The 57,671-nt window shown below is 47.2% G+C and carries 54 protein-coding genes (2 of these 54 cut by a window edge); 33 read left to right on the forward strand and 21 right to left on the reverse strand.

All coding sequences use genetic code 11. The annotated features are described in order from the left end of the window. A protein-coding gene (locus AB4Y93_RS16460) for a DNA alkylation repair protein (RefSeq protein ID WP_441893948.1) crosses the window boundary here: on the forward strand, positions 1–128 show its end. It extends 580 nt beyond the left edge of the window; 128 of the gene's 708 nt are visible here — the last part of the coding sequence; its start codon lies beyond the left edge, outside the window; its stop codon occupies positions 126–128. Positions 129–392: 264 nt separating this feature from the next. Here AB4Y93_RS16460 and AB4Y93_RS16465 read toward each other — a convergent pair whose 3' ends face one another. After that, entirely contained in the window at positions 393–1,592 is a 1,200-nt protein-coding gene (locus tag AB4Y93_RS16465) for an MFS transporter (protein ID WP_441893752.1), read from the reverse strand. A gap of 27 nt (positions 1,593–1,619) precedes the next feature. After that, positions 1,620–2,135 (reverse strand): hypothetical protein, encoded by a 516-nt coding sequence (locus tag AB4Y93_RS16470; RefSeq protein ID WP_441893754.1) that lies wholly within the window; start codon positions 2,133–2,135, stop codon positions 1,620–1,622. Between the two features lie 202 nt (positions 2,136–2,337). Here AB4Y93_RS16470 and AB4Y93_RS16475 point away from each other — a divergent pair, with 202 nt between their 5' ends. Then, on the forward strand, positions 2,338–3,180 hold the full coding sequence (locus AB4Y93_RS16475) for an AraC family transcriptional regulator (RefSeq protein ID WP_441893756.1): 843 nt from the start codon (positions 2,338–2,340) through the stop codon (positions 3,178–3,180). Positions 3,181–3,253: 73 nt separating this feature from the next. Here the strand turns inward: AB4Y93_RS16475 and AB4Y93_RS16480 are convergent, their stop codons facing one another. Further along, a complete protein-coding gene (locus tag AB4Y93_RS16480; RefSeq protein ID WP_441893758.1) occupies positions 3,254–3,853 on the reverse strand; it encodes a DJ-1/PfpI family protein in 600 nt (199 codons plus the stop codon). Between the two features lie 263 nt (positions 3,854–4,116). On the opposite strand from AB4Y93_RS16480, the gene AB4Y93_RS16485 reads away from it, so the two are divergent. From AB4Y93_RS16485 to AB4Y93_RS16520, 8 genes are all read left to right on the forward strand, one after another. Further along, positions 4,117–5,925, forward strand: a complete 1,809-nt coding sequence (locus AB4Y93_RS16485; protein WP_441893760.1) for a cache domain-containing sensor histidine kinase — start codon at positions 4,117–4,119, stop codon at positions 5,923–5,925. Further along, complete coding sequence (locus AB4Y93_RS16490) at positions 5,918–7,252, forward strand: response regulator transcription factor (protein WP_441893762.1); 1,335 nt, start codon at positions 5,918–5,920, stop codon at positions 7,250–7,252. The genes AB4Y93_RS16485 and AB4Y93_RS16490 overlap by 8 nt, the downstream gene beginning before the upstream one ends. 96 nt (positions 7,253–7,348) lie before the next feature. Next, complete coding sequence (locus AB4Y93_RS16495) at positions 7,349–8,272, forward strand: carbohydrate ABC transporter permease (protein ID WP_441893764.1); 924 nt, start codon at positions 7,349–7,351, stop codon at positions 8,270–8,272. After that, positions 8,269–9,141: a carbohydrate ABC transporter permease gene (locus AB4Y93_RS16500; RefSeq protein WP_441893766.1), complete on the forward strand. Its 873-nt coding sequence runs from the start codon at positions 8,269–8,271 to the stop codon at positions 9,139–9,141. Before AB4Y93_RS16495 ends, AB4Y93_RS16500 begins: the two co-directional genes overlap by 4 nt. A gap of 115 nt (positions 9,142–9,256) precedes the next feature. Continuing rightward, positions 9,257–10,711 (forward strand): ABC transporter substrate-binding protein, encoded by a 1,455-nt coding sequence (locus AB4Y93_RS16505; protein ID WP_441893768.1) that lies wholly within the window; start codon positions 9,257–9,259, stop codon positions 10,709–10,711. A 273-nt stretch (positions 10,712–10,984) separates the two neighbouring features. Next, positions 10,985–11,794 carry a GNAT family N-acetyltransferase gene (locus AB4Y93_RS16510; protein ID WP_441893770.1) on the forward strand — a complete coding sequence of 270 codons (810 nt, stop codon included), beginning with the start codon at positions 10,985–10,987 and terminating at the stop codon, positions 11,792–11,794. Between the two features lie 112 nt (positions 11,795–11,906). Then, positions 11,907–13,301 carry a glycoside hydrolase family 32 protein gene (locus AB4Y93_RS16515; protein WP_441893772.1) on the forward strand — a complete coding sequence of 465 codons (1,395 nt, stop codon included), beginning with the start codon at positions 11,907–11,909 and terminating at the stop codon, positions 13,299–13,301. Positions 13,302–13,394: 93 nt separating this feature from the next. Beyond that, entirely contained in the window at positions 13,395–14,117 is a 723-nt protein-coding gene (locus tag AB4Y93_RS16520) for a hypothetical protein (protein ID WP_441893774.1), read from the forward strand. A 370-nt stretch (positions 14,118–14,487) separates the two neighbouring features. Here the strand turns inward: AB4Y93_RS16520 and AB4Y93_RS16525 are convergent, their stop codons facing one another. From AB4Y93_RS16525 to AB4Y93_RS16540, 4 genes are all read right to left on the reverse strand, one after another. After that, the gene (locus AB4Y93_RS16525) at positions 14,488–15,828 is read right to left on the reverse strand and encodes a sugar porter family MFS transporter (RefSeq protein WP_441893950.1); all 1,341 of its coding nucleotides are present in this window, start codon (positions 15,826–15,828) and stop codon (positions 14,488–14,490) included. 290 nt (positions 15,829–16,118) lie between these two features. Further along, positions 16,119–17,477, reverse strand: coding sequence for an AraC family transcriptional regulator (locus AB4Y93_RS16530; RefSeq protein WP_441893776.1), 1,359 nt, complete (start codon positions 17,475–17,477; stop codon positions 16,119–16,121). 6 nt (positions 17,478–17,483) lie between these two features. Next, on the reverse strand, positions 17,484–18,938 hold the full coding sequence (locus AB4Y93_RS16535; protein ID WP_441893778.1) for a histidine kinase: 1,455 nt from the start codon (positions 18,936–18,938) through the stop codon (positions 17,484–17,486). After that, positions 18,935–19,915 (reverse strand): substrate-binding domain-containing protein, encoded by a 981-nt coding sequence (locus tag AB4Y93_RS16540; protein WP_441893779.1) that lies wholly within the window; start codon positions 19,913–19,915, stop codon positions 18,935–18,937. The genes AB4Y93_RS16535 and AB4Y93_RS16540 overlap by 4 nt, the downstream gene beginning before the upstream one ends. 114 nt (positions 19,916–20,029) lie before the next feature. Between AB4Y93_RS16540 and AB4Y93_RS16545 the strand changes: the two genes are divergently transcribed. Continuing rightward, positions 20,030–21,907: a PAS domain S-box protein gene (locus tag AB4Y93_RS16545; RefSeq protein ID WP_441893952.1), complete on the forward strand. Its 1,878-nt coding sequence runs from the start codon at positions 20,030–20,032 to the stop codon at positions 21,905–21,907. Between the two features lie 36 nt (positions 21,908–21,943). Here the strand turns inward: AB4Y93_RS16545 and AB4Y93_RS16550 are convergent, their stop codons facing one another. Next, positions 21,944–22,957 carry a LacI family DNA-binding transcriptional regulator gene (locus AB4Y93_RS16550; RefSeq protein WP_441893781.1) on the reverse strand — a complete coding sequence of 338 codons (1,014 nt, stop codon included), beginning with the start codon at positions 22,955–22,957 and terminating at the stop codon, positions 21,944–21,946. Positions 22,958–23,092: 135 nt separating this feature from the next. On the opposite strand from AB4Y93_RS16550, the gene AB4Y93_RS16555 reads away from it, so the two are divergent. The 4 genes from AB4Y93_RS16555 to AB4Y93_RS16570 all read left to right on the forward strand — a co-directional run bounded on the left by AB4Y93_RS16555 (position 23,093) and on the right by AB4Y93_RS16570 (position 27,556). Beyond that, positions 23,093–24,883 (forward strand): L-fucose isomerase, encoded by a 1,791-nt coding sequence (locus AB4Y93_RS16555; RefSeq protein ID WP_441893782.1) that lies wholly within the window; start codon positions 23,093–23,095, stop codon positions 24,881–24,883. A 33-nt stretch (positions 24,884–24,916) separates the two neighbouring features. Further along, the gene (locus AB4Y93_RS16560) at positions 24,917–25,576 is read left to right on the forward strand and encodes a class II aldolase/adducin family protein (protein ID WP_441893784.1); all 660 of its coding nucleotides are present in this window, start codon (positions 24,917–24,919) and stop codon (positions 25,574–25,576) included. A 109-nt stretch (positions 25,577–25,685) separates the two neighbouring features. Further along, positions 25,686–27,101: a rhamnulokinase gene (locus AB4Y93_RS16565; protein ID WP_441893954.1), complete on the forward strand. Its 1,416-nt coding sequence runs from the start codon at positions 25,686–25,688 to the stop codon at positions 27,099–27,101. Between the two features lie 26 nt (positions 27,102–27,127). Further along, on the forward strand, positions 27,128–27,556 hold the full coding sequence (locus tag AB4Y93_RS16570) for an RbsD/FucU family protein (RefSeq protein WP_441893786.1): 429 nt from the start codon (positions 27,128–27,130) through the stop codon (positions 27,554–27,556). Positions 27,557–28,313: 757 nt separating this feature from the next. Here AB4Y93_RS16570 and AB4Y93_RS16575 read toward each other — a convergent pair. Continuing rightward, positions 28,314–29,942: a glycosyl hydrolase gene (locus tag AB4Y93_RS16575; protein WP_441893788.1), complete on the reverse strand. Its 1,629-nt coding sequence runs from the start codon at positions 29,940–29,942 to the stop codon at positions 28,314–28,316. Between the two features lie 25 nt (positions 29,943–29,967). Beyond that, a complete protein-coding gene (locus AB4Y93_RS16580) occupies positions 29,968–30,954 on the reverse strand; it encodes an N-acetylglucosamine kinase (RefSeq protein WP_441893790.1) in 987 nt (328 codons plus the stop codon). Positions 30,955–31,061: 107 nt separating this feature from the next. Between AB4Y93_RS16580 and AB4Y93_RS16585 the strand changes: the two genes are divergently transcribed. Then, entirely contained in the window at positions 31,062–32,510 is a 1,449-nt protein-coding gene (locus AB4Y93_RS16585; RefSeq protein ID WP_441893792.1) for a TolB family protein, read from the forward strand. A 76-nt stretch (positions 32,511–32,586) separates the two neighbouring features. Here the strand turns inward: AB4Y93_RS16585 and AB4Y93_RS16590 are convergent, their stop codons facing one another. The 4 genes from AB4Y93_RS16590 to AB4Y93_RS16605 all read right to left on the reverse strand — a co-directional run bounded on the left by AB4Y93_RS16590 (position 32,587) and on the right by AB4Y93_RS16605 (position 36,361). Next, on the reverse strand, positions 32,587–32,880 hold the full coding sequence (locus AB4Y93_RS16590) for a CD3324 family protein (protein ID WP_167282244.1): 294 nt from the start codon (positions 32,878–32,880) through the stop codon (positions 32,587–32,589). A gap of 292 nt (positions 32,881–33,172) precedes the next feature. Beyond that, entirely contained in the window at positions 33,173–33,565 is a 393-nt protein-coding gene (locus AB4Y93_RS16595; RefSeq protein WP_441893794.1) for an acyl-CoA thioesterase, read from the reverse strand. Positions 33,566–33,616: 51 nt separating this feature from the next. Beyond that, a complete protein-coding gene (locus AB4Y93_RS16600; RefSeq protein ID WP_441893796.1) occupies positions 33,617–34,843 on the reverse strand; it encodes an aspartate aminotransferase family protein in 1,227 nt (408 codons plus the stop codon). A gap of 156 nt (positions 34,844–34,999) precedes the next feature. Next, positions 35,000–36,361: a TrkH family potassium uptake protein gene (locus tag AB4Y93_RS16605; RefSeq protein ID WP_441893798.1), complete on the reverse strand. Its 1,362-nt coding sequence runs from the start codon at positions 36,359–36,361 to the stop codon at positions 35,000–35,002. A gap of 82 nt (positions 36,362–36,443) precedes the next feature. Here AB4Y93_RS16605 and AB4Y93_RS16610 point away from each other — a divergent pair, with 82 nt between their 5' ends. Genes AB4Y93_RS16610 through AB4Y93_RS16620 form a run of 3 tightly spaced genes read left to right on the forward strand, consistent with a single transcriptional unit; the run spans position 36,444 to position 39,216 of the window. After that, on the forward strand, positions 36,444–37,679 hold the full coding sequence (locus tag AB4Y93_RS16610; protein ID WP_441893800.1) for a DUF445 domain-containing protein: 1,236 nt from the start codon (positions 36,444–36,446) through the stop codon (positions 37,677–37,679). 26 nt (positions 37,680–37,705) lie between these two features. Continuing rightward, positions 37,706–38,458 carry an ABC transporter ATP-binding protein gene (locus AB4Y93_RS16615; RefSeq protein WP_441893802.1) on the forward strand — a complete coding sequence of 251 codons (753 nt, stop codon included), beginning with the start codon at positions 37,706–37,708 and terminating at the stop codon, positions 38,456–38,458. Further along, complete coding sequence (locus tag AB4Y93_RS16620) at positions 38,455–39,216, forward strand: ABC transporter permease (RefSeq protein ID WP_441893803.1); 762 nt, start codon at positions 38,455–38,457, stop codon at positions 39,214–39,216. The genes AB4Y93_RS16615 and AB4Y93_RS16620 overlap by 4 nt, the downstream gene beginning before the upstream one ends. Before the next feature lie 82 nt (positions 39,217–39,298). Here AB4Y93_RS16620 and AB4Y93_RS16625 read toward each other — a convergent pair whose 3' ends face one another. Beyond that, complete coding sequence (locus AB4Y93_RS16625; protein WP_441893804.1) at positions 39,299–40,657, reverse strand: arsenic transporter; 1,359 nt, start codon at positions 40,655–40,657, stop codon at positions 39,299–39,301. 227 nt (positions 40,658–40,884) lie between these two features. Beyond that, positions 40,885–41,217, reverse strand: a complete 333-nt coding sequence (locus AB4Y93_RS16630; protein ID WP_441893805.1) for a winged helix-turn-helix transcriptional regulator — start codon at positions 41,215–41,217, stop codon at positions 40,885–40,887. 292 nt (positions 41,218–41,509) lie between these two features. On the opposite strand from AB4Y93_RS16630, the gene AB4Y93_RS16635 reads away from it, so the two are divergent. The 3 genes from AB4Y93_RS16635 to AB4Y93_RS16645 all read left to right on the forward strand — a co-directional run bounded on the left by AB4Y93_RS16635 (position 41,510) and on the right by AB4Y93_RS16645 (position 44,429). Beyond that, entirely contained in the window at positions 41,510–42,250 is a 741-nt protein-coding gene (locus AB4Y93_RS16635) for a GTP cyclohydrolase II (protein ID WP_441893807.1), read from the forward strand. A gap of 122 nt (positions 42,251–42,372) precedes the next feature. Then, positions 42,373–43,365: a hypothetical protein gene (locus AB4Y93_RS16640; RefSeq protein ID WP_441893808.1), complete on the forward strand. Its 993-nt coding sequence runs from the start codon at positions 42,373–42,375 to the stop codon at positions 43,363–43,365. Between the two features lie 101 nt (positions 43,366–43,466). Further along, positions 43,467–44,429: an aldolase catalytic domain-containing protein gene (locus AB4Y93_RS16645; protein ID WP_441893810.1), complete on the forward strand. Its 963-nt coding sequence runs from the start codon at positions 43,467–43,469 to the stop codon at positions 44,427–44,429. 795 nt (positions 44,430–45,224) lie between these two features. Here AB4Y93_RS16645 and AB4Y93_RS16650 read toward each other — a convergent pair. Both AB4Y93_RS16650 and AB4Y93_RS16655 read right to left on the reverse strand, forming a co-directional pair. After that, positions 45,225–45,653: a GNAT family N-acetyltransferase gene (locus AB4Y93_RS16650; protein WP_441893812.1), complete on the reverse strand. Its 429-nt coding sequence runs from the start codon at positions 45,651–45,653 to the stop codon at positions 45,225–45,227. 36 nt (positions 45,654–45,689) lie between these two features. Further along, a complete protein-coding gene (locus AB4Y93_RS16655; RefSeq protein WP_441893814.1) occupies positions 45,690–45,992 on the reverse strand; it encodes a hypothetical protein in 303 nt (100 codons plus the stop codon). Positions 45,993–46,143: 151 nt separating this feature from the next. Between AB4Y93_RS16655 and AB4Y93_RS16660 the strand changes: the two genes are divergently transcribed. The 7 genes from AB4Y93_RS16660 (at position 46,144) to AB4Y93_RS16690 (ending at position 51,260) form a co-directional block, all read left to right on the forward strand. Beyond that, complete coding sequence (locus AB4Y93_RS16660) at positions 46,144–47,430, forward strand: VWA domain-containing protein (RefSeq protein WP_441893816.1); 1,287 nt, start codon at positions 46,144–46,146, stop codon at positions 47,428–47,430. 141 nt (positions 47,431–47,571) lie between these two features. Beyond that, positions 47,572–48,267 (forward strand): 5-oxoprolinase subunit PxpB, encoded by a 696-nt coding sequence (gene pxpB, locus AB4Y93_RS16665; protein WP_441893818.1) that lies wholly within the window; start codon positions 47,572–47,574, stop codon positions 48,265–48,267. Positions 48,268–48,287: 20 nt separating this feature from the next. Continuing rightward, positions 48,288–49,376, forward strand: coding sequence for a biotin-dependent carboxyltransferase family protein (locus AB4Y93_RS16670; RefSeq protein ID WP_441893820.1), 1,089 nt, complete (start codon positions 48,288–48,290; stop codon positions 49,374–49,376). A gap of 19 nt (positions 49,377–49,395) precedes the next feature. Beyond that, positions 49,396–50,193 carry a LamB/YcsF family protein gene (locus AB4Y93_RS16675; protein WP_441893822.1) on the forward strand — a complete coding sequence of 266 codons (798 nt, stop codon included), beginning with the start codon at positions 49,396–49,398 and terminating at the stop codon, positions 50,191–50,193. Further along, entirely contained in the window at positions 50,186–50,605 is a 420-nt protein-coding gene (locus AB4Y93_RS16680; RefSeq protein WP_441893824.1) for a gamma-glutamylcyclotransferase family protein, read from the forward strand. Before AB4Y93_RS16675 ends, AB4Y93_RS16680 begins: the two co-directional genes overlap by 8 nt. Before the next feature lie 103 nt (positions 50,606–50,708). Next, positions 50,709–50,897, forward strand: a complete 189-nt coding sequence (locus tag AB4Y93_RS16685) for a hypothetical protein (protein WP_441893826.1) — start codon at positions 50,709–50,711, stop codon at positions 50,895–50,897. Between the two features lie 120 nt (positions 50,898–51,017). Then, complete coding sequence (locus AB4Y93_RS16690; RefSeq protein ID WP_441893828.1) at positions 51,018–51,260, forward strand: methyl-accepting chemotaxis protein; 243 nt, start codon at positions 51,018–51,020, stop codon at positions 51,258–51,260. 60 nt (positions 51,261–51,320) lie between these two features. On the opposite strand, the gene AB4Y93_RS16695 is transcribed toward AB4Y93_RS16690, so the two are convergent. The 3 genes from AB4Y93_RS16695 to AB4Y93_RS16705 all read right to left on the reverse strand — a co-directional run bounded on the left by AB4Y93_RS16695 (position 51,321) and on the right by AB4Y93_RS16705 (position 53,438). Further along, on the reverse strand, positions 51,321–52,601 hold the full coding sequence (locus AB4Y93_RS16695) for an MFS transporter (RefSeq protein ID WP_441893830.1): 1,281 nt from the start codon (positions 52,599–52,601) through the stop codon (positions 51,321–51,323). A gap of 69 nt (positions 52,602–52,670) precedes the next feature. Then, the gene (locus AB4Y93_RS16700) at positions 52,671–53,126 is read right to left on the reverse strand and encodes a MarR family winged helix-turn-helix transcriptional regulator (RefSeq protein WP_441893832.1); all 456 of its coding nucleotides are present in this window, start codon (positions 53,124–53,126) and stop codon (positions 52,671–52,673) included. Positions 53,127–53,294: 168 nt separating this feature from the next. Then, positions 53,295–53,438, reverse strand: coding sequence for a hypothetical protein (locus tag AB4Y93_RS16705; protein WP_441893834.1), 144 nt, complete (start codon positions 53,436–53,438; stop codon positions 53,295–53,297). A gap of 187 nt (positions 53,439–53,625) precedes the next feature. Here AB4Y93_RS16705 and AB4Y93_RS16710 point away from each other — a divergent pair, with 187 nt between their 5' ends. The 4 genes from AB4Y93_RS16710 to pheT all read left to right on the forward strand — a co-directional run. Next, positions 53,626–54,474, forward strand: a complete 849-nt coding sequence (locus AB4Y93_RS16710) for a sensor histidine kinase (RefSeq protein WP_441893836.1) — start codon at positions 53,626–53,628, stop codon at positions 54,472–54,474. Next, positions 54,467–55,174 (forward strand): response regulator, encoded by a 708-nt coding sequence (locus tag AB4Y93_RS16715; RefSeq protein WP_441893838.1) that lies wholly within the window; start codon positions 54,467–54,469, stop codon positions 55,172–55,174. Before AB4Y93_RS16710 ends, AB4Y93_RS16715 begins: the two co-directional genes overlap by 8 nt. 411 nt (positions 55,175–55,585) lie before the next feature. Further along, complete coding sequence (gene pheS, locus AB4Y93_RS16720; protein WP_167282285.1) at positions 55,586–56,617, forward strand: phenylalanine--tRNA ligase subunit alpha; 1,032 nt, start codon at positions 55,586–55,588, stop codon at positions 56,615–56,617. Positions 56,618–56,635: 18 nt separating this feature from the next. Then, positions 56,636–57,671: the 5' end (the start) of a phenylalanine--tRNA ligase subunit beta gene (gene pheT, locus AB4Y93_RS16725; protein WP_441893840.1), read on the forward strand. Its footprint extends 1,412 nt past the window's final position; only the first 1,036 of its 2,448 coding nucleotides appear in the window; the start codon lies at positions 56,636–56,638; its stop codon lies beyond the right edge, outside the window.

A 57,671-nucleotide genomic window follows, 5' to 3' on the forward strand; every position in this document is an offset into this window, starting at 1 on the left:
ATGCAATCGGCGCTGTTAAGGTCGATATTGGTAATACAGCCTGCAAGGTCCCGCTCGCCTCTGAGTATATTGCCAAGGTAGAAGCCAGAGGAACAGTCGGTCGCAAGAAGAAGACGTGTATTTATTAAAATAAAACGGGGCAGTCCCATGTCATTAAAATGACGAAAGGATAGCCCCTTTGTATTCGGGTTGTACTGCAAACTGCGCATTCGAATGTTCTTCCGATCGCCATTGCTCGGGAATTAAAGAGGAAAGGTTGGAATCCCCGAGCAAAAGCGAACGCTTAAAAGCTTTCTTCAAGAAAGCTACTTCGTAAGCATCGGCTGACGCTTCTCCAGAATCATTCGAATTGCTCCGTTAGCAATTAACCTGTTTATTAAATTCTAAACCTCTTATGCTTGACGAGCGGCCTGCAAGGCTGCCTTTTTTTTGTCCGATTGATCAAGATTATAGCTGTAGGCTGTAGCGCCAAAGGCAAACAGCGCAAGTACTGCCGCAGTCCAAGGCAGATATTGCAGCCCGTAATGATCCGTTACGAATGCCCCGGCAGAAGAGCCAACGGCGATTCCGATATTGGCGCTGATCGGCAGCAGGGACGAGGCGAAATCTTTGGCCGTTGGGACAAATTGCTCGGTTAGATGAATGAAATAGAGCTGACAAGCCGCATTTATGGTAAACGAGATGAGAGCAATAGCCATCAAGCTGATGACGCCAGGCCATGTGAATTGTACAGTGAAGCCAAATAGAAGATAGACAGCTGCATGGATTAGAAACAGCTTTTTCAGCTTCGCCATATACGTTCCGGTTGCGATCTTACCGCCCAGCAAATTGCTTATGATGGTTACGGCTCCATAGACAAGCAGGATTGTGCTGGTGCGTCCTTCCGGAATATGCATGACATCCAGCATAAGCGGATTAATATAGGTGTAAATGACGAATATGGCTGCAATTCCGATGATCGGGATAAGAAAAGCAAGCAGCACTCGCGGGTTCGACATGAGTCGAAACTGGTCCTTCATTGAGCTTTGTATGGCAGGCAGATTTCTTGGTACGATTTTGTAAAGAAGCAGTAAGCTTAAGATCCCGCAAATCGCGACCAGCCAGAAGGCTGCAGGCCAATCAAAGTGCAGGCCTACGAAGGTTCCGATCGGAACGCCTAGTACGTTGGCGATGGTAAACCCGCCTATGATGTAGGAAAGCGCCTGACCTCTTCGCTCAGGAGAAACGTAATCTGTACTTATTGATACGGCAAGAGATACGCTTAAGCCGCAAAAAATGGCTGTTGCCATCCTTGTCAGAAACAGGACAGGATAAGAAAAGGACAACGCGCTCCCTATCGTGAACAAAACAACAAGCGAGGCTCCAATGAGCAGAGCACGGCGTTTCGTGAAATAACCGGCAGCCATCATAACAAAAGGTGTTCCAGCCGCATAAGCAATCGCAAAGCCCGAGACCATAATGCCGGTTTGCGCAACAGATACGCCTAGACTATCAGCAATAGGGGTCAACAGGCCAACGATGACGTATTCGGTTGTCCCCAGAATAAAAGCTAATAAGGTAAATGAAAATATAAGCAGGTTTTCTTTTTTCATGTTCAGTATCCTCCAGATTTATTGCTCCTACCAGCGTTCAGAGCCAAGAAGTTTACAGCCTCTTGTCGATAGGTAAGTGTGACCTGGACTAGCGTCCCAGCTGCGCAGCCTTTCTTTCAACAAGTGCGGATTATCGGGTGCTGCCGGGAAGTAAGTGATCGGAAGCCAGCTGTAATCCGGCAGGGTATCCAGATCAATGCTGCAAACTTCCGTGTTATATATAAATAAATCGCCGATATGAGCAATGCACCATTTGTCTACCGGAATCGGAACGGTGTGCTGCAAACAAATTGCGCCTTTAACAGGAGTAGGTTCTCCCGGGCAGACATGTGCCCAAAGTGCGTTTGTGCCCAGAACATCACTAAAAGCCTGGTAGACGGGCTCATGCATTCGGATATCCCATAAATATTGATGATGGATGTTGTAAGGTTGGTCAACAGGCAGTTCCTTCATCCATAAAAGGTAACGCAGCGCGTAAAAGTGCGTCACTGCTCTTGGAAATATGACAAAACCGTTCTGCTTCCAGCATTCTATCTCGTACATACGTTCACCTCTTCGACTTGCTCTCCTACTGTAAAAGCTTAATGGAAGGCTCATTTAGCGGCAATTAAGCATCTTGCCGTATATTCCTGCAATGTGATATATCTTGCTGTATCTGTGAAAAGGAATGCTGCTTTTTGGGCATTTTCGTGTATGATAAGCCATAATAGATATTGAGGTTTTTTTGGAAATGAGGGAGTAGGATATGACAGCTTCTGCTGCCGGAGAGGAAATACAAAGTCACTTGTTGTATGCGGGAAAAGTAAGTGATACGCCAAACTGGAATTTCCCGAGTCATAAGCATGATGATTTGCATGAAATTATTGTCATTTGCGATGGGGAGGGAACCTTTACGATTGGAGGACAATCCTTCAGCGTAAGCGGAGGAGATATTTTGGTTTATAACAAAGGCGTGCTGCACGAAGAGCAATCGTCGAGCGATAATCTGCTTATCACCTATTACTGCGGCTTTACGCTGCCTTCGGCAAGTCCGGCGGAGGATTGGGTCATCCCTCCGGATGTAGAGCCCGTTATTCGGTCCAGCCGCGTGTTTTCGGAGATAGCAGCTTTGATGAAAATGATAGTTGATGAATCGGCTATCAAGGAGGAGGGATATGACAGGATTAGCCGTTATTTGATCAATTCCATCATATTACTGCTTCGAAGAGCGGTCCGGAATCAGCAAAATATTAAAGAGCAGGAGTCCAATGCTGGTCTTGCCGAGCTAATTAAGGATTATATCGACCGAAATTTTAAGCAAAATATTAGCTTGAAGGATTTGGGTCTGCAATTCCACGTTAACCCTTATTATGTCTCTCATGTATTCAAGGATTATTATCAGATTTCCCCGATCAACTATGCCATTCATCGGCGGATCGGAGAGGCGACCAGACTGCTTGTATCTACAGAAATGAAGGTCTGGGAGGTCGCTAAGCTTCTAGGCTACGAAAATCCGAATTATTTCTCGATTATATTCCGCAGAGTCACTGGACTATCTCCCAATCAGTTCAGGGAAAGCAATCAGCAGAATTTGTTTCCTCACACATGATTTTTCGATTAAAAAAGCGGCAGCTAATGGCGTAAAGCCAATGCTGCCGCTTGCGCGGTATATGATTATAAATTTATGAGGTAAGCGCTTCTGCACCTGCTGCCTTGGCAGCGTCCTCCCGGACAAGCTTCAGGAACTCACGCATAAAGCCCGGCAGATCCGGCCAAGCATGACCCGTCACTAGCTTACCGTCTACATGAAGCGTTTCTGACGCATAACAGGCACCAAGACGCTCCACTTCGAGGCGGGATGCATGGTAGGAAGTCATCGTACGACCATTAAAATAGCTGTAATCAGGAAGTGCGAGGAATACTTGTGCACCGTGGCAGATCGCACCAATCGGCTTATCAGCATCAATGAAATGCTGCAGAATACGCGGCAGCTCGGCATCGCCTCGAATATATTCCGGTGCTCTGCCGCCAGGGATGATAATGGCAGCGAATTCGGATGGATCTACATCAGCGAATCCGATATGGGATTGCAGTTGATGCGCTGGCTTTTCCGTATACGTATCCCAGCCGTCAATAAAATCATGGCAAACCGTATGTAACGTTTTCTGTTTCGGAGAAGCAATGACAGCCTCGTAGCCTTCCTCTAGTAATCGGTAATAAGGATAATACACTTCTAAAACTTCCGCGGCATCGCCAGTCACAATCAGCACTTTGTTCGACATGGGCTCTCACTCCTCCAAAGAATTGTGAAGCAATTCTTACTTCGTAAGCACTAGCTCTGGAAATTTATTGCACAACACAGCTATTATGCTCCTTGCCCCCTCTTCAGTCAATATTTTCCTTTTGTTTGAGGTGAAAATCGATCGATTCTACTACTCTTTCAACTATGAAGTGCGTGGAATTACCTATAAAATAAATAAGAATAGCCATACTGCACGGAGCCATATTTGCTATATTTAAGGAAGGAAGCTGGGGGTGCATCATCATGAGAATGGGCTTTTCTAATCCAATGACCAAGTTAAGTGTAAAGCAGCAGCTACTCTTATTATTCCTGCTTATGGTCAGCCCGATATTTATTCTACACAGCTATGGCAATTCAGAGGCCGAACAAATATTAAAGAGGCATGTCACGAATGCTTATGCTGAGCTTAACAAACAGAACCATACGCTGATCGACAGGGATATTGATACCGTCAATAAGATTACAACGACGATTATCCAGAACCCGATTGCTCAACAGCTAGTACCAAAGGACGATGAAACGGTCATTGAACGCGTCAGAAAATACGAGAAAATGGACGCTTTGCTTGCTGGTTACTCAACTGCTTTAAATGGCGGGGAGGCTGTCTATTACAGCCTGTATATTTATGATCCTCATAATGAATATTTTTTCGCACCTAAAGTGCAAATGATTCAAAGTGGTGTCTATTTCTTCACCGATGCGAATAAGCCGAAGTGGTTTGATACGGCTGTTTCTCTTAAGGGCTTAGGCTTTATGGAGATTATTGAGAATAACGATATGCTAGTCAAAAAGCGGACACTCGCCTATATCCGCGCCGTTAATACGGTTAATCAAGGACATAGTGTAATAGGTGTACTGATTGCAACAAACATGGATAAGAAGCTGGAAGAATCGATGCGATCCGTCTCTCTTCCAGGGGGCGAAATCTATTTTACAGATCAGCAGAACTACATATTAGCCTCTACGAATCCAAAGACGATGGGCACTAAGGTAGAACTTCCTGCAACCGCTTCCGGCAATCAGCCGGTCAACCTCGATAAGCCTATTATAAATTCGGAATACATCTACATGGCGAGTGATAATGAGCTCCTGCAGCAGCGCCTGACCTACAAAATACCGATTAAGTCGCTCCTTCAGCAGCAAAATGAAGTGAAGCGGGTCATTCAGCTAATATCGGTTGCTTACATTTTATTTGGTTGTATAGTCATCTTCTATTTCTGGCGTTCCCTAATGACACCTTTGCAGAGACTAGCTACATTTGTCCGCAGTTATGAGCCTGGCAAGCGAGTGCCAGAGACGCCTGGCAAAGGCAGAAATGACGAGGTGGGGGTATTGATTGGAGCTCTTTATGATATGGCCCGCCGGTTAAATGGACTTATCCATGACAAATATCAGATGGAGATTAAGCAGCGGGAGAGCCAGCTGCAAATTTTGTATCAGCAAATTAATCCGCATCTTCTCTATAACACGCTTGAAAGTATCTATTGGAAAAGCTCGCTGGAGGGTAATTCTGAATCCGCCGAAATGATTAAGGAGCTGTCGAAGCTGATGAAGATCAGCTTAAGCCGCGGACGGGAATTGATTACGCTCGCAGAAGAGCTGGAGCATGCGGCCGCTTATGTGAAGCTTCAGCAGAAGCGTTATGATTATGATTTCCAGGTCATCTGGTCGGTTCCAGACACAATGATGAACCATCTCATTCCGAAAGTAACTCTTCAGCCGTTAATTGAAAACGCGATGATCCATGGAGTCAAAAATATGGGAGAAGACGGCGAAATTCATATTACGGCAGAGTATGAAGGGGATAAGCTGCTTATTCGGGTTGAGGATAACGGCTTTAAAGATGTTGACTATAAAGCGATTGAGTCTCTATTAAATGAGCCAACGGCTAATCCGACTTTTGGTTACGGCATTAAAAATATTCATCAGAGGCTTCAGCTTCATTTTGGCAATATCTATGGGATTCAATATAAGAAAAGAAACGGCGGCGGAACCATTGTAACGATCGTGCTTCCATCAGCTGATGAAAGGAAGGAACAGGGCGATGTATAACATACTGGTCGTAGACGACGAACCACTTATTTGTAAAGGATTAAGCAGCGTACTGACTTCTTCAGGTATCGATATTTCGGCTATTCATATGGCAAATAACGGTTATGAGGCGCTAGATGTCCTGCGGACCGATGATATTGATCTGCTTATTACGGATATTCAGATGGGTTCTATGAACGGGATCGAGCTTATGCAGCAGGCAAAATTAATCAAGCCTTGGGTGCAGACGATTATCATCTCCGCACATGAGACATTCCAATATGCCCAAATGGCGATACGACTTGGGGCAAAAGATTATTTGATCAAACCACTTAACAACGAGCAGTTTCTGGATTCCGTTCGTAATGTGCTGCTGAAGCTGCGTAAGCCTGAGCCAACGGAACAAGATGAGCTGCTTGCAGGTATGCAGGAGCATTTCCATATGGATGAGCTTAATCCGCAGTCTGTGGAATGGCTGAATCAGCTGGTGAGCGACCAGCCTTCGCTGAAAGTACAGGATATTGCCCAGATTCTGAAAGAGAAGCATGGCATCATGCTGGAGGGGCCTTATTTCTCGATGATCCGCATCCGGTTGAATCTATCGGATCGTAACCGCCAATTGTCGAAGACCGATGAGAAGCTGCTTCGGTATGCGGCGCTTAATATCGTCAATGAGCTGTTCGACGAGCATTGGAATCGAACGGCCTTTTATGCCTCGGAGCGGGACCTCAATATTATTTTGCAATGGAATGAATTTCAATATGGGGAAACAGCCTCATCTGGCCTTATGAACGAACTGGATATGATTGGACGCAGCTTTCATTTTAACATTCAGAAATATTTAGATATGACGAGTGTAATTGGCATCAGCCAGATTCTGAAAGGTATCGAGTTTATTGATGTCCTTCATGACCAAGTAATTAAAGCCCTTAGCTGTAACGAACGGCATAAGGACCATTATGTGTTTTATTACGGGGATTTCAACTGGAATCAGTATTCACAGCGTCCGACGGAAGAGGAGTTCACGGCTCAAACCAGCTTAATCGTCGAGAAAGCGATGGAGTACATTAACGCCAATTATGCGCAAAAGGGTTTAACCCTCCATGAGGTTGCCCAGAACAATCATGTCAGCCCCAATTACTTGAGCTACCTCTTCAAGAAAGAGACCGGCTATAACTTGTGGGAATATGTGGTGAAGCTGCGGATGGAAGAGAGCAAGCGGCTTCTTCTTAATACGGATATGAGGCGTTATGAGATTTCGGAGAAGGTTGGTTATGAATCACCGGAACATTTTAGCAAAATTTTCAAAAAGTATTACGGCATGAGCCCAAGTGAGCTAAAGAAGTAGAATTACTCATCATTGCCTTGGATATGCACATTACCTCGAGGGGGCCCTTTTTTTACAATAAGATATGAGGATCGTTAAAGAAAAGAGGGAGACATAATGGAGCAGCACGCTGCCGCAAACGCGCCTCTCGAGCGTAAAGGCCGATTTGCCGTATTTTTAAGGAAGCATTTCTGGGGACTATTATTCCTGCTTCCGGCTTTTATCATTTTTATTTTGTTTCTATGGGTCCCGATTATCAAAGGATTCGTGTACAGCTTCTACCACATTGATTTTGTAAAAGGGAACAGCTTTGTTGGGTTTGACAACTACAAAGTGGCGCTTCACGATGAGGATGCATGGACGGCTGTGAAGAACACCGTTTATTATATGTTCCTATGTCTTGTTATTGGCTTCTGGATTCCGATTATATTCGCCATTGCGATCTCGGAGATTCGCCGCTTCCAAGGTGTTGTCCGTGTGGCTGCTTATTTGCCGAATATTATTCCGGTCGTTGTCCTGTACGGATTATGGCGTTGGTTCTATGATCCGGTTGGGCCAATTAACGGTGTTATTACAGGGTGGTTTGGCAGTGAGCCGATTGCCTTCATGACGGATAAAAGCTGGTCGATGATTTCACTTGTTATTATGGAATCTTGGCAGCAATTTGGTTCAGCTATGTTGATTTACTTAGCGGCTGTCCTCAGTATTCCACGGGACTGGTATGAGGCGGCAGAGATTGATGGGGCAGGGGTTTGGAACCGGATCCGTTACATTACTTTGCCTTCCATTAAGGGACTGCTTATCTTGCTGCTTATTCTGCAGCTGATCGGTACCTCGCAAGGTTATCAATCACAGCTGGCTATGCTTGACGGGGGTCCTAATAATACGACTTTGACGTATGCCCTGCTTATTGTGAAATACGCATTTAACCAGCAAAATTACGGGGTTGCATCAGCACTTGGCGTTCTTATGTTTATCGTTTTGGGCTTACTCGCCATCATTCAATATAGGCTTCAAGGCAAGGAGGGAGATGTTCGATGAAACAGATGGATAGAGGGATTCTCTCTTCGTTTGACCTTAAGAAGAAGCCTATATTAGCAGGCTATTCGATCATGGTGCTCGTGCTCATTATTATGTCTTGCTCCATGATTTATCCGATTCTTACGACATTGTTTAATGGATTGAAAACAAATGTGGAGGTTAACTCCTTCCCGCCGAAGTTTCTGCCAAATGTATGGCATTTCGATAACTTTGACAAGGGCTGGAATTTTATCGATCTGCCGGAGTTTCTAAGAAATACGCTTTATATTTTCGGGGGGAATCTTGTTATTACGGTCGTTGTACTTGGACTTGCTTCATTCAGCTTATCTAAGCTCAATGTGCCGTACCGGAGAGGAATTTATTTCTTCTTCATGATGACCTTGTTTATTCCGCCAACGACTTATATCATTCCAAATTTTGTGAACCTGAAGGATCTGGGTCTTATGAACTCGTTTGCCGCCTTCTGGCTGCCGGCGGGTGCCAATGCCTTCTTCCTATTGCTGTTAAAAAATTTCTTCGATGATATTCACTATGAAATATTCGAAGCAGCGCGTATTGACGGTGCATCGGACTGGAGAAGTTTCATTCAAATCGCATTTCCGCTTTCCGTACCGATTTTCTCAACGCTCGCTATCTTTATTTTCTCATCATCCTGGAATGATTGGTTCTGGCCATCGCTCATTATGCACAATGACAGCCATTACCCGCTGGCTACAGCGATCTACAAATATGTCATCAATGCTAAGGGACTAGCGCTTAATATTCGCTTTGCGATATTAACGATGGTGATGATCCCGCCAATTGTTGTGTTCCTTGTTTTCCAGAAGTATATCATGCGGGGACTTCATCTTGGTGGTGTCAAAGGATAGTATTCAAATCGTAATCATGCACATGATCGGAATAGGAATACACCTCGCAGGCTCCCTCGACTCTCAACTATGATGAGGGAGCAGCAAATAAATTAAGTCGAGAAGGGGAGTTTCAATGAGAAAGAACTTTGCTATGGGAGCAAGTGTTGTATTACTTTGTTCGATGCTTGCCGCTTGCGGCAGCAACAATAACAACGGCTCGAACAACGGCAACCAGAAGCCTGCGGAGAGTAATGCAAGTGCTAGCACAAATACAGCAACAGATACGCCTGCAGCTACAGAAGATATTACACAAAAGAAAGTTAAGATCAGCATTTATTATCCTCTTCCTGACCAAGTGGAAAATCGTAAGCTCGAAGATGACAAGATCGCTCGCTTCAACAAAGTATATCCTAACGTTGAGATCGTGAAGAGCGACTGGCATTATGCACCAAATGAGATTGGTATCAAAATGGCAGCGAACGAAGCTCCAACTTTCTTCAACACTTATGCAACAGAAGCGAAATTCCTCGTAGAAAAAGGCTGGGCAGCTGATATTACAGATCTGTACAATAGCTACGAGTTCAAAGATCAAATCAACCCTGTCCTCCAAAACCAATTCATCATTGACGGTAAAGTGTACGGTGTTGCTCAAAAAGGTTATGTAACAACAACTGTCTTGAACAAAAAAATGCTCGATGATAAAGGCGTAGCGGTTCCTTCGTACGACTGGACTTGGGACGATATGCTGAACACAGCGAAAGGCGTAGCTGATTCGAAAAAAGGCATCGCTGGTGTCGCTCCAATGGGTAAAGGTAATGAAGCTGGATGGAACTGGACGAACTTCTTGTTCGAAGCTGGCGGCGAGATCCAAACGATCGCTGATGGCAAAGTAACTTCAGCATTCAACTCTGCTGCAGGCGCTAAAGCACTTGATTTCTATAACAAGCTGAGATGGGATGCAGACGTTATTCCGAAAGACTGGGCACTTGGCTGGGGTGATGCAGTAGGTGCATTTGGTCAAGGACGTACAGCAATGGTTATCGCTGGTGCTGAAGGCGTACTTGAGCAAGCACTTAACCAAGGCGGCATGAAAATTGAAGACGTTCTGACGTACCCAATGCCTGCTGCTGAAAAAGGCGGCAAACATACAGGCGTACTCGGCGGCGATTACCTGGTAATCAACCCGAACGCAACAAAAGATGAGCAAGAAATGGCATTCCGTTACATCACATTCGACTACTTCACTGACGATTACCTGGCATCGCTTGAAAAAGACATTCAAGCGCGTCAAACAGAAGGTAAATTCTTTATCCCGCCGCACATTAACTACTTCAGCCCAGAATCGGAGTATGGCAAACGTGCACAAGCGATCTTCGACAAATACGATAACGTATACAAATACAACGCAGAATCTAATGCTCTGCTGGACGGCAAACCTGAAGCTCAATACAACACGCAAGAATACTACGGCTCTATGACGAACGTGCTGCAAGAAGTATTCTCGAAGAAGGGTACCGACCTTCAAGGCCAGCTCGACGCTGCAGCAAATGAAATGCAAACGAAGTATTACGACGCTATAAAACCTTAAGGCTTCGTGGGTATCGGAAGGACGGGAGTATCTCCTTCGGTCGCTGTTGCCATAGTGAAAACTAAATCAATTTTTATAAGGTATATTCACAATGGCAAAGGCGAACGTTCCACTCCTCAGGAGATACCCCTTACCTCAACAGAAAAAAATAATAAACGGCCGTGCAGATGACATTCACTCTGCACGGCCGTTTTATGTAATAAACAGGAAAATTGTGGGCTGTATAGAATATAGCCGTGTATGAAATGAATTTTTAATAAGGAGTGATCGTTATTGCATTTTCCTGTCGTAACAAAAGATTTGGCTGAACGTTTGGAGCAGTCTGAGGTTGACTATATGACCTCTAGGGTGCTTGCCATTAAGGAGCGGGAAGGCAATCCAATGGGGGCTCTTGTTCAGCCTTTTGGCGGGGCTACAGCTTATTATGTGAAAGAAATGCCGTGGGGCAGTTTTAATACAGTAAAAGGAATCGGTGCAGGGGAGATTGGACTCATCGATGAAATGATTCAATTCTATCGTGAGCGAAGCCGCCCGTTTCAATTTGAGATTATTCCAAGTAAGGCAAATGGAGAATTGTTCAGCTGTTTAACCGGTCGCGGTTTTCATCAAGTTGGTTTTCATACAACACTTTATGGCGTTCCAAGTGTGGAAAAGCCTTCTTATCCAAGCGGGATTACGGTTCGTGAATTAAACAAGGGTGAGTTCGAGCTTTATGGAAGACTACATTGTCTGGGAACCGGACTAAACGTGGATGGAGCAGGCCATGTAGCTGACAACAATCGAGTATTGTATAACCGTTCAGGATGGCGCTTCTTCATTGGGTATGTGGATGATCAGCCTGCCGGTGTTGCTGTTATGTATATCAATAACAATATGGCGTCCCTCACTTTTGCGGCTACAATCCCGGAATTTAGAAGACGCGGCTTACAAACGGCATTTTTGAATCAACGAATTTATGAGGCGGCTCTTGCCGGCTGCGAGCTGGTTGTTGGACAGGCCTCTTATGCTTCTACTAGTCAAAACAATATGGAAAGAGCAGGACTGAGAATCGGCTATACGAGAGCAACATGGGCGGGTAAATAATTATGATTAGCTAACAATTGACATATTTAATATGTCGTATATATTGGGTATGTAAACGAAATGTTTCAGCAACATATGAAGTGGACAGTCAATCCAGACAGGAGAGATGAACATGGATCGTTACAGACCAAGGTATCATTTTACGGCACCGCATAATTGGATGAATGACCCGAACGGCCCTTTTCAGTTGAACGGCGAGTATCATTTGTTTTACCAGCATAATCCTTCGAAGCCGGAGTGGGGAGACATTCACTGGGGGCATGCAGTAAGTCTTGATTTGGTGAACTGGACTCATCTAGCGCCTGCACTAGCTCCTTCTTACGAGCTTGGAGAATCTCATTGTTACTCCGGCTGCGCTGTTGTAAATGGTGATGAGGTGGCGTTGTTCTATACGAGTATTGGTGAAGGTGATAGAAATCCGACGCATGGTGCCGAGCAGTGGATGGCCAAGGGCACGGATATGCGGACTTGGCATAAGCCCGACATAAATCCARTTCTTACCTCGGATCTGCATGGGGGGCTTCAAATTAAGGATTGGAGAGATCCATACGTATGGAAGGAGCAGGATGGATGGCGTATGATTCTCGGTGGCACCTTTGAGGAGAAGGGCTGTGCTATGATCTATCATTCTGACGATTTGGAGAACTGGAGCTTCAAGGGATTACTGCATCAAGGGGATGAAGGGATTTGGGAATGTCCGCATCTTTTCCGTTTTGATGACAGAGTGGTGTTGTTCTATTCTCCAAGCAGTCAGGTACGATATATTTCCGGGAAGATTAGCGGTGATCGTCTAACGGATATTCAGAAGCATGGCACAGTTGACCATGGCGGCTGGGACGGCTTTTATGCCTCAACCGGATTTGTTGATGAGCAAGGGCGCAGTGTTCTGCTGGGATGGGTCCCGGAAGGTAATCGAGGTGAAGATTTCCCTGCTGATTTGAAATGGGCCGGAGCATTGGCGCTGCCACGTATTGTGGAGCTGAAGCCAAACGGTGTTCTCTCTATGGTGCCTGTACCAGAGCTTGCGGAGCTAAGAGGCGAGAACAGGAGCTTTAACGATATTCGTGTCGGTCACCTAAGTACAGGATTACACTCCACATCCTTTGAGTGCTTACTAGAGATCGATCGACGGACGCTGGAGAAAAACACATTGACTCTATCCGTTTTCGCCTCGACATGTGGACAAGAGCACACGGATATCCATCTGGATGTGGCTTCGAATGCTATCACGATCGACCGCACCCATTCAAGCTTGTACCTTAACGTACATAAGTCCCCTGTAAAAGGAGAACTACCGTCTGCAGATGGTGCTGAACTTATCAAGCTGCGAATCTTCGCAGATCAATCGATTATCGAAGTGTTTGTGAATGACGAAACCTGCCTCACAGCTAGAGTTTATCCTTCCTTGGAAGACAGCAATGGCATTGCGCTGCGTTCGAGCAGCRGTGAAGTGGTCGTCTCCAATATGCATGTTTGGGAGATGAAAGCAGCGGATATTCGTATTTAATAAGCAAGGGCACCTGATTATTTGAGGGTGCCTTTTTATAATTATCATGCATGATAATTATTAAGTCGTAGATGAAGCAGGAGGGTGAACGAGATGAGGTTAGGCTGTTTGCATGCGCATCATTCCAACATTGCCTATATCGAGCAGGCCGCTTTCTCAAAGGTAGAGCTGATTCACTTTGTTGACCCTGGTCTAATGAATAGGATATCGAATGATAAGGACTTTGATCTGGAGAAAGCCAAGCATAAAGTCATTGAACAGATCGAATGGATGGCTAAGTCTGGTGTAGACGCGATTCTTATTACATGCACAAACTATATCGCGCTCCTCGAGGAGGAACATCTTCAGACTTCTATTCCCATCATTAAAATTGACGAGCCCTTTTTCAGCCTTCTATGTAAAATAACGCAGCCGCAAATTCTGCTATTTACGAATTCTGCCACTGTGGAAGGCACCATGAACAGACTGAAGCAGTTTGCCTCATGGCAGAATCAACCGGTACCTGATATTGAAGTCCGTGTTATTGAGAACAGCTTTGAGCTCCTCATGCAAGGCGATAAAGAAAAATACAGTGATGTAATAGCTGATTACATAAGAGGTCACCTTGAATCAAATCCTGATATGAAAATCTCGGTGGTCCAGTTATCTATGGTTGAAGCCGCCGAGAGAATATCGCAAGAGTTACAGGTGTCCATCGGCAATCCATTGGCGCCTTTGGTCGTTTTTTTCTCAGGAGAGGATATTTATTATACCGGAAAGCATCTTCATGTCGGTAGCTGGGACCAAGATAAAGAAGGCATTGCCTGGGAGAGTTAATTGCGAAACTGCGCATTCGAATGTTCTTCCGATCGCCATTGCTCTGGGGTTCCTTTGAATTTATTTAATTAGGTAGGAATCCCAGAGCAAAAGCGAACGCTGGCGCTTCTACAGAATCATTCGAAATGCTCCGTTTGGAATTAACTTTTTTGAACATAAAAAAGAGCAGGGCGGAAATCATCCTCCCTGCTTTTCTGCTTATATAATTAAAAAGGTAATCGTGTTGAGGAAAGGGGTATCTCGTGAAGGAGCGAAGCGTTCGCCTTTGCCGGCACATTGCAACCTTTGAATATTGTTCAAGCAATGTGATGGCAACAGCGACCGGAAGGAGATACCCCGTCCGAATGAACGGATGCCCCTTTTATTTCTTTTACTTCCCGTTCCAGGACGCTTCGATTTCCTCCAACGACTTACCTTTTGTCTCCGGAACGACACGCATCGTAAACAAGAACGTAACCAGCGACATCGCGCCAAAGATCCAGAACGTGATCGCAGGACCTGCGGAGTCCAGCATTGGCGGGAACGATTGTGATACGACATAGTCGGCAATCCACAGTGCCATGGACGCGATTGCTGTTGCCTTACCACGGACACGGTTAGGGAAGATCTCACTCAAGACAACCCATACGACTGGTCCAAGTGATACAGCAAACGCCGCAACATAGATCAGAATGAAGATAAGGACAAGCGAGCCTGTTGTATGGCCCGTATGGAAGGCAATACCGATAACCGCCAGACAGATGGTCATCACGGACGAACCAACAAGCAGCAATACTTTACGGCCAACTTTATCAATCAGCCAGATCGCGAGGATCGTGAACAAGAAGTTAACAAGACCAATAAGAATCGTTTGGACAAGGGACGAATCTGTACCAGAGCCCATCGATTTGAAAATCTCAGGTGCGTAATACATGACCGCATTGATACCTGTAACTTGTTGAAGAACAGCAAGCACAACACCAACGATCAGCGCCAGGCGAACACCCGGGCGGAAAATATCTTTGAGCTTGCTGCCTTTTTCATCTGCGAAGGATGCTTTAATATCCAGCACTTCTTGCTTCGCGTCATCCTCGCCGTGAATTCGAAGCAGGATGTTTAACGCTTGTTCCGATTTGCCTTGCTTGATCAACCATCTTGGGCTCTCAGGTACAAGGAACAACAGAATGAAGAAGATAACGCCTGGAATAACGCCAACACCAAACATCCAGCGCCATGCATTCGCAATATCCCAAGCATCATCGCCATAGCCGGCAATACCGGAGTTCACGAAGTACACAAGGAAGATACCCGTTACGGTAGCGAATTGATTTAAGGCAACGAGACGACCGCGGTATTTTGCAGGTGCAATCTCAGCATTGTACAGCGGACAAAGGGTAGACGTGATCCCGATACCTAGACCGCCAATCATACGAGCGATAATATACATCGAGAACGTATCCGGAATCGCAGAGCCGATCGAACCGATAACGAATAGGGCAGCTGCGACGATAAGTACTTTTTTACGGCCAAAACGGTCACTCAGTACGCCAGAGAAGCCAGCGCCAACGATACAACCGATAATAAGTGAGGATACGGCCCAGCCGACTGCGACCTCATTCAAGTCGAAACGGTCTTGCATAAATCCAATTGCCCCCGACACAACTGCAGTATCGAAGCCAAATAATAATCCGCCGAGAGCGGCAATCATCGAAACGAGCGTAACAAACTTCATGCTTTTGCCGCCGGCATTTGCAGAGAGGTTAGTGTTTAGGTTGCTCACTTTATTTATTCCCCTTCCAAGACAATTTGAATAAATGGATGTTATGTTTTTATGAACGAACCTCATTATAACACCGGATCTGCAGGCTTTAGGGGGCATTCGACAGCACATATTTGTGATGTTTCAGCATCGAATAAGCGGCAATCCCAGCCTTGAATCGAGCAGCTAAGAACGAGTAGCATTTTATTAGTTTGCCCAACAAAAAAGTCCATGCACCATTGGCATGAACTCCCTGTATATCCTTATCCTTTTGCTTGACTGCGGTATTCCGTTGGAGTGACTCCAGTCACACGCTTGAACACTCTGCTGAAGTAATTCGGATCCTTATAACCAACCTCGAAGCATACTTCTTTTAAGGCGAGCTCGTCTGCCGATACAATCAACTGCTTAGCCTTATCAATTCGTAGTCCGGTCAAATAATCAATAAACGTTGCCCCGACCTGCTGCTTGAACACCTTACTGAAATAATGAGGGTTGAGGTGAACATATTCGGCGGTATCCTCAAGTGACAGTTCCTCGGTAAAATGCTGCTCGATATATTGTTTGGCTTTATCGATCACATTAATTGTCTGTTGCTCACGCTGCTCCCGAATCCGCTGAAGGGCCGAGATCACATACGATCGATGCTCATCCGAGTTGTCCTCAGGAGCGGGGGCGCGAAGAGTCCCATCGTTAGCTGGTGAAGAACCCTCCTTCAGAACCTCCTCGAAATCAATGACCTTACCTGAATGTCTATCATCGTCCGAAGCAAATACGGCTTCGAAGTATGATTTGCGCCAGCCATCAGCTCCTGTCTGCATAGAACCGATGCCAACGGTTATGGTCAGCTGGAATTGCCGTTCGGCCAGACCGCTGAGTTTCTCACCAAACTGCTTAATGCTTTGTTTCCAGACAAGGCTTGATTCCTGGGTATGATTTCGGATGAAAATAGCCATATGTAAGTCGATTAATGAACTGACAATACAGGTGATTCCATAAGTCTTCGCATAGCTGCGGAATGTCTCGTACAACTTTTTCTTATCTAGGGTGTAGATCTGCCTAGGAAAGGCGACGACTACCGCACAGCCCTTGTCTAAAGGGAAGTCCAGCCAATCGGATAAGTTCTCTTCATCCGTATTCATCACTTGATCTACCATAAACAAGAGGGATAGTTCATTTTCCACCAGCGGCAGCAGCTGCGATACTTTATCCCTTAGGTGAAGCTCCTCGATACGCTTGCCTTTTTCGCGCTCCAGTTCATCGATGAGCTGGGTTAAAATAGAGGCGATTTGATTCCGGCCAGCAGGCTTCACGATGTATTCCTTCACCCCAAGCGAGACCGCTTCTTTGGCATAGGCAAAAAAATCATATGCGGTCACTAATATAAATTTGGTGTCGGGCAGTATGGATTTGATTTCACGAATGGCCTGCAGACCTTGGATTCCGGGCATATTAATATCCATCATGACGATATGCGGGCGGAATTCTTCTGCTTGTTCAATCGCTCTTCGGCCATTGTCGGCATGGGCAATTTGGAACTTGTCTGGCAGCATACGGTGAATCAGATGCTCGAGCCCTTCACGTTCAAGCGCTTCGTCATCGGCGATCAATAGACGATACATCTAGACCTACTCTCCTTTCTGCTCTAGGTTGTCTGTTGCAGGCAAGAGGAGAATAACGGATGTTCCTCGTCCTGGTTCACTTTCTATATAGACAATATCTTGACTGCAATAAAATAACCGCAGACGCTTAATGACATTTCGTGTGCCAAAGCCCATGGAATTTTTCTTTGCAGGTGCGGGAACAGGCGGTTCATGAAGGGCAAGCAGAGCATCACGCTCTGCGGCACTCATCCCCATACCATTATCGGTTATCCTAACTCGAACACCGTCATCTGCTTGTTCCATAACCAGCTTTATCACTCCACCCGATTCCATCCGTTCAACACCATGAACAAAGGCATTCTCGATAAGCGGCTGAATCGTTAGAGCCGGGATCAGCAGTCCTAGTACGGACTTATCAATTTGCTGCTGAATCTCTACCCGATTGCGGAAGCGGGCTTGTTGTATCGTAAAATACTCCTGAACATGCCGCAGCTCATCCCCAAGTGTAACCGGACGATCAAGCTGGCTCAGATTATAACGAATCAGCTTGGACATGGATACAATCAGATCACTTGTCTGATCCGCTCCTTCAAGCAGTGCCAGCTTGGATAGTACATTTAGGGTATTAAATAAAAAATGCGGGTTAATCTGGCTTTGCAAAGCCTGAAGCTCAAGCTCTTTGACTAGGCGCTCTGATTCCAGACGATCCTTATCTCGGCTGACAGCCACTTTCAGGTCATTGATCATATGGCGGAAAGCTTCAGATAAGATCCCAAGTTCGTCGCCTGTTTGCTCCGGAAGGTAATCCGCATCCAGATGTCCCTTGGACAGATGCTGCGCAGTAAGCACAAGACGGTCTACAGGCTCAGTAATACTTCTGGAAATCCATAGCGCAAGCACTATACTAAGCAGCGTGTTAATGATAAACACAGTAGGCCCAAGCCAGTCCATTCGTACGATTTCCAATTGAATGCTCCGGTATACCGGCTCATAAGCACTAAGTTCAAGATCAATGAGACGGCGTTCTTCCTCCCGGATAAAAGAGCTTGTCTGCTCCGCCTCCTCGTAATGAGTCAGTGATTCCGCTAGTGCTTCAGACTTACTGGTATCAGCTTTTTGCTGTGCTGCCTGCTCTTGCTCCTCAAGCGTTTCAAGCATATGAATATATCCTTGCAGCACACCTGTTATAGCCGTTTCGGTTTGCTGACTTGCCAGCCTCGACTGGATTTGAGCAAGGACAGCCTGCTGCTGCTGAAGTGCCAATTGGCTGCTTTCTTCGGGATTCAGCAAATAGGTGTACAAAGCCCGGACATTATCATCGGCGGTTTGCGTTGACTGGGTATATAGCAGCATACGGTCCATCATCGTGTTATAGCTGTGCTGTACGGTTTTGGTGCTTTCAAATAGGAAGAAAGTAACGCCGTTCGTAAGCAGGACTAGAAGCGGAATAAAGAGCAGCAGCTTTTTGCGCAGTGTCATGGGGCAGTCACCTCCTTACCTGTAATGACGGAAATAGGAGTGTACTGCTCAGAAGTTACGGTATGTCCATGGAAATAATCATTTAAGAGAGACATGGCTTCATAGCCCATTTGAGAAGGCTGCTGTACAATGGAGGACTTGATCTGCTTATTGTGTATAGCGGTGAGCGTATCCTCCAAGTCGTCAAAAGCATAAATCTCCACGCCTCCGGGCTTTATCCTGGCGACAGCTTCTGCCATGCCGATCCCGTCAAGAGAACTGAAGCCAGCCATATAAGTAATCTCCGGATGCTCCTTCAGCATTTGCTCGGCCTGCTGCGCAGCTTGAAGCCGTGAAATATTCGATGAGCGCACTTCGGCAATCGACAGCCCTGGGTAGATTTTGATAACCGACTTGAATCCTTCTAGACGGAGCCGCTGATTGGCAGCTTCCTGGCTTCCGATCAAGACGCCAATCACCCCGCTGGGATTGTCCCGACCTCCTGCAAGGAGACGACCCATCTCTTGACCGGCATAGGTATTATTCGTGCCGACGTACGCAAGTCGCTTACTGCCTGGCTCATCGGTATCTACTGTAATGACGGGAATGCCAAGCGTATTTGCTTTTTCAATTAACAGCCTATCTTGCTCTGATCCGATGCCTTGGAGGATAATGGCATCCATCTTGGACGCGATTGCTTTCTCCAATAGCTTCATCTGTTCTTCTGCATTAATGCGGAAAGGCCCCATATATTGCAGTTCCATCTCAAACTTCGTAGCTGCTTCTAAAGCACCTTGCTCGACAGATCGCCAGAATGGATTGTCCAGCTCTTGTGAAATAAGGGCAATCTGGAGCTTAGTGTGATCCTCTTCGCTTGCCTCAAGCGGGGTTACAAGTCCTCTGATCCTTTCAGTAGACAAGTAGAATTGTACGAGTACATATCCAAATATAATAAGTAATAGAAGAACACCGATGTTCCATCTTCTCCGGTTTGCCATTGTGCTCAAAGCTCTCCTCAGGTGACTGAATAATAGCCACATTATACATGAATGGTCTATAAACCCAAAATTAATGTAAATTCAACGTTCTATTTAGCAGGGGATTACGACGTGATGTGGAATAGTTTGAAAAGCGATCACTTTGACTTCGAAAAGGTGGAAAATATTCGAATGGACAAGCATGGTCATATAATGAAGCATTCCTTTATGGAATCCATATGGAAGAATATCCCGGACGGGATTGTCGTGATAGATTTGGATGAGAACGTTCTAGACGTAAATCCCGGGTTCGAGGCGCTCCATGGTTGGTCTAGAGAAGAGCTCATTGGCAAGCCCTGTTGTTTTACACCGGTACATCTTCTAGAAGAAAGAAGAATAATGATCGAGAAGGTGAAACAAGGGGAATCTCTGAGAGAGCAGGAAACGTTCAAGCTGCGCAAGGACGGTACATTGGTTTATATTAGCCTTACCATTACCGCCCTAAAGGATGAAAAAGGGCAGCTGATTGGATTAGTTGGCATCGAACGAGATATTTCGGACCGCATTAAGATGGAGGCGTCCTTGTTCGAAGCGGAAAGTTTATATAGTCATTTGGCCGACAGTGCGCTTGCGGGCGTATTCGTCGGGCAGGATGGCCGTATTTTGTATGCGAATCCTTATCTGTCTGCCCTTTATGGGTATACGAATGAAGAGATGCTGCAGGTTGATATGGCTCAGTTGATGATGCCTGGCGAGCTGGAAAAAGTTGTGCGTGATGCAGAGAAAACTTTAATAGAGCAAAAGCAGATCTATTATCATTTTAATATTACTGGGGTGAAGAAGGACGGCTCTCCTGTTCACCTCGAGGGTAACTCCTGCCTGATTTCTTTCCAAGGAAGATCGGCACTGCTTGGCACGGTGCAGGATATTACGGTTAAGAAGCAAAAAGAGCGTTCACTTCGCGATAACGCTAATATGTATCAGCGGATTATCAAGTTCCTTCCTGAGCCGATTGTCTTAATCGACAATGGTGAGATTGTCTATGCAAACAAATTAGCTGTGAAGCTGATTGGCGCAGTAGATGATACCGAGATGGTTGGAAGACCAATTCTCGATTATGTAGACCCGGCATACAGCCGTGACCTTATGGATGTCCTGAACAAGGTTATACATACCGATGATCCGACGATTTTTATTGAGAATAAACTGCTATGCAAGGATGGACAGACCATTGATGTTGAGATGTCGAGCATCCGGATTCATAATTATCGGGGAAAAATGGTCATCTTGACCGTGATTCGGGATTTGACGGATCGTAAGCGTTCAGAGGAGATGCTTGTCCGTTCCGAGAAGCTGTCAGTTATTGGACAGCTGGCGGCAGGAGTTGCTCATGAAATTCGTAATCCGTTAACCGCACTCAAAGGCTTTACCCAGCTGCTCAAATCGAAAGCAGAGGGGAACTCGTTCTATTATGACATTATGACCAACGAGCTTGACCGGATTAATTTTATCGTCAATGAGTTTATGACCCTTGCGAAGCCGCATTTCTCCAAATTTAGTACACGAAGGCTGGATCATATTCTGCATGCGGTAATCTCGATACTCGAGACGCAGGCCATCCTGATGAACGTATCGATCCGTACGGAGTTCGAGAACTGTATTCCGTCCATCTATTGTGATGAGAACCAGTTGAAGCAGGTCTTTATCAATATTATTAAAAATGCGATTGAAGCGATGCCGTTAGGTGGACAAATTACCATTTCAGTGGCTATGGAACCGGATCAAGAGAAGGTACGGCTTACGATTCGTGATGAGGGAATGGGGATTCCGGATACGATTATCCGCCAGATTGGTCAGCCCTTTATTACGACCAAGGAAAAGGGAACAGGGCTAGGCCTGATGATCAGCTCCCGGATTATTGAAGCTCATCGCGGGCTGATGAACATATCGAGTGTTCCTGACGAAGGAACAACAATTGAGATTATTCTGCCGTTAAATATGGAAGAACAATAAATAAAAGGCTGAGCGATTTTACGCTCAGCCTTTTATTTATTGGATAGGAGATACGGACCGGCGGATAATTAATTCCGCGGGCAGGACGATTTTTTTCCAAGGACCGGCTTCCTCTTTGTTCTGAATACGGTCAATTAGCATCTGCATGCCAAGATAACCGAATTGATAGGCTTGCTGCGCGGCAACCGTCATGAACGGATCCACTTCGGAGTAGGGGCCAAAATCATCAAAGCAGACGATCGAGATATCGTCTGGAATTTGGAGACTCCGCTTCCGCAGCAGGCGGATGACCTCGATAGCCAGCACATTATTGCCAGCAACGACCGCTGTTGGGAGCGGTTGAAGCGAATCCAGCCAAGCCTCCATCTCCGACAGATCATTACGAGGCCCGTAGCTCGTCTCGAATACGATTTTCTCGTCGTAGGTGAGTCCATTCAAGATGAGTGCTTCCTTGTAGCCCTCTAGTCGAAGCCTCGCACTGGATATCGTATCCGAACCATTAACGATTGCAATTCGTTGATGCCCTTGCTGCACAAGGTGGTTGACTAACCCCCTAGCGCCTTCCTTGCTATCTCCAAGCACAATATCACATTCCACGCCCGGTACTTCCCGGTCCAGCAGGACAAACGGAATGTTATGCCGCTGCAACGATTCGAGATGGGGCTGAGACGGATCTCCCGCTGGGGCAATCAACACGCCGTCCACGCGAGTCGTCAGAATCGTGTTAATATAATCGGCTTCCTTATCGAGGTTTTCATCACTGTTGCCAAACAGCAGGCGATAGCCGTTTTTAGTTGCAGCATCTTCTGCGCCACGCGACAGCGTTGTATAGAAGGGGTTCGTAATATCGGTAATAAGCAGGAATAAGCTTCGGGTCTGCTGCAGCACAAGGCTGCGGGCCATCTGGTTAGGAACGTAGTTCAATTCCTCCATCACTTTTTTGACTTTTGCCCTCGTCTTTTCACTTATTCTGCCTGTGTTATTGATAACTCTAGAAACGGTCATTGCGGATACATTGGCCTTCTCCGCAATATCATAGATTGTAACCATACACGACTACTCCTCATCGACAATTCATGCTTTTATCTTACAAGAGAAAACGATTGACAGCAACAGTAGGTCTTGCTAAATTAGAGTTATCGGTAACATTTTATATACACTATTCATTCATTTGGAGGGGTATTTATGACGGACATCGCTTATCGCTTTCAGAATGGTTTTCCTAAGATCGGTATACGGCCTACGATAGACGGACGACGCAAGGGAGTTCGCGAATCGCTTGAAGTACAAACGATGAACATGGCAAGATCGGTAGCTAATCTGATTTCAGAACATTTGCGCTATCCGAATGGTGAGCCGGTTGAATGTGTCATTGCAGAATCGACGATTGGCGGTGTGGCAGAAGCTGCTGCATGTGCAAATCAATTTGCCCGTGAGAATGTTGGGGTATCGATAACGGTAACGCCATGCTGGTGTTATGGTACGGAAACAATGGATATGAATGCTTCTATCCCGAATGCGGTATGGGGCTTTAACGGAACCGAACGCCCGGGCGCTGTTTATCTGGCAGCCGTACTCGCGGGTTATGCTCAGAAAGGGATTCCGGCGTTTGGTATATATGGTGAAGAGGTACAGGAATCAACAGATACCACTATTCCTGATGATGTAAGAGGCAAATTGTTGTCGTTTGCGAAAGCTGGTCTTGCTGTAGCCTATATGCGCGGCAAATCCTATCTATCAATGGGCTCGGTGTCCATGGGTATTGCGGGCTCAATTGTAAGCGATTCCTTTTTCCAGGAATACCTTGGTATGCGCACGGAATATATCGATATGTCCGAGTTTGTCCGCCGCTTCGAAGAGCAGATCTATGATCCTGCTGAATTTGAGAAAGCGCTGTCTTGGGTGAAAGAGAACTGCGTGGAAGGACATGACAATAACCCGGCCGCGATTCAAACCTCTCGCGAGAAGAAGGATCAGGATTGGGAGACCGTTGTGAAAATGACAATCATCGCCCGTGACTTGATGATCGGCAACCCTCGTCTCGCGGAGCTTGGATTTGGAGAAGAAGCGATGGGCCATAATGCGGTTGTGTCCGGCTTCCAGGGACAACGGCAATGGACGGATCATTTCCCGAACGGAGATTTCATGGAAGCGATCTTGAACTCATCGTTTGACTGGAACGGAATACGTCCTCCATTTATCGTAGCTACGGAAAATGACAGCTTGAATGGTGTCGTGATGCTGTTTGGTTACCTGCTGACGAATACTCCGCAAATTTTCGCCGATGTGCGGACTTACTGGAGCCCGGCTTCGGTGGAGCGCGTAACGGGGCATAAGCTTGAAGGTCACGCAGCTAATGGCATTTTGCACTTGTTGAACTCGGGCTCAGCAACACTTGATGGCACAGGTGAGCAGCAAATTGACGGCAAGCCTGCGATGAAGCCTTTCTGGGATATTACCGAGAAGGAAGCAGCGGATTGCCTTGCAGCAACCTCTTGGCGGCCAGCCGGCGTTGAATATTTCCGTGGAGGCGGATTCTCCTCCGACTTCTTGTCCCGCGGAGGTATGCCAATGACAATGTCTCGGATCAACTTCGTTAAGGGAGTTGGACCGGTTCTTCAAATCGCCGAAGGCTATTCGGTTGAATTGCCTAGCGACGTTCATGCTAAGCTCGACAACCGGACGGACCCAACCTGGCCAACGACTTGGTTTGCTCCGATTCTGACGGGCAAAGGTGCTTTTACCACGGTTTATGATGTGATGGATAACTGGGGAGCAAATCATGGCTCGATCAGCTTCGGTCATATTGGAGCCGAGTTGATTACGCTCGCTTCGATGCTGCGTATTCCGGTCAATATGCACAATGTGTCGGAAGAAGCTATTTTCCGTCCACGGGCATGGGGATTATTCGGAACTAACGACAAAGAGGCTGCTGATTATCGTGCTTGCTCGAACTTTGGACCATTGTACAAATAAAAAACTTGGGAATTCTGAAATTCTTTTTAGGGGATGAGAGCATTGGAGATTCGGCAGGAGCTTTGCAAATACGCAAGAAAGACAGTTTCTAATAAACTGGTCGTTGGACCCGGCGGCAATATTAGTGCGAAGCATGAAGGAAAGATGTATCTTTCGCCAAGCGGCTTTGCCCTTGATGAGATCGAACCTGAGCAATGGGTAGCGGTTGATATTGAGACAGGTGCGGTGGAGGATAACGGACTCCGTCCTTCTTCTGAGGTGCTGATGCATCTTTATTCTTATCGTGCGAACCCGTCGATTGGCGCTATCGTGCATACGCATCCGCCGTATTGTATCGCTTTTACATTAGTGGAAGAGAATCTTCCGATTATGTTCCCTGACCAAGCGGCACTTGTTGGCAAGACGATCTATATTCCATATGTACTGCCAACTACGGAAAAGCTGGCGGACGCGCTTGCTCCTAAGGTGAATGAAGCGAGCAGCATTTTGCTTGGCAATCATGGACTTGTTACAACTGGACGTAATTTGCGCGAAGCTTATTACCGGACAGAGGTTGTTGAGGAGAGCGCGAAGATTTTCCTTATTGCAAGCCAAGTGAAAGAGCCTAAGGTGCTGACGAAGGAAGAGTTTGAGGAAATTGCCTCACTCGAAAGTGAAGCTTACCGGATTAAGCTGTTTCAGAAGCAGCAATAACAAATGGACGGCGGCTGCCGCTGCAAGAGGAGTGTAACATTTGGTGCAAACAACCGTATTGGCGTTTGATCTAGGAGCGAGCAGCGGCAGAGCGCTGATTGGCCGGCTGATGCTGACGGAGGCCGGAGAGCGCAGGCTGGAAGTGGAGGAGCTTCACCGTTTTCCGAATGTCGCGGTTCAGGTTGGACGTCATCTGCACTGGGATATATTGAGGCTGCTCCAGGAGATGAAGCATGCGCTGCGTAAGGCATTCCAAGCTGGTCATCAGCCCGTCACTTTTGGCGTGGACACTTGGGGAGTGGACTTCGGCCTGCTGGATGCCAATGGGGAACTGCTTGGGAACCCCTATCATTATCGGGATCCTCAGACAGAAGGACTGATTGAAGAAGTCTCTGGTAGGTTTGGTAAAGAGGAGCTTTTTCGTCAGGGTGGACTGCAGTTTATGCCTTTCAACACCGTCTATCAGCTGTATGCGATGAAAAAGGCAGCTTCGCCTAAGCTGGAGGCTGCAAGGACTTTGCTGCTAACACCGGATTTGCTCGTTTATTTATTGACGGGACAACGTGTTTGCGAATTTTCGATGGCGACAACAACGCAGCTTCTACATCCAGAAAGTCGACATTGGAATTCTGATTTGATGGAGCAGCTGGGGATTCCAGTTGAAATGTTTCTTGACCCCATTTATCCGGGAACCCGTATTGGTCCGTTGTCAGAGGAAGTGTGTGAAGAGCTGGGTATACCGTCTGTGGAAGCAGTTGCCGTTGCCACGCATGATACGGAATCGGCAGTGGCGGCTATTCCGGCGAAGGCAGAGCCGTTTGCTTACCTGGTCTGTGGCACATGGTCGCTGGTGGGAACGGAGCTCGATCAGCCACTGCTGTCTGAAGAAGCGATGGCCCTTGAGTTCTCGAATGAGGGCGGTGTAGGGGGCAAATATCAGCTGCTCAAAAACATTATGGGCTTGTGGATTCTGCAAGAATGCAAGCGCGAATGGGATGAGCAGGGGAACGTCTATTCATTTGCAGAATTAGCTGTGATGGCTGAGCGGGAAGAAGCTTTCCGGAGTTTGATTAATCCAGATGACTTGCGTTTCTTCGGACCGTCCAATATGACGGAGAAGGTAAGAGGATACTGCCGCGAGACAGGGCAGCCTGTTCCGATAAGTGAGTCGGCAATGGCACGATGTATTATGGACAGCCTTGCCCTCAAGTATCGAAATGCGCTGGAGCAGATCGAAAAGCTTACGGGAGAGCGCTACAGCGGGATGCATATGGTTGGGGGGGGAATTCAGAACCAGCTGCTATGCCGCCTGACAGCCAATGCGATTGGCCGTCCAGTATGGGCAGGACCGGTAGAAGCTAGCGCGATCGGCAATATGCTGGCGCAATTTATGGCACTGGGAGAATGTGCAGATTTGGAAGAGGCAAGACAATTATCTGCTGCTTCTTTTCCGGTGGAGGTATACGAACCGTCGGAAACGGATGTTTGGAATGTGACCTATGAACGATTCAAGCAGCTGCTGTAGGCTGCATACATGGGAGGACCGTAGCAATGCTGAATGGGATTCCGAAAATCATTTCACCCGAGCTGCTGAAAGTGCTGATGGAGATGGGGCATAGCGATGAGCTTGTGCTTGCTGACGGGAACTTCCCGGCGGCAAGCCATGCGCAGCGTCTCGTCCGCTGCGACGGGCATAGTGTGCCGGAGCTGCTCGACGTAATTCTTCAGCTGTTCCCGCTTGATCAATACGTGGAGAAGCCGGCAGCGCTCATGCAGGTGGTACCCGGAGATCCGGCAGAAACGCCGATCTGGGAACAATATAGATCCATTATTGTGCAGCGCAGCGGGCTTGAGGAGCCGTTCGAGAAAGTGGAGCGATTCGCTTTCTACGAGCGTGCGAAGAAAGCCTACGCGATCGTCGCGACAGGGGAAAGCGCGATCTATGCCAACCTGATTCTGAAAAAAGGCGTCATTAAATAGCTAGCTGCTTCTGCCAAAGCTGTCCGTATGGACAGCTTTTTTTGTTTGGTACCGACACTGGGGCTCGGAGCCAAATAAGTCGCAAAAACCGTACTGCAGAGGGTGTGGCGCGTTGCCGTGGGGTGAAAGTAGCCCAATAAGTCACAAAAACCGTACTACAGAGTGGGGGACGAGTTGCTGTGAGGGAGAAGTAGCCAAATAAGTCGGAAAAACCGTACTGCAGGGGGTGCCACGCATTGACGTGAGGTAGAGGTACCCAAATAAGTCGGAAAAACCGTACTGCAGGGGGTGCCACGCATTGACGTAAGGTAGAGGTACCCAAATAAGTCGCAAAAACCGTACTGCAAAGGGTGTGGCGCGTTACCGTGAGGTGAAAGTAGCAAATAAGTCGGAAAAACCGTACTGCAGAGGGTGTGGCGCGTTACCGTGTGGTGAAAGTAGCTAAATAAGTCGCAAAAACCGTACTACAGAGGGCGTGGCGCGTTGCCGTGGGGTGAAAGTAGCCAAATAAGTCGCAAAAACCGTACTGCAGAGGGTGGGACGAGTTGCTGTGAGGGAGAAGTAGCCAAATAAGTCGCAAAAACCTTGCTGCAGGGGTGGGACGAATTGCTGTGAGGGAGAAGTAGCCAAATAAGTCGGAAAAACCGTACTGCAAAGGTTGTGCCGAATTGGCTTGGGCTAATAAGGGGAGACAGAGGTGGGAGTGTAAATAATTAAAACAGGCAGTGCCGAAATTCGGCACTGCCTGTTTTAATTATTAAGTCGTCTTAAACGTATACGATTTGCGTAAAGCCTCGCGGTTCTTTGAATCAAACACGACGATCTCGATTTTATGGCTGCCAGTTTTTAGCTTATCGGGCTGAATTGAGAAGGTATAAGGATACTGCTGTCGTGTCAGAACGACAGCGTCGTCGAGCTTAATGACCACTTTACTGATGTAAGGGTCATAAGTTTTTACCCATACGATTCCGGTAGCTGGTTTGCCGATAGTGCCCTGATTCGCAAACTTGGATACACTCTTCGTGTAACTGCTGGTTCCTGAGACAACCTTGGACAAGTAATAGGAGTCTTGAATCATCTTGCTGTATGAGCTTAGCAATGCCGGACTCTCCGTCAAGCTGAAGTTATTAAGGCTCCGATCAGCACTATAGGAATCTGTGAGTGTGTTCAAGCTGAACCAGTTGATTGATTTTACCCGAGGGTATTTCAGCTTTGCACCGTGATAGAGCATGTTCATCTTCGTGATCGCAAAATTAACCGTAGATGTATTGCCTGCTTTACTGAAATGGGTAGCGCCAAATTCGCTGACCATAATTGGCTTGCGAGAAGCGTACAGCTTGTACACATAATCGATGGAATCAAGTGGATTCACTTGATCGGCCGGCTCTTTGACGTTGCCATTAAAGTATTTCACGCTGTAGATACTGAGGCCGACCCAATCCACCCAGTCATCCCCCGGATAGTAGGAGGCGATTTTCTGCTTTGGATTGGCAGCAGGTGACCAGACCATCGCTACGTTCGGAGCTTCTTCCTTCATCACTTTTGATACAAGACGGAATTTCTCAATGTACAGCGAAGGGTTACCGTACCACTTCACCCAGCTGCCGTTCATCTCGGAGGCGAATCGCAGAAAGATTGGAACGCCGGCAGATTTCGCATCCTTTGCGAATTTGCGTAAGTATGCATCATCTTTAACTGCGCTTAATCCGTTATCCGGCTGCAGGGCAAGCTGAATGGCTCCGCCTGCTTTCTTGACAGTCTCTGCCCAATGATAAGGAAAGGCACTGCCGTACTTATGGTAGTTGAAATATGCAGCATGCTGCTTGCCTGCAAGCGTATTGAAGGCATTAAACTTGCCATCCTTCTTATCCTCAACACCGTTGTCTTTCTCCACATAAGCACCAATGTACATACCAGACGCTGGCTCAAATTTCGCCAGATTAGAATTCGTTGCAGTCGAAGCGCCAGCCTTCTCCAAATAAAGCTCAATGTTGGTATTCAGCGCATCCGCCTTAGCGAGTACCGCATAATACGTATTCAGATCACCAGACTTCTCGCCAAGAGCCTTATGAATTTTGGCTTCCCGGTAATACGTATCGGCAGCTTTCTGGAACTGGTTGTCCTTGGTATAGCATTCAGCCAGCTTCCGCAAATAACCAGCCTGCTCCGACTGGGCGACCGCCAGCTCAAACTCCTTAATGGCCAGCTTGATTTTGCCTTGATTCATATAGGCAACACCATTCGTATAATGCTTCCAGTGATGGACGGTATCTGCTGCATGAGCGGTTTCGATCGGAGTAAAAGGTTGTGCTGCCAATGTAAGGATTAGTGCAAAAGCGAGAAAATAGCGAAGCCCTCGCCAGCCTTGCTTGCGTGTGATTAACATGTTGTGTTGTCCTCCTTTGGAACGATTATGTATGTCTGGCATGTCTATTACCTTCTAAGTTATCGGTTATGTGGTTGTGAGGATGAATCCCAAGCTGATTTAACGCATGTAAAACAGCACCACCTACCGGGGCAAACTGAGGCTGTATGATTTCAAAACGTTTATTTCTGCCACTCCTCAAGCGCAGCTCCATCCCTTCCTGAAAATACGCACTGTTCAGGACACTTCCGATCAGAGCGACGGGAACGGTATCACTAGAAAAGGCAGGAGCAAGCAGTTCAATGCCTACTTTGATCTGCTCCATCGCATGATCGCATACTTTGCGAGCCAGGTGGCTTCCTGCAGAAGCAGCGTCTGTAATGACCGGAGCCAGTTCTCCAAATACTCGATCGCGTTCTCGCCTATCCTCGGTAAATCCAACCTGAGCTATTTTGTAGAAGGAAGCAAGAGAATCAACACCCCAGTGCTGCAGGATCGCGCTGACCATACCTAAATCCGTCTCCTCTGCTTGTCCGGCTAATACTTCATACACACAATCATAAGCAATGAATCTCGCAGCGCTGGCGGCGTAGTGATAGAAATCATAATTTCGGATAAAATGACCCTCTTCAGTAATCCCGGCTACAGTTGATCCAGTTCCAGATATGGCAATAATGCCAGGCTTCGTCATATGTGCGCCGTAATGAGCGGCTATTGCATCATTAAAATGCCATTTGGGGCAAGTGAGACCTTCCACATCTGTTAACGATTCAACCCATTTCAGATCAGAGGGAGAGTCATACCCGGCTATACCGGCTGCTAGACCATGTACTTGTCCAAGCTGTCGGTCTGCCAGTTGAACTGCTTGGATAATACCTTCATTCACATGGCGCTTTGCTTCCAAATCTTTATGAACTGAAGCGGGGCCAGTATTCACGTAAGAGAGTACTTGTCCTTCCAGATCGCTGACCAAGATGCGGGTTGATGTCCCGCCCCCGTCGATACCAATTACAATACCATCATTGTTGTTCATCAAAGCTGCCTCATCTCTTCCAAGGATTGGCTTCATTATACAGGAGCAACCTTTTTATGGGAATGGCGTCTAAAAGAGGTAAGTTGAATATAGGGGGGCTTTGGAGAATGAAGCTTGCCGCTCTGACAATCGCATTAGTAACAGCACTTACCTTAATTACGGGCTGCAGTATAGAAACGAATAACGAAGAAAAACTGCCGATTTATATGGTGAAAAATGAAGATGGCTTCTCGTTTAAGCTTGATATCCCGGAAGGAGTAAATGGTCTCGTCGTACAGTCGCTGCCAGCACCTCATGATGGTAATATTGTCGCACATCTTGTCCGCCGAATTACAGATGAACCGGATGGCAAACGATTTCAGCTTGATGTCATAATCGTTCAGCCAGACAAGCAACGTTACAAAAATTATTCCGTTGCAGATGTCATCGTAAAGGATGATTATTCGGTTGATTCTATTGCCAGAGCCTACGGGTTTAATTCACAAGATAAGCTTGTTCTTGTCCGGCCGAAGGAGCGGGCCGATCGCAAAGAAAGCGTTCAGTACGATGTTATTTCGCTTAATGTTCATACGGGGAAAATAAAGACGATTGCGGCTGATGCCGTGCCGGATGTCTCTCCGTCCTTTTTTGCGAAGGGCTGGATGAATCAGACGGGTCAGCTATATTTGAACAGCTATTCTGATGGTCGCCTGTGGTCCGTAGATACCGGAAATGGTGAGGTCCGATCAATCAAGGGTGAATTTAATCATGAATGGCCGTTGTATCTTCTTACACCTTCTCCGAATGGAGATCTGCTCTGGCATGAGGAAAAAGACGACCATTTCTCGATGTATGGTCAGGATGGAAAGCTGCTGAAAGTGATTCCCCACACGCTTGGCTATCATTCTTATCCGGCTTTCGAATGGAGCCCGGACAGCCGATATTCAGCATTAGCATTTACATTGAGTGATAACCCGGACAATATATTAGGTGGAGAAGATGCTTATATTATCGCTCCTGAAATGGTTGCAATATATAATCAGAATGGGGATTTTAAATGGGAAGTACAGGCAAAACCCAAAGAAGGATTAACGAATGTGGACTGGAACGGCTGGCTCTCTGAAGAGGGAGAAGGGGTTATATCCTGGTATCGATTGGATCATACAGAAGAGGGAGCGGCTCCTCGCAAGACTGATCTTCAATATGCTTTGGCAGATGTGGCAGCGGGCACGCTGAAGGATCTGCATCCCGCAAAACGTGTGGAGGATTTGAAATCACCGGTACCGGTTGTGAATCGTATTGCTCAGCTCTTACTCATAGACCGAGAAGCGGGATTGTACTGGTCACCTGCAGCTGAACAAGTGAATACATCCATAAAGCTCCTGTCCAAACCTGGAGATCCGAAATTGATATGGGCGACTCGCGATTATACTCTTGGAGAGACAATAATCACTCGTTATAATCCAGCGGATCATTCCACTGTAACGAATGTGTTCAAAGAGCTGCTAGGAGAAGAGCATCAGTTAATTAACGATACAATGGTAGCTGATAACCTTAATTACAGAAGGATTCATTAATCAAAACGGCTAATAGCCTGCCCTCGTTATCCACGATGGCAGGCTATCTTTATGGTAAAGCTGTAAAGGCACTGCATCAGCTTCCGCTGATCACACGTGCTTGTTGTTGTTTGCATATGATTTTGCGTAAGCTGTCCCCGGATAAAAAATAAACCCGCTCAAGGTCAGCGATTGACCGTCCCTTGCAATATTCCGCATAGATCTCATCATTACGATCATTGATCCGCGCTTTCGTGCCGCTAAGCTGTCCCCAGCCTGCACGCTCATCGCTTTGCTTCGGAATGTAAAGCAATTCGCCATCAATATATTGCTGTATTTGCCTAAGCAGAGTGGGGGGAAGCACATCTTTCCCGTTTTTGTAACGCCCCATCGAGGCCCTCCTTCGATATGTGGTTCCATTGGCATTCGTTGGCTTGTTTTGCGTTAAACATGGCTAACCCTCCTCCTTTCATATTTTAAATTGCATGGATTTGAAATGTAATGGAGGGGGAACCGGCTAAGGCTCCCCCTATATGGGACATTCGCTTTAAGCGAATGCCACCTCCTGGATCTGAATCATTGCATTCAGCCTCCTTTCCCGTCAATTCGTCGGCCCGACATCTATATTAACGCATATAAGGAAGGCATCCTGCAAGGACGAAAACGGTTAAATTTGTATTTTCTCACTCAAACAATAACCGCAATGGGTCCGGAACCGGACAGCTCTTACGGGTTTCGGTATCCATAGCAACGCTCGTAATAAGCGCATCCGTACACAGCTCATCGGCAGCATTTAAGATGTACTGCTCCAGAACAAAGCTGGTCCGGCCGACGGATTTGGGGCGGGTGATGACCGTAAGCTGATCTCCCTGCCGGCATTCCTTGCGGTAGTTGATATTAATATTGACCGTGACCGTCTGCACACCAAGTTTTTTCAAGGTGTCATAGTGGAGGTTGGCTGTTTCATACCATTCCTCGCGGCCCCATTCCAGATATTCTAAATATTTAGCGTTATTCACATGTCCGTTCACATCGATCTCAGTAGGGCGGACGATTAGGGATAGTGTCGTTTCCATAACTCTCTCCTTATCGGATTCGGATATACACTATTATAACGCTGCGAAAAATCAGGAACAAACCGTTTCGTTTTTCAGACCAACCGTTTCTAATGCATTCGCCAATATCGAGATCATTTGCTCCACATCATCAGCTGACACAATAAGTGGGGGCATTAACCGAATCGCAGCTTGGTTAGGGGCATTGACGAGAAGCCCCTTTTTAAAGCATTCAGCAGCCAGCATGGGAGCTGAGCCCTCCGGTACATCAAACGCCAGAAGCAGCCCTTTGCCACGAACTTGGCTGATAGGGTATTCCGTAGACAGACCAGTGAGCTTCTCTTTAATCAACTCGCCTTGCAGAGCAGCGTTGTCTGCCAGCCCAAGTCTTATAATCTCACTTACTACCGCATGACCAGCCGCCATACCTAGTGGTGCAGCACTGTAAGTGCCGCCTTGATCACCCGGATCGAACAGATCAAATTCAGCTGTAGTCAGCATAGCAGACAGAGGGAAGCCGCTGCCGATCCCTTTTGCTAAGGTCATCACATCCGGCTTTATGCCGTAATGCTCATAAGCGAACAGCTTGCCTGTTCTTCCAAGCCCGGTCTGTACTTCATCGAAGATCAGCATAATATTGTAAATGTCGCATGCTTTGCGCAGTGCCTGCAGATAAGGTCCGTCGACGGCATGAACGCCGCCTTCTCCCTGGACGAGCTCCAGCATAATTGCACAGGTGCGGTCACTAATGGCTGCAAAACAGGCGTCAAAATCGTTTATAGGAACATGGATGAAGCCGGGAACTTTTGGCTCGAATAAAGGTTTAAATGCCTCTTTACCCGTGGCAGACATCATCGCCAATGATCTTCCGTGGAAGCTGTTGGTCAATGTAATAATCTCATAGGCGCCATTCAAATGGAGAGCACCATGCTTACGGGCCAGTTTAATGGCGCTTTCGTTTGCTTCTGCACCGCTGCTTGCAAAGAATACTTTGTCAAAGCCTGAAACTTCCGTGAGGAGGTCCGCAAATTCAACCATAGGTTTGTTGTAGAAACCTGGGCTCGCATGAACTAACTGACCGCTTTGATAAGTCAGTGCCTCCTGCAGTACAGCAGGGGAATGTCCTAGACTCGTCACCGCCCAGCCCCCGATAAAGTCCAAGTAGCACTTGTCGTCGGTATCCCATAGATACATACCTTCCCCGCGGGTCATGACTACTTCAGGGCGGTTAGCTGTATAAAGCAGCGATTGCTTGGCAGATGCGAGCAAGCTGTCGGTCGTTTTGTTCATGGTTTGCATGTTGTTATCGAACCTCCATATCCAATATGATGTGAATTAATATACAATATAGTGAATAATAATACAACAACCATCCAAGCTTTTTAAGAAAAGAAAATTTTTCTAATAGGTAGACATAAAAAACGGCCACTCTGCATATGCAGCATGGCCGTTCGATTATCCAATAATTATTTTTCCTTCGGGATGGCGGTACAGCTCTTTCGATTGGGTTGGAACTAGTGTATACGCCAGAGTTAGCGGCCCCATCCGCCCAATAAACATGACGATAATGATTAATATTTTTCCAATATCGGTCAAATGAGGGGTTAGCCCCATCGATAATCCTGTTGTTCCGAATGCTGATGTCACCTCGAACATGACGGTTAAGAAATCGGTCTCTTCCGTGGCTGTTAGGATCATTGTGAACAGCACAATGGTAGCAACAGAGACGGCTGTAATCGTCAATGCTTTATGGACCCGGTCCTTCGCTAATCTTCTCTTGAAGAAGACGACATCCTCTTTACCACGCATCATAGCGATTACAGCCCCGATCAGAATGGCAAAGGTCGTTACTTTAATACCGCCGCCTGCCGATCCAGGAGAAGCGCCGATAAACATCAGAATAATAAGCAGAAATTGACTCGCATTACGCATGGCGGCAATATCGAGTGTATTCGCACCGCCAGAGCGGGGCGAGATGGATTGGAACAGCGAACTGAACAGCTTGCCGGTAAAGCTGAGCGGCTGCAGCGTATTCGTAAATTCGAATATAAAGAGAAGTACAGCCCCACCCAGGAACAAAATACCGGATGTAGTCAGCACAACTTTAGAGTGAAGCGAGAACTTGCGTATTTTCGGGAAATCAACCATTTCGCCAAGCACGATAAAACCGATGCCGCCAAGAAAAATAAGGATCATAAGCACGGCATTAATGATCGGATCATCGACATGATTGGTAAAGCTGTTAAAGGGACCATGAATCGGACCCATAATATCAAGACCTGCGTTCGTAAACATGGAGACGCTATGAAAGACGCCATAATAGAGCGCCTTATCAACCGGCATGATTGCTGACCACCTTGCCGTGAGAATCAGGGCTCCGACGGCCTCAATGGTAAAGGCATAAATGAGGACGCGACGGATAAAACGGACGATCCCTTCAAGCGAAGTATGGCTGATTGATTCTTGAAGCCAGAGCCGCTCTCTGAGCGAGATCCGCTTGCGGAAAGCTAGAGCGAATAACGTCGCCATCGTCATGAAGCCGAGACCGCCAACCTGCATCAGCATCAAAATGACGATTTCACCAAAGGCAGAGTAATGGGTTCCTGTATCGACAACAACAAGCCCGGTTACGCATGCAGCCGATGTTGCTGTAAAGAAAGCATCAATAAATGGCGTATGTATTTGGTCTGCCGACGCGTAAGGCAACGATAGCAGGATGGAACCGATCAAGATAATGATAACAAAGCCTGTTGTTAAGAGCTGAGGCGGGGTTATTTTCGTCAAGTACGATTTCTTCAAGCGTGTATCACCTTTCATGAAAGCATCGTCAAATTCTAAGTTCTTATGTTTATCTGGTATAATTAGTATAAAGGCAAATGGTACAGGAGGACAGAGTTACATGAAATCAAGATATATTGCGAGTCTATCGCTAGCCATTATGTTTATTGGATTTATTGTGACCAGATGGTGGCTGCCGGAGAATGATTGGACCATGCTGCTGGAAAGTGGGTTTGAAGCGGGGCTTGTCGGAGGGATTGCTGACTGGTTTGCGGTAACCGCCTTGTTCCGTCATCCGTTTGGTATTCCCATTCCACACACGTCATTGCTGCTTAAGAACAGGGACAAAATCGTCAATTCACTCATTTCTGCAATGGAAACGGAGCTTCTAAACAAGGAAAGCATCAGCAGGAAGCTTAAAGAATTGAAGCTGTTTAAAGGAATTGCGTCCGGGATTGTAGGTTTGCTGAGCAGGCGCAGCGTACGGGTCGGCGTGCTTCGTTTTGCCCAATCCTCCATTGAACAGGTTCCACTCGAGAAGCTTAGCGTTAAGATCCAAGAACTTGGGGCTGACTATGTTCGTAAGCAGGATATCGTTCCGATCGTAGATAAGCTGACCGATAAATTCGCTTACGACGGCTGGGATGAGAAAGCTCTAGATTTTGTATTAGAGCAAGGCAAGGAATGGGTCAAGAAGCGGGAAACCGAGCAATTCTTCGGCAGACTGGCGCACAGCAAGATGGAGGAAATGCAGGTTGGCGGTTTTATGGGCTTTGCCGTTCAGGCGTTTGTTGGCTTTATGAGTCCGGAAAAGCTTGGTCCAATCATTCAGGGAATGCTGTTATCCAGTATTAAGGAGCTGAGCATCCCGGGGAACCCGAACAGGCAGAAGCTGCTTGACGAGGTGAAAAAGCATGCATTAGCGTTGTCCGCAAACGAAGAATTGATGGCTCAACTGAAAAATTGGCTGCAGACCAGCATAGAAAGTGTCCAGCTAGAGCGGTTTATTCATCTTCGTCTTGAAGAGCTTCGTCAACTGCTGCTGGATAAGCTGGAAGATGAGTGCCTGAATGGCGGACGTGTGCTTGTTAGAGGCTTCCGCTTCTTGACAGAAGCAGCAAAAGGTAAGGAAGAGCTGCTTGACCGCTGGGAGCAGTCTATTCTGTCCTTTATGGTCAACTGGATTGAGAAGAACCATTACCGGATCGGACTGCTTGTCCGTGATAATTTGAACAAGATGGACGATCAGGCGCTGGTCAGTATGCTTGAGCAGAAGATTGGAAACGACCTGCAGTGGATTCGTGTGAATGGTGCGGTGTGCGGCTTTATTGTAGGCGTTATCCTTTACTTTTTCTAATTAGGAGAGTGCAGGAGGAATAACAGGTGTCCTTATTACAGTTAAACAAGGTATCCAAATATAAATTTGATGAGGAAAAGGCATGGCTGTTCCGGGATATAGCGGCAGATATTAGTGCCGAAGACCGCATAGTTCTGATAGGGGGCTCCGGTCAAGGGAAAAGCACGTTGCTGCGCATTATCGCGTTGCTTGAAGGAATGGACGACGGTGAGATCTGCCTGGAGGGTAAAACAAGTAAGGAATGGAAGCCGCAAAGCTGGCGCAAGAAGGTGAGTTACGTTGCGCAGAAGCCTGTTATGCTTACGGGCAGCATCGAGAATAATTTACGTACGGTCAGCCTATTGCATGATCGGCCTTTTGAAGAAGAGCTTGCCCGGCGCTATATGGAGGCTGTAGGGCTCGGGCAGCTCGATTGGGGCAAGAATGCCGTTGACCTCTCCGGCGGCGAGCAGCAGAGATTGGCACTTGTCCGTTCTCTTATGTTAAATCCGGATATTCTTCTTCTTGATGAGATAACATCCTCGCTTGATCCAGGAAGCAAGCATGCGGTAGAGCAGCTGCTGCTGGAATGGGTGTCAGAAGCTGACTCGTCAAAAGCTTATTTATGGATTACGCATGATGTAGAGCAGGCTCGTGCAATCAGCAATCAGGTTTGGTTTATGGCGGAGGGATGTTTGCTTGAGAAGGGGGAGGCAACAGCTTTCTTCGAGCATCCGAATACCACTCAGGCCAAAAAGTTCATGAGTGGCTTGCAGACAGAAGTGGTGAAGCATCCATGAGCAATATGGCGCTCATCTGTACGTTATGTTTTGTTGCGGTCGCGGCATTCATCTCCATGAAGCAGAAGCTTGGACTGGAAAAGGAAATCTTAATCGGAACATTACGTTCAGCAGTCCAACTGCTCTTTATCGGCTATGTCCTCCACTTTGTATTTGGAACAAGTAACCCGTTCTTTATTCTCATCATCATTACGGGCATGATCTTGGTTGCAGCCTGGAATGCCGGGGCAAAAGCAAAGCATATAAGGGGCATTCGGCTGCGAATTGCAATTACGCTTGCTTGTACGGAAGGCGTTACGATGGGCATCTTGCTGGGTCTTGGCATTATTGCACCAACGCCTCAATATATCATTCCGGTAAGTGGCATTATTATCGGGAGCTCTATGATCGTATGCGGATTATTGTTAAATCGCATGAAGCGGGAGATGGAGGCAGCAAGGGGCGAGATGGAGATGCTTCTTGCACTTGGGGCAACAGAAAAGCAGGCGATTCACAGCTCCTTGCGCCGCTCTGTCAGAGCCAGCATGATTCCGACCATTGACGGGATGAAGACGGTGGGGCTTGTACAGCTGCCAGGCATGATGACGGGGATGATTGTGGCGGGAGCAGATCCGATTGAGGCTGTTCGATATCAGATTCTGATTATGTTTGTTCTAGCGTCTTCAGCAGCGATGACAGCGATGATACTTAGTTTAATCAGCTATAAACTTTGGTTTACGAAAGATGCCAGACTACTGCCTGTACTTCCAGCAGATTAGGGTACTCGCATCCTTTGCAGCAATGATCGAAATGAAGATTAAACCTTCGGGTTTGGTCAAGAAGGATGCGAACACCTATTACTTAATGAGTGGGGGACAGCCAGGTAACCCAAAAAGCCAAACAAACCAGTGTAAATATGACAGTAGGCGGGATAACGACTAATGTCACCTTCATATAATCTTTCCAGCTTAATTTCACTTTATATTGCTTTAGAATGTGCAGCCATAAGAGTGATGCAAGTGTCCCGATCGGAAGAACCAGTGATCCGATATCACTCCCAATGACGCTGGCCAGATAAGCGATTTTCAGCGTAAGAGGGTCCAGATTCATATGGGTCAGGGTCATGGTACCAACCATAAGAGCAGGGTGGTTATTAAAGAAAGTAGATAGCAGGGATATAAGTCCGCCCATCAATAGACTTGCATTCAACAGATCCCCTGAAACAAGTGGTTGGAAGACATGGATAAGCATATCGGTTAATCCTATATTATTTAAGCCATATATAATAACGTACATGCCAAAAGCGAAGATAAGAATATGCCATGGGATTTTGGTGAGAACATCCTTAGGCGGCACCTTCAGATAAATCCAACGCCAGCTAAGCAAGAGCAAAGAACCAGCAACCGCGATCCACTCGATTGGGATATGGAAATAGGAGCCGGCAAATAAGCTTAATCGGACGAAAAAAACAAATAATAAGACATATCCCATAAAGCGATTGCTGAATTTGCGGCTGGAACGATCATCAATAGAGTGGCGAAGCGGATGACTGGGTATTGGATGCTGAGGGATGGAGACTGTCATCGGAATTTTCTTAGGCAATTGCTGGTAAAAGTAAATAAACATCAGAGTAACGAGGAACAGCAGGCCAAGTGTTGCAGGTACAAACATCATTAAGGTTTGCATGTACAGGTCCATATGAACAATTTTGAGTGCGATCAGGTTAACGATATTGCTTACCCCTATTGGTGCGCTTGAAGCGGTGGCGACTAATGCTCCGGACAATAAATAGGGAATCTTCTGGCGGTTTTTCAGCCCTAGATGCTGCAGCATAATAAGCAGAATCGGGGTAGTAATGAGGATGCTTCCATCATTATTGAAGAATAGGGTCATAAGAAAACATAGGAGATTGACATACCAGAACAAACGGATCCCCGAGCCACGTGCCCGTATAGCTAGTCCTTCAGCAGCCCAAACAAAAAAACCAAAGCTTTCTAATACAATGGCCATTACAATTGTCGCCATAATCGTTATGGCAGCACCGCTTACCGTTGTGCTTATTTGCACAACGTCTTGCATCGATACCGCGCCGCTTAGAATAACAAGAATAGCGCCAAAGGTTGCAGGTATAGCCTCGTTTAATCCCCTTGGTCTCCACAGAATAAGCAGTAAAGTAAAGACAAAGGAAATTAGTGTAATTGAAACCGCAGCAGATTGCATGTAAGAATCACCTCAATTCAGTCAGATTACTTATGCGGTTCCTTCCTCCCTCCATCCTTATTCTCTACTACAACTATCACTAGTAGATATTGATAGTATATTAATATGTGCCTTCTTAATGGAGCGTACTAGTCAGATGAATCTATAAATCTATAAATCCGCTATCTTTAAGCAAAAAGAAGCCTGCTCTTTCCAAAGAGGAAAGAACAAGCTTCTAAAAAGGTTTATTAAGAAAGGGTTGCTGCCTGATCCTGATTAATCCACTCTTGTGACCACTTCTGAATTTCCCGCACAATAGGCTCCAAAGCTCGCCCTTTCTCTGTTAAGGAATATTCAATGCGGACAGGAATTTCCGGATAGACGACCCGGATTACGATTCCTTCGTTCTCCAAATCCTTAAAGCGCTCGGATAACAGCCTGCCGCTGATTGGAAGAGCGGCTTGAACGGCGCAGAAACGCTGCGGCCCGGATAACAGTTGGTAAATAATTAAGCCGATCCAACGTTTCCCAATGAGATCCATCCCTTTCTGCAGACGCGGACAAAGGTCAGATTGCTCCATAAAGATCACCTCGATTGAATTCCATTTCATTATAGTCACTATGTTAAATGAATACAAGCAAACTTTTGTCAGGCTTGTAACTTGACGTCACTTGTTTATGAATTTATAATTAGTTACTATTAGTAACGAAGAATTCAGTAATTTTTTCCATACTGGCGGATGTAGGCCAATGGCAGAAAGGACCAGCTGCCTGTTGCGCTTATGCTTAAATCTCAATATACTGGTATTCACTGCAAGTTTTTGGTCCATTATTCGTGGTTTATTATTCAGCTAAAAAAAGAAGGTGCGATAGATGACGAAACAACATATCTTATCGATATTAAAAAATAAAATTAAAACAATCGACAATGGAGACCATGCTATCCATGTCGTTGGTCCAATTAAGCTACCGGTGGATCTGGACGGCGAGACGGTTACGTTCCAATGGTATAGCTGGCTGCGTCGAGACAATCATACGAATGAATCGGTAGAAGAGCTTATTACGGAACTAAACGCCGTACATTATGCGGAATTCCAGCAATCAAGCGTACTTGTCTATGGTGATTTCGAGCATGAGGAAGAAGCACTTATCCGTATGCACAGCATTTGTCATACCGGAGATATCTTCGGAAGTCAGCGCTGCGACTGCGGGTTCCAGCTTAAGCAATCGATGAAGATGATCATTGCAAATGGAGCAGGTGCTTTATTCTACTTGGCGAATCATGAAGGACGTGGCATTGGTCTTTTCAGCAAAGCAATGGCGTACTTGCTGCAAGAGGAAGGGCTTGATACAGTAGATGCTAACCTTGAGCTAGGCTTCGCCGAAGATGCACGTGATTACAGCGAGGCGATCAGCGTACTGAAGCTTCTGCGGAAAGCGCCGGTGTCCATCATTACGAATAACCCTCGTAAAGTGGAAGCGATGCGTGATGCGGGAATGAATGTTTTATCGCGAGTGCCGCTATGGGGAGAAGCTTCTGTTCATAATGAGAAATATTTATCGACAAAAGTTGTCCGTTCCGGTCATTTCGAACGGAAATTAGCCTTGAAATAAGGAACAGGCCGAGTGATCGGCCTGTTTTTTTGCTGCCGGACCGAAACCAAACCATATATCCTGTCGTCTAATGGATATGCTCAATCTGGCATAAACTATATGGAACGGAAGGTTGGGTGTGTATGAATAGTCAAATAAAACAGTCATTATATATATTGCTGTCTATATGGATTGCCATTGGACTTGTGGGATGCAGTAAAGGAAAGTCCGATGAAAACATTGCAAATAAGGAATTAAGGTCTGAGAAGCCGGGTGCTGCTGAAGCGGTAGAGAAAAGTGCAGATCAGGATGCGCTGATTCAAAAATTCAATACCGTAGTCAGCAGTGCCAAGGAAGCATCGGATATTGTTTCTTTCCTGAATGAGAATATGAATAAAGCAGGGCAGAATAATGCCGATCAAATGGTGAGGGAGCTCTATACGTTTTATAGCAAGGATCTGGAGCGGTCGCAGCAAGCTTTTTTTGCCGATGATGTGCAAAAGGTCCTTACCGAGATGGACTGGCCGATTACATCAGCGAATGCGGCCTCCATTCCGGATGATACGATCAGGCAGCTCGTTGTAACGAAGTTATCCGGCGGCTATAAGCTGGTATGGGTGGAAGGCTCAATTTATCCGATCGTGGATTACAGCAGTCAGCAAATATACAGCACGTATTTGTCCAAGCCGTTAAACAGCTATATTGCTCTAAAAGCAGCTGAATCGAGTGAGCCTGCTGCAATGGATGCCGGACTTGTGATTTCCTGGAATGAACTTTCCAATAGAGCCATTATGGCAGAAACCTTCCTGCGGGATTTTCCTGATTCACCGGAATATCAGGAAGTGGAAGACCTCTATTTGGACCGGTATTTAAGCATGTATTTGAAAGGTCTTCCGAATACACCAATAGCCAATTCTGAAAACTTAAAGGTAATACCAGAGGTTAAGGCCAGTTATGTTAAAATAACGAAAGAAAATCCAGATACGGTTACAGCAAAAATGGCTGATCGTTTGTTGAACATACTTGCTGAATCCAATGACGTTGTATTGATCCAGGGGCCAAGTGGGAAAAGGCTTCTGCCGGAGGTGGAACAGTTCCAGAAAAACTATCGGACGATGGCGAAAAGTCTGTTGTAATCTGCCTGTAACTCATCCAAAAAACGACAAAATTATTTTGCGTTCCGCATTCTTTTCAAGTATGATGGGATGTAACATACGAAAACTAGAAGGAGTAGAACATGAACACAAAAACGAGCCATTGTAAAATTGTCGATTGTACGATCCGTGACGGCGGACTTGTGAATAACTGGGATTTCAGCGTTGAATTCGTTCAGCATCTGTACAAAACATTGGACGAAGCTGGCGTAGATTATATGGAAATCGGCTACAAAAACTCACCAAAGCTGTTGAAAGGTGCAGACACAGCAGGCCCTTGGCGTTTCCTGGATGACAACTTCCTGAAAGAAGTTATCCCAAGCAAAGGCAACACAAAACTGTCCGCACTTGTAGATATCGGACGTGTAGACGAGAATGACATTTTGCCGCGCAGCGAAAGCTTGCTTGACCTGATTCGTGTAGCTTGTTACATCCAAGATGTGGACAAGGCTCTTGAGCTGGTTCAACTGTTCCATGAACGCGGTTATGAAACAACGCTTAACATCATGGCTCTCTCCAATGTCATGGAGAACCAACTGATTGAAGCGTTCGAATTGATTAAAGCAAGCGTAGTAGACGTTGTCTATATTGTAGACTCTTATGGCAGCCTGAAGCCAAACGACTACAGCTACCTGATTGATAAATTCCAACATCATCTGCCTAATAAACGTCTAGGCATCCATACGCATAACAATATGCAGCTTGCTTTCGCAAATACACTGATTGCTGCTGAAAAAGGTGTGGAGTTGCTGGACGCTTCGGTATACGGCATGGGCCGCGCTGCAGGCAACTGCAACACGGAGCTGCTTGTAGCTAACCTGCAAAATGCGAAATACAATGTACGTCCGCTTCTCGACATGATCGAGAAATACATGATTCCACTTCGTGAGAAGGAAGAGTGGGGCTACATTATCCCTTACATGATCACAGGTATGCTTGATGAGCATCCTCGTTCGGCAATGGCACTTCGCGATTCCAACGACAAAGATAAATGTGTCGACTTCTACGATCGTTTGACGACTCCTGAGGTTGCTCACAGTAAATAGTGTGTGTGTTGGGCCGCCTTGGTTAAGGCGGCCTTTTTTATTTGGGATGTTAAGTGCATGCTCAGGGTGGTAATGTTTCTCTTCCGGCTGCTGTTGGAGTCGTGGGATCTGATTTGAATTGTGTAAGGTTTTCCCACGACACCAAAGGCAGGCGCTGACGCTCCTCCAGAGATACATTACCTCACTTCGCACACAACCCCAATAAAGGGGCTGCCTTAAAATAGGCTGCCCCTTTGTGATGGGGACAGTTGGATTTGCCTGCGTGGCTCTGCCGCAGGCCGGCGGATAATTGATCCGCCCATCTCTCACTCACTTGATTCGACGAGAGATGACTCGAACATACTTGAAAGCATAAACTTTACTCTATTCCGCTTCTAACGAATCCTGGTATTCTTATTTGCTCTAAAAAGCCCTTTTGCGGATTCTAACGAATCCTAGATACGCTATTTAGACTTTTGACATCGTTTATTGCCGCCAGTCGGCCAAATAACGATACTAGGATTCTTTAGAATTTATACGTTGCCCAATTCATCCAAATAAGACTTCTACGATTCGTTAGCGCTCTGACCAAGGTGGAAAAGGCGCTAGATGGGAGATAAAGTGGACGGTTATAGCAGGTGAAGAGCAAGGTTAGTTTGGTGGGGAGACGATAAGGCTGTGGGGAGCTGTGATGAGCATAGAATACTGGTAAATACTAGTGAATACTGGTGGGTGGTGAGACGTTAGAGGATGGGGACGGGGAAGAGATAGGAACTGCCTGATATAGGCAGCTCCTTGGTGAAACGGAAGTTAGTTTTACAGCTTTTTTTTCATGGTGACGTGAGGGATGCCCTCTTCCATGAAGATGTCGGAGACGGTGTGGTAGCCGAGTTTGGTGTAGAAGGCTTCAGCATGTGTCTGGCCGTTTAGTTTGGCTTCCTTTAGACCGGCTTCACGGGCGGCCGATTCGAGTGCCTCGACGATTGCGCGGCCAAGGCCGTATTTGCGATGGGATTCAAGTACGCAGATACGCTGCAGCTTGGCAGCGCCATCGACCTCTCTTAGGCGACCTGTAGCAACAGGTTCGCCATTGTAAAGGACAAGCACATGCTTGGCTGTTGCGTCGAATTCATCGTATTCGTTCTCGGCAGGGACGCCTTGTTCGTCAACGAACACTTTTTTACGGATATCAAAGGCCGCTTGCAGATCTTGTTCATTGGTAATAACTCTCGAAGTAATGGTCATGATGTAGATATCTCCTTCCATATGTACAAAAAAGCATTATGATTCGCGAAGCTCTCCGTCGCCTCGAATGGCTGCAGCCTGATGTGGCTCATTCGGATGCAGGTAGGCTGTTCCGTTAAAGGTTCGTCCGTCCAGAGCTGTTGCGAAAAGCTCGATTCGAATGTCCTCGCTTTGTCCAAACCACTCGAGCAGCTCAAGATCCTTTACTCCATTAACATCCACATACCAAAGCCGGGAGCCATAATCCGACACTAATACAAGCTCGGCTGTCTGAAACGGAAGCTCCTTCATTTGCTGTTGGTATACAATTTCAATGTCCTTTAATTGAATGGTTTCCATTATTGCAGCCCTCCATGAACGACATAGAACGGCGTGGAAGAAATGTATGCCGTGATGTCTGCTTTTGATTGTAATGTTCATTGCCGGTTAATGCAACAATCGCCAGCCCTGCTTCGTCTTACTAATTAACAAAAAAAGGGGGTTGTGGAAAATGCTTAAATTACAAACAAAAAGCAAGCTCATGACCATGATGATTTTTACGCTTATTGCATTACTTGTCTTGGGAGGCTGTTCTTCATCAAGTAATAATAATGCGGCGAATAAAGGTGCACCGGGTACAAACAGCAGCGCATCAAATACAGCTGCGGATGACCGTGGACACACAAAAGAAAACCGAGTAGAAGAACCTACTAAGGCAACAGAAGAAGTCCGCAGGCAGGGTCGGACAGATGCACCTATTCAAGCAGGACAGCTTACAGCTGGTGAGTGGGATGATCTTGCGGCCTGGGAGCGGTTCGATAACTTATTGAACAGCAGAGAGGGGAGCATCAGCTTAACCGATTGGCAGTTCAATAGCTTCAACCGGCTTGAGGTGATGGTTACTTCGGATGGCCGGGCCGTATCTGACGCCAAGGTAAAGCTGATCGGGCAGCAGAAAGACGTCGTATGGGAAGCGAGAACGAATGCTGACGGAAGAGCTTACCTCTTTGCTGGATTATTCCGGGATAATCAGCAGCAGACCGATCAAAGAACTCGTTATTCCGTTGAGGTTATGGCTGACCAGCAGAAAAAGCGGATTCAGGATATTGATGTCCCTGGCCAAGGTACGTTAAAGGTTGATCTGGACGATGAAATGTCCATCTCCGATCAGGTTGATGTTATGTTTGTCGTAGATACGACTGGCTCCATGCAGGACGAGATGGATTATCTAGAAGCAGAGCTGAAGGATGTGATCGGCCGGGTAGGCGATCAACATGCGAATCAGCTGGATATACAGATGAGTACGAATTTTTACCGTGATGTTCATGATGACTATGTCGTCAAGTCGAATCCTTTTACTAAGGACATCGATCAGGCTGTTAAGCTTATTGCCCAGCAGAAAGCGCAGGGAGGCGGGGATTATCCCGAGGCAGTAGAGCAGGCTTTACGCAATGCCATCAGTGAGCATAAATGGAGTGAGAAAGCGCGGGCGAGGCTGCTGTTCCTTGTGCTGGATGCCCCTCCGCATCAAGAGACTCAAATGATACAAGAGATGCACAGCGTGATGGCTGAGGCAGCCAAGGAAGGTATTCGAATCATACCGGTTGCTTCCAGTGGTATTGATATCGATACGGAGTATTTGCTGCGGTTTGCGGCTGTTGCAACGGGAGGAACGTATTTGTTCTTGACCGATGACAGCGGTATCGGAAGTGATCATTTGGAACCGGCTGTTGGGGAATATGAGACAAAGCTGCTTAATGATCTGCTTGTAGAGGTCATTAATCGTTATGTGGAGTAGTTAAATTGAGGTTTGTAAGAGATCGACCCGAAGCCAGCAGGCTTGGTATAAGGGCCGATCTCTTTTTCTCTGTGCAGGATAGCCGTCGTGCAGGTTTTCTTTTACAATGTATGAAAAGAACAGAGTCGGGGGCTGGTGGAAATGACGGTTCAACTAACGCCGCTTGGCGACCGGGCGGTTGTCGTTCAACTGGAACAAGCTGCAGGTGCGGACGGCTGGAGGCAAATGGCTGATTTTGCATGGGCCTTGAGGCAGCAAGCCGAAGGTTGGATTGTTGATGTTGTACCCGCTTATGAAACGGTGACGGTTTTGTATGATCCTTCTGTGCTATGGCAGGAGATTGGGAAAGGTTCAGAGACGCAAGACCTCGTACCGTATGAATTGGCGGAGCGAAAGCTAAGAGGGTTTATTGCAAGAGGTATTTTGGATTCGGACCGGGAAATTCAGTCACGGCAGATTGATATTCCAACTTATTATGGCGGACGGTACGGGCCAGATTTGTTGGAGTCGGCAGCTCGTTCAGACCTGATGGCTGATCAATTTATTGAAGAGCATGCTAAAGCGGCATATACGGTGGCGATGATTGGTTTTATGCCGGGTTTTCCTTATTTGAGCGGCTTGCCTCAGCAGCTTGAGCAGCCTCGCAAATCAGCGCCTCGCGCTGTCGTTCCGGCTGGATCGGTTGGTATAGCCGGTAAGCAGACTGGGATTTATCCCCTCGCAACACCAGGTGGCTGGCAGATCATTGGCTATACCCCAATCGTGCTGTTTGATAAAGAACGAAGTGAGCCGGTGCTTCTAAGAGCAGGCGACCGCATCAGGTTTATTCCCATGTAACTGACGAGAGGGTGATCGGTATGGAATTGGAAGCGGGAGATTCGAGCGGCGGCATGAAAGTAGTGAAGGCCGGACTGCTCACAACCCTTCAGGATTTGGGAAGAGACGGCTTCCGTTCAACCGGGATATCGAGCGGAGGGGCAATGGACCGTTATGCCTTGCGGATCGCTAATCTGCTTGTAGGTAACGAGGAAGGTGAGGCAGGCCTGGAAATAACGCTTGTTGGTCCTGAATTGGTGGTTGAGACCGATTTGCTTATTGCCGTTTGCGGTGCCTACATGGAACCTACAGTTAATGGGGAAGAGCTGCCGATGTGGCGGCCGGTCTTTGTGCCGCGCGGCGCGGTGCTGCGCTTTGGCCGCGCTGTCAGCGGCTGTCGTGTCTATGTGGCGGCAGCTGGGGGCTTTGGCGTGCCGCGTGAGCTCAGCAGCCGCAGCACGGATGTACGCGCCGCGCTGGGCGGACTAGCCGGGCGGCGCCTTGCCGCCGGCGATGCCCTGCCCTGCGGCGCAGGGCAAAGCGCAGCTGCCCCGTCCCGGTGGGCAGCTGCATGGCTTGCGGCGCTGTCGCGGCTTGGCGAAGCCGCCGCAACAGCGCCACTAGGCGCGGGGCGCTGCCTGCCTTGGGCGGCCGCGCCATGGTTTGCGCCGCCGGCAGCCTATGGCGGCGGCGACGGCGAAGACGGCATCGTGCTTCGCGCGATGCCGGGGAGCGAATACGGGCAGTTCAGCGAAGCTGCCCGTGAAGCCCTGTTCCGGGAGCGGTATTACATCGCTCCCGCCTCAGACCGGATGGGGTGCCGCCTCATCGGCACCCCGCTTACAAGACTATCCCGTGCGGAGCTGCTCTCGCACGGGGTAACGCCCGGCGCCGTGCAGGTGCCGCCCGGCGGCGGACCAATCATCTTAGCCGCTGACTGCCAGACGACCGGCGGCTATCCGAAGATCGCGCATGTCGCAACGGTCGACATGCCGCTGCTAGCGCAGGCGAAACCGGGTGATGCCATCCGGTTTCAGCCTGTCACGCTAGCCGAAGCGCAGCGGCTGGATCGCCAGCGCGAGCAGGACATCCGCATGCTGGCTGCTGCCATTCGCAGCCGTCAGCCTTAATAGAGAAAGGAGCTTCATTATGACAAGCGATCATAATTCACTTATTCGCACAGTTGATCTTAACTGTGATTTTGGAGAAGGCTTTGGTACCTATACCTTTGGGCAGGACACGGAGCTGCTTCAATATGTCACCAGCGTCAACATCGCCTGCGGCTTTCATGCCGGCGATCCCCATACGATGCGCACGGCGGTTAATCAAGCACTTGCTGCTGGTGCAGCCATCGGAGCACATCCTGGCCTGCCCGATCGGCTTGGCTTCGGACGCCGGGAAATGTCAGTCAGCGCTTCTGAGGTATATGATTTCACGTTGTACCAGCTTGGTGCGCTGCAAGCTATCGTGAGGGCTTCGGGCGGAAGGCTTAATCATCTGAAGCCGCATGGGGCTCTCTATCATATGGCAGGCCGGGATAAGACAATAGCCGAAGCGATCATCAAGGCCGCTCTGGCTGTAGATGATCAGCTTATCATTTACGGCCAATCCGGCAGTCTTATACTAGATACAGCGATTCGTTTCGGAATCCCCTATGCCTCTGAAGTATTTGCAGACCGGGCATATGAACCAGATGGCAGTCTTGCCGCCCGCAGCAAGCCAGGGGCTGTTCTCCATGATGCTGACGAAGCTGCGGCACAGGCAGTAGCTATGGCTGCGCAAGGAATCGTCTATACGCCGGATGGTTCACCCGTCCATGTTCAGGCGGATACCATTTGCCTGCATGGGGATGGTGCTCATGCAGCCCTATTTGCTTCCCGTATTAACGAGGCTTTAATAGCGGCCGGTATTAATCTCCATTCTCCAAGCAGGATGCTGCGTGAATAAGCGGCAGCTAGGAGTGAGAGTATTTGTATATGGCTCCTTACTCCCGGGTCTTAGCAACCATCATGTTGTATTGCCATACATAAGGGATACCGCCGTCAGTGGTGTTATTTCGGGCCGGCTCGTTGATGTAGGTGAATATCCTGCAGCAGTTAGGGATCTGGCTTCCCGGATACGTACTTCCGTTATTCAAGGCCTATGGTTAACGATTGACCCTAGTGGGCTGGTCCTATTGGATGAACTTGAGGAATTTTACGGGATAGAGGAATTAAACGACTATGAACGAATCTGGGTGCGTGATATTCATAATCCCAATCTGGAGGGCTGGGTCTATATATGGCCGGAAGACCGTAGCTGCCCAGCTGTTTCTGAAGTCTTTTGGCCTGATTACTTGAAAAAACTTACTGGTAAATAATAGCTTTCATGCCGTGTTAATTTTTCGCTAGACTCCAATGAAATAATCTCCTAAAATTAGATATTATGTATGAGATTTGATAGGGATCGGGGAGAGGTTAACTATGACTGAAGATGGTATTACAGGAGAATTCTTTGAAGGTTATAAGGTAACATTCCCTATGGGGCGATTTGATGTATCCGTCTATATGACGAAGGTCTACTATGAGGGCTGGAAATATTTCAGGGATGCCGAAATTACCGATGTCTGGGTGGAAGAGGTCAAGCTCGATCTGGTCAAGTTTTTGCGATAAGTGAATGAAATATTATGGAGAATGTGCCAAGATGGCATGTCCTCCATTTTTTATGCTCCTAAAGTTCAAAAATTCCAAATTTTGTACTAGATCAAGATAGGTCAGCAATCGGTGAATGTAGTGTCCTCACAGATCCAAGAGGTATCTTCCTCCGTTCAGCAAATGGCAGCTGGTGCTGAGCAGATGGTACAATCGATGAAGTCTATTACGGAGGTGTCGGAGCATACGGCTTCCGGTGCGCAGCAAGTATCTGCTTCAGCGGAGGAGCAGCTGGAATCGATGAAAGGGATTGCCGGTGCTGCGCAATCGGTATCTCAAATGGCGGAGCAGCTGCAATTGGAGATCAAGAAATTTAAGGTGTAATGCTGCAAATAATCCGGCTATCCCTAATAAAGGGACTGCCGGATTATTTATGAACGAACATTAAGCTTGAACAGCAGGATCCTTGCGTTCCGCAAAATGTCTTTTAACACGAATAGCCATTAAGGAAGCGAAGAAGCAGGTAAAGCCGGCGATCACAAAAGCCTGCGAATAGGTGCCAAGCCAATCTCGCATAAGCCCTGCGCCATATGCAGCGACTGAAGCACCGATCTGATGGGCAACAACAATCCATCCGAAAATCATGCCTGATTTTTCTTTTCCGAATGTCTCGCCAGCGAGCTTCGCGGTTGGAGGTACTGTTGCAATCCAATCGAGCCCGTAGAACACCGAGAAAATAACGAGCATAGATGGAGTAGCATCAAGCGCGAATGGAAGGAACAGCAGTGACAAACCCCGTAAGCCGTAGTACCAGAACAATAGCCAGCGGCTGTCGAAGCGGTCGGACAACCAGCCGGAGATTGTCGTTCCGAATAGGTCAAATATGCCCATCATCGCCAGCAGCCCTGCAGCAGCAACCTCAACCATTCCGTGATCGCCGCAGGCGGCAATAAGATGAGTGCCAATCAAACCATTTGTTGAAAATCCGCAGAAAAAAAAGGTTCCAGCGAGCAGCCAAAACGTTTTATTTTTCATCGCAAAAACAAGATTATGAATAGGAGTAAGAAATAAATGGCCTCGGAATGGCGTTGGAACAACCACTTCATCCGTTCCATAAGGAGCAGCACCAACATCGGAAGGATGATTCCTCATCCATATGGCTACAACAACAAGTACGACGACAATGCCGGCTACCGCTGTATACATTGCATACCGCCAGCCGTAATCGGAGGTCATCCTGGCCAGAAGGGGCAGGAACAACAGCTGTCCTGCAGCAGCACTTGCCGTCAATAGTCCAACGACAAGTCCTTTGCGCTTGACGAACCATAGATTGCTGACGGTGACCCCAAGCACGTTGGCCATCATACCTGTTGCAAGACCGGAGACAAGACCCCAAAGCAGATCAAACTGCCATAAGGCAGTGATGAATGGCGTAACCGCAAGGCTTGCCGCTAATATCGACAGAGACAGCAGCACCACCTTTCGAATCCCGAAGCGCAGCAAGAGGGCAGCAGAGAAGGGACCAACAAGCCCGTAAAGTAAGATTCCAATCGAAGCGACACTGGAGATTTCGCCTCTGCTCCAGCCAAATTCCTCTTGGAAGGGAATCATTAATACACTTGGCATGGAGCGAATACCTGCGGATACTAACAGGGTAACGAAAGTTAGCAGAACGACAATCCAGCCATAATAAAACTTACTTTTTACTTGTACTTGATTTGTCATTTCACACCTCAATTTTGTTTGTACATACAAACGTATAATTAAAAAAATTTGATTAAACAAAAAATTAAATTATCTCTCTAATTGATCACTTGTCGCCTCTTGCGTTTGGGTCAGAAGCACTGCAGCTTCGACGCCAAGAATGTCTTGATACGTTTGAAGAAGCTTCTTGGAAGCGGCTCGAATAGTTGGTTCCAGCTCCCGGCCTTTCTCTGTTGGGTAGACAAGGACCGTCTTGCCCTGTACCTTGCGCTCCACGAGACGTTTGCCTTCCAGCTTATCGATGAATCGAGTGAGGGTGGAGGGAGTAATATACAGCTTCTCGGACAATTCCTTCTGCGTAATGCCAGGCTTTGCTACAACCAACCGGATTACATAGCCGTATGCAGGAGCAAGCCCCGTTGTTGCGAAAGCTTCGTCAGCCATGCGGGTAATGGCTCTGCTCAAGCGATTCGTTGTGAAGTAGAGACAATTATGCAAAAAAGACTCGTTAGCGTCGTCTTCGTTGGTGAGGTTCTCGTTTGTCATACGATATACCCTCCTCGTTAATGTGATGACTTCTATTTTGTATGTACAACAAAAATAATAAAAAAAGGGAACCCTGTCAATAGAATTTTTGCGGAGGATGGAAAATGCCCATAAGGACACTCTCCAGCCAATGGATGCGTAATTTATGCCGGTATCATATGCGTTAAGTTAGTTGTCTTCCTCTGCCTCATAAGCGATTAAGCTGATTGTTGATCCGAATTGATCCGTCAGCTTCTGCTCCAAATGGCGAATCTCCTCAAGAGCATCTACATGACTCCCAAGCTCTGCAAGTTTAAAATAAGTCTCTGTCATCCCGTTATTCCTCCAATCTTCACATCTATTCCTCATTCTTCTCGCGGGCGAGGCTTCTTATACGAATCGCTCGTTGTTCTTTACGAGGGCGTTTAGTACACTTGAAGGGGGATCCTTTTATTTTCCATTACCCGGGAAATTGTTATTATCATTAATGATTCACGATGTCAAACGGAGGGTTCATCCGATGTCTTATAAATGGCTGAAGTTTTTTATCATGTGGCTGCCTGTAATTGTGGTTGGATTATGGGAGTACGTACGGCATGTCTTTTTGCTGCCTTTTATCTCGATGGAGCTTGGCAACTTTCTTGCGCCTGCACTTGTATTTCTTATCACCTTAACTTTAACAAGAGGGCTGTTTGCCAAGCTCGAGCAGATGCAGGAGGCACTGCAAAGGGAGCGGTTATCAAAGGCGTCCTTCCAGCAGCGTGAGCAGCTGGCGCGTGAACTGCATGACGGCATATCGCAATCCTTATTTTTACTGTCGGTAAAGCTTGATCGGCTTGAGCATACAGAACTAAATGATGAGGCAAGAGAAACGACAGAACAGATCCGTAAGACGGTTAAGCATGTCTATGAGGACGTCCGCCAATCGATCGCCAATTTGCAGTCTCCGGCTGTAGTTGTAGATGATTCCTGGCTGAATGCAATCTACAGTGCGGCCTCTGATTTGCTGCAAAACAGCGGCATCCACGTTCAGCTTGACTGGCAGCTTCCGGAAGGAGTCTTGACGAATAAACAGATGGTGGAGCTTCAGGCCATTATTCGGGAAGCGCTGATGAATGTCCGAAAGTATGCGCAGGCAACGGAAGTACAGGTCATTTGCCATCAGCTTGATGAGGATGGGAATTTTGACTGTGAAATAAGAGATAACGGAGTAGGGGCAGAGTCTAGCAAAATTGAAGCAAAGGATCGCTATGGCATCCGAATGATGAAGGAACGGGCAGAGCAGATGGGCTGGTCGTTCCGCATTACAAGTGCCAAGGGAGAAGGGACATGGATTCGTATTATGTCAGGAGGGGACAAGAATGAATAAGGAGCAGGAAGCATTAATCCGGGTATTTCTGGTGGATGATCATCCGCATGGAAGAGAAGGTATGCGGGAGATTATTGGTTCGGATCCGGATTTCACGGTTGTTGGCGAAGCAGCGAGCGGTGAGGAAGCGATTGCCCGCATCGATGATGTTTTACCCGATCTCGTGTTGATGGATATCAATATGCCGGGGATGGGAGGACTTGAAGCGACGCAGCAGTTAAAGTTTCTATACCCTTCCTTAAAGATTGTCATGGTCACGGTATCCGATGATATTACCCATCTGTTCGAGGCGATAAAGCGGGGGGCACAGGGTTATCTGTTTAAAAATTTAGCACCTTCGGCTTGGAAGGAATACCTGCGGGCTGTTGTGGTTGATGAAGCGCCTATGTCGAAGGAGATTGCCTTCAAGCTGCTGCAGGAGTTTTCATCTGCGGTATCTGGCGGCGCGGCCGATGGAAACAGCAGGGCTAAGCCGGGAATAAGTGATTCTTCTGTGCTGACCACACCTCTTACATCTAGAGAGAAGGATATTCTTGAGCGCGTAGTGACGGGGGAATCGAATAAGGAAATTGCAACGGCATTTGGGTTATCCGAGCATACGGTCAAGAATCATCTGAAGAACATTTTGCAGAAGCTGCATCTCGATAACCGAGTTCAGCTTACCCGTTATGCATACGAGCAAGGACTGCTGGGAAAATAGGTCTGTCTATGTTTGTTTAACTCATGGAGTTGCAAGGGAATAAGGAAAAGCATATAATATGGATTATTGTGTCTATAATATTTTAAAATGAGTAAAGCTTTGATGGAGATAAGTAAGCAGAACTGCCGGACAGGGAGAAGACGCCATGGATTGCGAGCGTTTTTACGATAACCAGGCTGCTGAAATTCACTCCGGAGCAGACATCTGAACCGCTGCGGCCTTGTTGCCAAAGCGTGAGTAGGGAAGGTCCGGTTCCCGCCGTTAACGGGGCTTAAGGGATTGTGTTGTTTGCTTATAGGTATAAGCGAGGAACAGCAATCCAAATTAGGGTGGTACCACGGTCTTTCGTCCCTTACGGGGAGGAAGGCCTTTTTTTGTTTTTATAATCCAAGATGGAGGCGAGATTTTACGATGAAAGAACGTTTGGAAGCCCTACGCGGCGAAGCGCTGCAAGAGCTGCAGCAGGTCGATAATCCGCAGCAGTTGAATGATTTACGTGTCAAATACTTAGGAAAAAAAGGTGCACTTACCGAGATTTTGCGCGGTATGGGCGGCCTTAGCGCTGAAGAGCGTCCAGTGATTGGTCAAGTGGGGAATGAGGTTCGCGCTGCGATTGAATCGGTTATTGACGAGAAGCAAAATGCTTTCCTTGCGGCTGAGACAGAAAACCGTCTTCGCGCAGAAACCATTGACGTAACGCTGCCAGGTAAAGCTTTGCCTACTGGCGCTGTACATCCACTGAACAAAGTGGCGCAAGAAATCGAAGATGTATTCGTAGGCCTTGGTTACTCCATAGCAGAAGGTCCGGAAGTGGAAACCGATTATTTCAACTTCGAAGCGCTTAATCTGCCGAAAAATCACCCGGCCCGCGACATGCAGGATTCGTTCTATATTACGGAAGATATCCTGATGCGTACTCATACATCCCCGGTGCAAGTGCGGACGATGCAGCAAATGAACGGCAAGCCTATTAAAGTCATTTGCCCTGGTAAAGTATACCGCCGCGATGATGACGATGCGACTCACTCGTTCCAATTCAATCAAATTGAAGGTCTTGTGGTTGGTCCTAACATCCGCATGAGTGATCTGAAAGGCACGCTGCTTCAGTTTGTACAACAAATGTATGGGGAGCAGGCACAAATTCGTCTTCGTCCAAGCTTCTTCCCGTTCACGGAGCCAAGTGCGGAAGTAGACGTAACCTGCGTACAATGCGGCGGTCATGGCTGCCGGATGTGTAAGCAAACAGGCTGGCTTGAAATTCTTGGCTGCGGCATGGTTCATCCGCGCGTGCTCGAGATGGGCGGCTACGATCCAGCAGAAGTGAGCGGATTTGCATTTGGTATGGGCGTAGAGCGTATTGCTCTTTTGAAATACGGCATCGATGACATCCGTCATTTCTATACCAATGATCAACGGTTCTTAAGCCAATTCGCGAGAATGTAAGGGGAGGGGAAATAAGCGATGAAAGTATCTTACCAATGGTTGAATGAATATACGGATCTAAGCGGCTACACAGCCGATGAATTAGCAGAAAAAATGACTCGCGGCGGTATCGAGATTGACGGCGTGGAATCTCTGAACAAAGGGGTAACCGGCGTAGTTGTCGGATACGTGAAATCCCGGGAGAAGCATCCGGATGCAGATAAGCTGAGCGTATGTAAGATTGATGTCGGCACAGGCGAAGAGCTTCAAATCGTATGTGGAGCGAAGAACGTTGATGCTGGACAAAAGGTTCCGGTTGCGATGATCGGTGCGAAGCTGCCTGGCGACTTTGCGATCAAACGTGCGAAGCTGCGTGGTGTAGAATCGCAAGGGATGATCTGCTCGGCGAAGGAGCTTGGCATTAATGACAAGCTGCTGCCGAAAGAGCAGCAGGAAGGGATTCTTGTGCTTCCTGAATCGACACCAATTGGTATGCCAATCGGCGATATTCTTGGCATCAATGATGAAGTGCTTGAGCTGGATCTGACGCCTAACCGTTCCGACTGCCTCAGCATGTTAGGCGTTGCTTATGAGATTGGTGCCCTGACAGGCCGTGAAGTTCGTCTGCCTGAGGCTGTTGTGAATCACGCGGCTGATCGTGCAGACAGCCATATCTCGGTATCGGTAAGCGCACCTGAGCAATGCTCGCATTACAGCGCGCGATACATTAAAAGTGTAAAAATCGGCCCATCTCCACAATGGCTGCAAAACCGCCTGATTGCAGCGGGTATCCGCCCGATCAGCAACGTTGTTGACGTAACAAATTTCGTTATGCTCGAGTATGGCCAGCCGCTTCACGCTTTTGACGCGGATTCCATTACGACAGGCCGTATCGATGTACGTTTGGCGAAGCCAGGCGAGAAGCTTGTTACACTTGATGATCAAGAGCGTACACTTGAGCCGCATATGCTTGTGATTACAGACGGTGAGAAGCCTGTTGCTCTGGCTGGTGTTATGGGCGGGGCGAACTCGGAAGTGAACGAGAAAACCGTTAACATCCTGCTTGAGTCGGCTA

The sequence above is a fragment of the Paenibacillus sp. YAF4_2 genome, assembly GCF_052113225.1.
Lineage (GTDB): Bacteria > Bacillota > Bacilli > Paenibacillales > Paenibacillaceae > Pristimantibacillus.

Coding starts and splice junctions, on each gene's coding strand:
- pxpB (WP_441893818.1), top strand. CDS start 47,572: ATGACGGTTCAACTAACGCCGCTTGGCGACCGGGCGGTTGTCGTTCAA.
- AB4Y93_RS16540 (WP_441893779.1), bottom strand. CDS start 19,915: ATGGCAAACCGGAGAAGATGGAACATCGGTGTTCTTCTATTACTTATT.
- AB4Y93_RS16505 (WP_441893768.1), top strand. CDS start 9,257: ATGAGAAAGAACTTTGCTATGGGAGCAAGTGTTGTATTACTTTGTTCG.
- AB4Y93_RS16530 (WP_441893776.1), bottom strand. CDS start 17,477: ATGTATCGTCTATTGATCGCCGATGACGAAGCGCTTGAACGTGAAGGG.
- AB4Y93_RS16525 (WP_441893950.1), bottom strand. CDS start 15,828: ATGAAGTTTGTTACGCTCGTTTCGATGATTGCCGCTCTCGGCGGATTA.
- AB4Y93_RS16575 (WP_441893788.1), bottom strand. CDS start 29,942: ATGTTAATCACACGCAAGCAAGGCTGGCGAGGGCTTCGCTATTTTCTC.
- AB4Y93_RS16560 (WP_441893784.1), top strand. CDS start 24,917: ATGAGAGCATTGGAGATTCGGCAGGAGCTTTGCAAATACGCAAGAAAG.
- AB4Y93_RS16555 (WP_441893782.1), top strand. CDS start 23,093: ATGACGGACATCGCTTATCGCTTTCAGAATGGTTTTCCTAAGATCGGT.
- AB4Y93_RS16500 (WP_441893766.1), top strand. CDS start 8,269: ATGAAACAGATGGATAGAGGGATTCTCTCTTCGTTTGACCTTAAGAAG.
- AB4Y93_RS16475 (WP_441893756.1), top strand. CDS start 2,338: ATGACAGCTTCTGCTGCCGGAGAGGAAATACAAAGTCACTTGTTGTAT.
- AB4Y93_RS16595 (WP_441893794.1), bottom strand. CDS start 33,565: ATGGAAACGACACTATCCCTAATCGTCCGCCCTACTGAGATCGATGTG.
- AB4Y93_RS16645 (WP_441893810.1), top strand. CDS start 43,467: ATGAACACAAAAACGAGCCATTGTAAAATTGTCGATTGTACGATCCGT.
- AB4Y93_RS16625 (WP_441893804.1), bottom strand. CDS start 40,657: ATGCAATCTGCTGCGGTTTCAATTACACTAATTTCCTTTGTCTTTACT.
- AB4Y93_RS16565 (WP_441893954.1), top strand. CDS start 25,686: ATGCTGACGGAGGCCGGAGAGCGCAGGCTGGAAGTGGAGGAGCTTCAC.
- AB4Y93_RS16710 (WP_441893836.1), top strand. CDS start 53,626: ATGTCTTATAAATGGCTGAAGTTTTTTATCATGTGGCTGCCTGTAATT.
- AB4Y93_RS16670 (WP_441893820.1), top strand. CDS start 48,288: ATGGAATTGGAAGCGGGAGATTCGAGCGGCGGCATGAAAGTAGTGAAG.
- AB4Y93_RS16495 (WP_441893764.1), top strand. CDS start 7,349: ATGGAGCAGCACGCTGCCGCAAACGCGCCTCTCGAGCGTAAAGGCCGA.
- AB4Y93_RS16550 (WP_441893781.1), bottom strand. CDS start 22,957: ATGGTTACAATCTATGATATTGCGGAGAAGGCCAATGTATCCGCAATG.
- AB4Y93_RS16485 (WP_441893760.1), top strand. CDS start 4,117: ATGAGAATGGGCTTTTCTAATCCAATGACCAAGTTAAGTGTAAAGCAG.
- AB4Y93_RS16685 (WP_441893826.1), top strand. CDS start 50,709: ATGACTGAAGATGGTATTACAGGAGAATTCTTTGAAGGTTATAAGGTA.
- AB4Y93_RS16590 (WP_167282244.1), bottom strand. CDS start 32,880: ATGGGGCGTTACAAAAACGGGAAAGATGTGCTTCCCCCCACTCTGCTT.
- AB4Y93_RS16620 (WP_441893803.1), top strand. CDS start 38,455: ATGAGCAATATGGCGCTCATCTGTACGTTATGTTTTGTTGCGGTCGCG.
- AB4Y93_RS16695 (WP_441893830.1), bottom strand. CDS start 52,601: ATGACAAATCAAGTACAAGTAAAAAGTAAGTTTTATTATGGCTGGATT.
- AB4Y93_RS16650 (WP_441893812.1), bottom strand. CDS start 45,653: ATGACCATTACTTCGAGAGTTATTACCAATGAACAAGATCTGCAAGCG.
- AB4Y93_RS16700 (WP_441893832.1), bottom strand. CDS start 53,126: ATGACAAACGAGAACCTCACCAACGAAGACGACGCTAACGAGTCTTTT.
- AB4Y93_RS16635 (WP_441893807.1), top strand. CDS start 41,510: ATGACGAAACAACATATCTTATCGATATTAAAAAATAAAATTAAAACA.
- pheS (WP_167282285.1), top strand. CDS start 55,586: ATGAAAGAACGTTTGGAAGCCCTACGCGGCGAAGCGCTGCAAGAGCTG.
- AB4Y93_RS16600 (WP_441893796.1), bottom strand. CDS start 34,843: ATGCAAACCATGAACAAAACGACCGACAGCTTGCTCGCATCTGCCAAG.
- AB4Y93_RS16585 (WP_441893792.1), top strand. CDS start 31,062: ATGAAGCTTGCCGCTCTGACAATCGCATTAGTAACAGCACTTACCTTA.
- AB4Y93_RS16655 (WP_441893814.1), bottom strand. CDS start 45,992: ATGGAAACCATTCAATTAAAGGACATTGAAATTGTATACCAACAGCAA.
- AB4Y93_RS16520 (WP_441893774.1), top strand. CDS start 13,395: ATGAGGTTAGGCTGTTTGCATGCGCATCATTCCAACATTGCCTATATC.
- AB4Y93_RS16470 (WP_441893754.1), bottom strand. CDS start 2,135: ATGTACGAGATAGAATGCTGGAAGCAGAACGGTTTTGTCATATTTCCA.
- AB4Y93_RS16465 (WP_441893752.1), bottom strand. CDS start 1,592: ATGAAAAAAGAAAACCTGCTTATATTTTCATTTACCTTATTAGCTTTT.
- AB4Y93_RS16545 (WP_441893952.1), top strand. CDS start 20,030: ATGTGGAATAGTTTGAAAAGCGATCACTTTGACTTCGAAAAGGTGGAA.
- AB4Y93_RS16715 (WP_441893838.1), top strand. CDS start 54,467: ATGAATAAGGAGCAGGAAGCATTAATCCGGGTATTTCTGGTGGATGAT.
- AB4Y93_RS16660 (WP_441893816.1), top strand. CDS start 46,144: ATGCTTAAATTACAAACAAAAAGCAAGCTCATGACCATGATGATTTTT.
- AB4Y93_RS16480 (WP_441893758.1), bottom strand. CDS start 3,853: ATGTCGAACAAAGTGCTGATTGTGACTGGCGATGCCGCGGAAGTTTTA.
- AB4Y93_RS16675 (WP_441893822.1), top strand. CDS start 49,396: ATGACAAGCGATCATAATTCACTTATTCGCACAGTTGATCTTAACTGT.
- AB4Y93_RS16705 (WP_441893834.1), bottom strand. CDS start 53,438: ATGACAGAGACTTATTTTAAACTTGCAGAGCTTGGGAGTCATGTAGAT.
- AB4Y93_RS16610 (WP_441893800.1), top strand. CDS start 36,444: ATGAAATCAAGATATATTGCGAGTCTATCGCTAGCCATTATGTTTATT.
- AB4Y93_RS16630 (WP_441893805.1), bottom strand. CDS start 41,217: ATGGAGCAATCTGACCTTTGTCCGCGTCTGCAGAAAGGGATGGATCTC.
- AB4Y93_RS16535 (WP_441893778.1), bottom strand. CDS start 18,938: ATGACACTGCGCAAAAAGCTGCTGCTCTTTATTCCGCTTCTAGTCCTG.
- AB4Y93_RS16640 (WP_441893808.1), top strand. CDS start 42,373: ATGAATAGTCAAATAAAACAGTCATTATATATATTGCTGTCTATATGG.
- AB4Y93_RS16580 (WP_441893790.1), bottom strand. CDS start 30,954: ATGAACAACAATGATGGTATTGTAATTGGTATCGACGGGGGCGGGACA.
- AB4Y93_RS16570 (WP_441893786.1), top strand. CDS start 27,128: ATGCTGAATGGGATTCCGAAAATCATTTCACCCGAGCTGCTGAAAGTG.
- AB4Y93_RS16605 (WP_441893798.1), bottom strand. CDS start 36,361: ATGAAAGGTGATACACGCTTGAAGAAATCGTACTTGACGAAAATAACC.
- AB4Y93_RS16490 (WP_441893762.1), top strand. CDS start 5,918: ATGTATAACATACTGGTCGTAGACGACGAACCACTTATTTGTAAAGGA.